The following is a 54,351-nucleotide window of genomic DNA, read 5'->3' on the forward strand; positions in this document are numbered from 1 at the left end:
GAGAGACGATCATTTTGGCTACAGGGTTGTTACCTTCTCTGACGGGTCTTTCCAGACCGCTTCGCCTATGATCGTCTTTTCTTACTCCATGTGAGACGTCCTACAACCCCAAGAGGCAAGCCTCTTGGTTTGGGCTAATTCCGTTTCGCTCGCCGCTACTCAGGAAATCGCATTTGCTTTCTCTTCCTCTGGGTACTTAGATGTTTCAGTTCCCCAGGTCTGCCTCCTCATACCCTATGTATTCAGGTATGGGTACCATCCCATTACGGATAGTGGGTTCCCCCATTCGGATATCCCCGGATCAAAGCTTACTTACAGCTCCCCGAGGCATTTCGCTGTTCGTCGCGTCCTTCTTCGGCTCCTAGTGCCAAGGCATTCACCGTGCGCCCTTTCTAGCTTAACCTAAAAAATTAATAAACTATAAAGGTTGTTGAATTCTTGACGACTCAAGTTACTCTTGGTTACACAAAGTGCAACCCAGTGAAATCTTGATGTCATTTCTAGTCATTATCCAGTTTTCAAAGAACCACTGACGAATGATAAGCGGCGGATTACTTCGTTGGCTGCGCTCTCTGCGTTGCTCATGTACACTTTAAACGTACATTCCGCTACTCGAGAACTTGCCGCCTCGTACTCCTTGCTTCTAATTCGTCACTTAAATTAAAAATATATCAATTGAAAGAATTAAATTCTTTCAAAACTGAACAAGGCAACTGACTTCAATTACAACTTGAACAGTCATCTAAGTTATACTTCTTGCAGCCTTGCATCGAGGAAGCTTACTTCGAAGCGTTGCTCGTAGACACAGATGCAAAAAGTAAATCAGAGAGTTTTGAGTTCTCTCAAAACTGAACAAAAAAGACCAAAGCGTACATACCCGAAGTATGCATCGACTAGAGTAAATACTCCATAGAAAGGAGGTGATCCAGCCGCACCTTCCGATACGGCTACCTTGTTACGACTTCACCCCAATCATCTGTCCCACCTTAGGCGGCTGGCTCCAAAAGGTTACCCCACCGACTTCGGGTGTTACAAACTCTCGTGGTGTGACGGGCGGTGTGTACAAGGCCCGGGAACGTATTCACCGCGGCATGCTGATCCGCGATTACTAGCGATTCCGGCTTCATGTAGGCGAGTTGCAGCCTACAATCCGAACTGAGAATGGTTTTATGGGATTGGCTCGACCTCGCGGTTTCGCTGCCCTTTGTACCATCCATTGTAGCACGTGTGTAGCCCAGGTCATAAGGGGCATGATGATTTGACGTCATCCCCACCTTCCTCCGGTTTGTCACCGGCAGTCACCTTAGAGTGCCCAACTAAATGCTGGCAACTAAGATCAAGGGTTGCGCTCGTTGCGGGACTTAACCCAACATCTCACGACACGAGCTGACGACAACCATGCACCACCTGTCACCTTGTCCCCCGAAGGGGAACGCTCTGTCTCCAGAGGTGTCAAGGGATGTCAAGACCTGGTAAGGTTCTTCGCGTTGCTTCGAATTAAACCACATGCTCCACCGCTTGTGCGGGCCCCCGTCAATTCCTTTGAGTTTCAGCCTTGCGGCCGTACTCCCCAGGCGGAGTGCTTAATGTGTTAACTTCGGCACTAAGGGCATCGAAACCCCTAACACCTAGCACTCATCGTTTACGGCGTGGACTACCAGGGTATCTAATCCTGTTTGCTCCCCACGCTTTCGCGCCTCAGCGTCAGTTACAGACCAGAGAGTCGCCTTCGCCACTGGTGTTCCTCCACATCTCTACGCATTTCACCGCTACACGTGGAATTCCACTCTCCTCTTCTGTACTCAAGTCTTCCAGTTTCCAATGACCCTCCACGGTTGAGCCGTGGGCTTTCACATCAGACTTAAAAGACCGCCTGCGCGCGCTTTACGCCCAATAATTCCGGACAACGCTTGCCACCTACGTATTACCGCGGCTGCTGGCACGTAGTTAGCCGTGGCTTTCTGGTTAGGTACCGTCAAGGTACCGCCCTATTCGAACGGTACTTGTTCTTCCCTAACAACAGAGCTTTACGACCCGAAGGCCTTCATCACTCACGCGGCGTTGCTCCGTCAGACTTTCGTCCATTGCGGAAGATTCCCTACTGCTGCCTCCCGTAGGAGTCTGGGCCGTGTCTCAGTCCCAGTGTGGCCGATCACCCTCTCAGGTCGGCTACGCATCGTCGCCTTGGTGAGCCATTACCTCACCAACTAGCTAATGCGCCGCGGGCCCATCCCGTAGTGTTAGAATTCCCAACTTTTACAATAACACCATGTGATGTTATTGATTATCCAGTATTAGCTCCGGTTTCCCGAAGTTATCCCAGTCTACAGGGCAGGTTGCCCACGTGTTACTCACCCGTCCGCCGCTAACTTTTCAAGAGCAAGCTCTTGAAAGGTCCGCTCGACTTGCATGTATTAGGCACGCCGCCAGCGTTCGTCCTGAGCCAGGATCAAACTCTCCAATAAAGTGTTTGATTAAGCTCATTGTCACAAACGTGACGTTTTTAAAACATTGACGAGATATCATGTATCTCTTTATTTCGCTTGGCTTTTTGTTCAGTTTTCAAAGAACTCGTTTGCTGTTTTGATAGCAACTTTATTATCATAACAGATCAACTTGTTAGTGTCAATCAGTTTTTTTCGTTTGCGCTATCTCGTCAGCGACAAGTAATAATATATCACGAACAAAACTATGTTGCAATACTTTTTCTTAAAATAATTAAAATAAAACATCATCAATATATAGTTTTGTTTGAAGACAAAGGTTAATAATCTCACCAGAGCTTTTCAACTTTACCATGGGCCGAGTTAAATTCTGTTGGTTTATAAAGATGATTTCACCTATTTCTCCATTATTAAGACGAACCTGAGTCCCAATAGAATATTTCATCAGCACATTCGTTAGAGAATCTACAACAATTGGTTGGAATTTTCCGAACTCATCTTGTCTTAAAGCTTCTAATACTTTAAAGGCTGATTGTTTTGTCCGATAATGTCTCTCGGATGTCATAGCATGATAGACATCGGCAACAGCCACAATTTGACTAAATACATGAATTTTATTAGACTCCACTCCCATTGGATACCCCGACCCATCTATACGTTCATGGTGTTGAAGTATGGTTAATAATACAGTATCAGTTATCGTTTTCTGTCCTTTTAACATGTTATAGCTTTTAATAGGATGCTTTTTCACTTCTTCAAATTCCTCATTTGATAATGGTCCCACTTTTTCTAGAATTTTAATAGAGACTTTTGACATACCTATATCAGCCATTACACCAGCCAACCCAACTTGTATCCATTCTGCTTTTGTGTAGTTTAAACTTTTAGCGATTAGTGCTGAAAGAATACCCACAAAAACTGCATGATGATACAAATAGTCCTTTTTTGTTGAGTAGTGATGTAATTTAAAAATTTCACTTTGGTATATCATTGCATTTTCAAACAAAGGTAAAAATAGGCTACGAATATCAGTTATATTAACTTTTAACCCCGATTGCCATCCTAAAAAGTACTTTTTATAATTTTGAACAGCAGAAAGATACATTGTACTAAATTCATCTTCCTTAATTACGTTCTGTCGAATATCACCCTCATGGACTTCTTCTACAGGAATAAATCGTTCTCCCGTTACTAATTTTGTTTCTACGTCAATCGTATCTATTAGAAAAATATTAATGATTTCTAACATTTCTTTTGTTAAGACCGTATTTTTTTTTATAAACGGTTGATGAGATAATAAAAAAATGTCATTAGCAACAATACAACCTTCTTGCAACTGATTCCTCTTTACTTTCATCGTTTTCTCCTTTATTTCCCATTCCATGTAAACCTATTATAAATGACAGTTTCACGTAAACAAAGCTTTATTTCTAGTAAATGTAAGACAGAAGCACACTCTTTTAGTTTTTAAAAAAAAGAGAGGGTTGCCCCTCTCTTTTTTATTCTTCCTCTTCAGTTGTACTTACATTTTCTTGCGATTGTATTTCATCATTCAACTCATTTTCTTCATCATCATCAACAACGTCAATATCTTCATCATCGATATCAACTCGAGCAACCGTTGCTACTTCTCCCTCATCACCGACACGAATGAGAGTTACCCCTTGTGTATTTCGTCCCATTTGTGAAATTTCACTAACATGTAGACGAATGATAATACCAGCTGTTGTAATAATCATTAAGTCATGATCATTTGAAACAATCGTTAAAGATACGACTGGGCCATTTTTATCCGTAATGTTACACGTTTTAATTCCTTTACCGCCTCGATGTTGAATACGATAATCGTCAATCGTTGTACGTTTACCGAAACCTTTTTCTGTAACAATAAGTACATCATGATCCGATTCAATAATATCCATACCAACTACTCGATCATCGTCAGATAATGTAATTCCTTTAACACCAGTTGCCGTACGTCCCATTAATCGAACATCTTCTTCATGGAAACGAATAGCTAATCCACTTCTTGTACCGATGATAATCTCTTGATTACCATCTGTTAAACGTACACCTAGCAGCTCATCTTCTTCACGCAAATTAATTGCAAATAATCCACCTCTACGAATATTGGCAAAATAAGAAAGTGGTGATCGTTTACAAATCCCTTCTTTTGTCATAAAGAATAGATTGTGCTTATCATCAAATTCTTCAATTGGAATAACAGTACTTATATATTCTTCCTTTTCAATTTGGAGAAGATTAATAATTGGAATTCCCTTTGCGGTTCTTCCTAGCTCTGGAATTTCATATCCTTTAAGGCGATAAACCTTTCCTTTATTCGTGAAAAAGAGAATGGTATGATGAGAATTCGTCGTAAATAAGTGTTGAACGAAGTCATCGTCGTTCGTTCCCATTCCTTGAATGCCTTTACCGCCTCGTTTTTGACTGCGATACGTAGAAATTGGTAGACGTTTGATGTAGCCATTGTGTGATAGGGTAATGACAATATTTTGACGCGGAATTAAATCTTCGTCTTCAAATGACTCTTCACCAATTGAAATAATCGTACGACGATCATCGTTAAACTTCTCTTTAACTTCTACTAATTCTTCACGAATAATTTCTAACACTTTTTCTTGATCCGCTAGAATCGCTTTTAATTCCGCAATTCGTTGAACTAGTTCAGCGTATTCTGCTTCAATTTTATCTCGTTCTAGTCCCGTTAATCGTTGCAGTCGCATATCTAGGATCGCTTGCGCTTGTTCATAGCTTAAATTAAATTGTTCCATTAAACCATTACGAGCAATTTCTGTTGTTTGTGAACCACGAATGAGTGAAATGATTTCATCAATATGATCTAAAGCAATTCGCAATCCTTCAAGGATATGGGCTCTCGCTTCAGCTTTTCTTAGTTCAAACGCTGTACGGCGACGAATAACTACTTTTTGATGTTCAAGATAATGGTATAGGCATTCTTTTAAGTTCAACACTTTAGGTTGTCCACCCACGAGTGCTAATAAGTTGATACCATAACTCGTCTGAAGTGCCGTTTGTTTGAATAAATTGTTTAATAGTACATTCGAATTAGCATCACGACGCACTTCAATAACAATTCGCATACCTGTACGGTCGGATTCATCTCGAAGATCCGTTATTCCGTCGATTTTTTTATCACGAACGAGTTCAGCTATTTTTTCAATTAGCTTTGCTTTGTTCACTTGATACGGAAGCTCAGTTACAATAATTCGCTGCTTACCATTTTGCATTTCTTCAATATGAGACTTTGCACGTAGGGTAATTGAACCTCTACCTGTTTGATAAGCTTTTCTGATTCCTGAAATACCAATAATTTCCGCTCCTGTAGGGAAATCAGGCCCAGGTATAAACTCCATTAATTCAGCAACACTAATGTCAGGATTTCGACTTAACTCTAGTACACCATCAATAACTTCGCCTAATTGATGTGGTGGAATATTGGTTGCCATACCAACAGCAATTCCAGATGTTCCATTGACTAAAAGGTTTGGAAAGCGTGAAGGTAACACAACTGGCTCTCTTTCTGAACCATCGTAGTTATCTTGGTAATCAATCGTATCTTTGTTTATATCTCGAACAAGTTCCATTGAAATTTTAGACATTCTTGCTTCTGTATAACGCATTGCAGCAGCTGCATCTCCATCTACTGAACCAAAGTTTCCATGTCCGTCAATTAACATATAACGATAACTAAAATCTTGCGCCATTCTAACCATTGTTTCGTAAACAGCCGAATCACCATGAGGGTGGTACTTACCAATAACCTCACCAACGATACGGGCAGACTTTTTATACGCCTTGTCAGACGTCATACCTAGCTCATTCATCGCATACAAAATCCGGCGATGAACTGGTTTTAACCCATCGCGAACATCTGGTAATGCACGGCTAACGATAACACTCATAGCGTAGTCTAAAAACGATGATTTCATCTCTTGACTAATATTTATTTCTTTAACTCTTGAGCGGTCCTGTTCTTCCATTTGAAACCTCCAATATATCCGTTTCGAGCAAGGTTTATTTTAGAGATTGTGCAAAAAGTCCAAGAAAGATTTTTTTCAGGTTTCTCGGATCTTTTTGTCCTCCTTTTTGAGCAAACACTTTAGTAATTTAGATATCTAAATTTTTAACATACTGAGCATTTTCCTGGATAAAATCTCTTCTCGGTTCTACCTTGTCTCCCATCAGTATTTCAAATATCTCGTCTGCTTTCATAGCATCTTCTAAGGTTACCTGTAAGACTGTTCTTGTAGATGGATCCATAGTTGTTTCCCAAAGCTGCCCTGGATTCATTTCTCCTAAACCTTTATATCGTTGAATACCAGGCTTTGACTTATCAGGAAGTTCACTTAATATATTTTCTAACTCTTTTTCATTATAGGCATACTGAATATCTCGGCCCTGCTGTACTTTATATAAAGGAGGCTGTGCAATATAAATATAGCCCTTTTCAATAATTGGGCGCATATAACGATAGAAAAACGTTAAAATTAAAGTACGAATATGGGCCCCATCAACATCGGCATCCGTCATAATAATAATCTTATGATAACGAGCTTTTTCAATATTAAAGTCATCACCAATTCCAGTTCCTAGAGCAGTGATAATCGCACGAATTTCATTATTAGCTAAAATTTTATCCAACCGAGCTTTTTCGACATTAATGATTTTCCCACGTAAAGGTAAAATTGCTTGAAAATGACGATCACGCCCTTGTTTTGCAGATCCTCCAGCAGAGTCACCCTCAACAATATAAATTTCACTAATTGAAGCATCCTTAGATGAACAATCAGCTAACTTTCCTGGTAACGAACTAACTTCTAAAGCACTTTTTCTCCTCGTCAATTCGCGAGCTTTTTTAGCAGCTTCACGAGCCCGAGAAGCCATTAAACCTTTTTCGACAATTTTCTTCGCGACATTTGGGTTTTCTGATAAAAACCGAGCGAAATGTTCTGAAAATAGAGAATCAGTAATGGTACGAGCCTCACTATTACCTAACTTTGTCTTTGTTTGACCTTCAAATTGCGGATCAGGTATTTTAACTGAAATAATAGCTGTTAATCCTTCACGTACATCGTCACCTGTTAGGTTTGGATCATTCTCTTTAAATAAATTTTGCTTTCTTGCATAATCATTAATAACACGAGTTAGTCCTGTTTTAAAGCCTGACTCATGGGTTCCTCCCTCATGTGTATTAATGTTATTTGCAAATGAGTATATATTACCTGTATATCCATCATTATACTGTACGGCAATTTCAACGGTTAACCCTTCTTTTTCACCTTCAATAAAAATCGGTTCTTCATGAAGAGTTTCCTTTGTTCTGTTAAGGTGTTCAACGAATGAAGCAATTCCACCTTCATAAAAGAATTTAGCCTCTTTTCCTTCAGGACGCTTATCTTTAATTTCAATCGTTAGTCCTCTATTCAAGAATGCTATTTCACGTACTCTCGTTGCTAATGTATCGTATTCATAAACAACCGTTTCTTTAAAAATTTCAGGATCAGGCTTGAAATGAACTTTTGTTCCACGCTTTTCAGTTTCACCAATAATTTCAAGTTCACCTTGTGGAACCCCACGCTCGAACTTTTGATAATGAATTTTTCCCTCGCGAAAAACAGTCACATCCAATTGTTTCGATAAAGCATTTACAACTGATGCACCTACACCGTGTAAACCACCAGAGACTTTATATCCTCCACCACCAAATTTTCCCCCAGCATGGAGAACCGTCATAATAACTTCAACTGCAGGTTTTCCCATTTTCTCATGAATTCCTACGGGAATCCCACGTCCATTATCTTCAACTGTGATACCATTATCTTCTTCGATCGTAATTGAAATGGTATCACAATAACCAGCCATTGCTTCATCAATGCTATTATCAACGATTTCCCACACTAAATGGTGTAAGCCACGAATACTAGTTGAGCCAATATACATTCCTGGTCGTTTTCTAACGGCTTCTAAACCTTCTAGTACCTGTATTTGACTTTCGTCGTACGAATGTTGTTGTTCAATCGTCAATCTCTTCACCTTCACTTCTTATCAGTGGTAACCACTGTCAATTTTTTCTTGCTATCTACAAAAGATAGATTAATCGGTATAACTGTCTAGCTCAGAAACGACTTGAGCTCTTCGTTTTAATGTTACAGAAGAAATAGGGGAATAATAGACCTGATCATTGGTAATTACAATTGACTTTGTCATTTCTTCTGAAATCTCAAAAACATAATTAGCCTTAAAATGAGCGTTAATAAATTCTTTCGTTATTCCTGATGACTCTTTCATATCACTATTTAGTATAGCAACAACATCTTTCGAGCGAATAACAATATCTCCACCTAAATGAATAAACAAAAGATCACCTCAGTTCTTCTTCTCTACTTTACCTTGGTTTACCACATAGGTCGCGGCTTGTTTTAAGGTTTGATGATCAATCCCATCAACACTTGTTGTCGTAACAAATGTTTGTACTTTTCCTTGGATCGTATTTAATAAATGGGACTGACGATAATCATCTAGTTCTGATAACACATCATCTAATAGAAGAATAGGATACTCGCCAACCTTTGAATGAATCAATTCAATTTCAGCTAACTTAACAGACAATGCTGTCGTACGTTGTTGTCCTTGTGAACCAAACGTTTGCACATCCATTTTATTAACTAAAAATCCTATATCATCACGGTGGGGGCCAACCAATGTTGTTCCTCTTTGGATCTCTCTTGCCTTTACTTTTTCTAATCCGGTATAGAGCTCTTCTTCTATTTTCGACAATTCCATCTTTTCTGATACGTTAATAGATGGTTTATATTGGATTGCTAATAATTCTTTTCCTCGACTAATCTCCTTATGGATAGCTTCTGCCCATGTTTGAAGCAAACCAATGAACTCAAATCGTTTAGCAATGACCTTTACAGCCTCCGAAACGAGTTGAGCTGTCAATACATCAAGCATGACTTTATCGCCTTTATTTTTTTGCAGTTCTTTAAGAAGGTGATTTCGTTGTTGGAGAATTTTTTGGTACTTTCCTAGATGGAAAATATAAAGTGGATTGATTTGACCAATTTCCATATCGATGAAACGTCTCCTCACTTGAGGAGCACCTTTAACTAAATTTAAGTCTTCTGGAGCGAACATCACGACGTTTGCCGCCCCGATATATTCACTCAATTTCCGCTGTTCAAGACTATTTATTTTTACTTTCTTCCCTTTTGATGAAATAATGACACCTAATGATAGCGGACCATTCCGCCTTTCGAGCTTACCTTCTATTTTGGCAAACTCCTCATCCCAATGAATCAATTCTTTATCCCGAGCCGTCCGATGTGACTTTGCCATTGCAAGCACGTAGAGGGCTTCAATTAAGTTTGTTTTACCTTGTGCATTTTCACCTAAGATGACATTGACCTGGTCTTCAAACTTTAAATTTACGTTTGAATAATTACGGTAATTCGTTACTACAAGTTCTTTAATGTGCAAAGGGAAATCCCCCTCAAGATCTGGCCACTATTTTAAAAGTACCTACTGACGTTATTGTAATTTGATCATTATTAAATAATTTTTTTCCACGACGGTTTTCTAATTCATCATTGACAATGACTTCGTGTTCAGATAAAAACCACTTCGCCATACCACCCGTATCAATGACCCCAATTTCTTTAAGTAGTTTACCTAATGTTATAAATTCAGAATCAATTACGATTTCCTTAGGCATTAAGATCGCTCACTTTCTTTTCGTAAAAATTGAATTTTTTTTTTATAGTACAAAGTAAAACAGCAATTTTTCTGCTAATTGCTGTTATTCATCCGTTTACCTTTACTTTTTTATCAATAATTAAAGTTCATTATCTCTATTGTACTAAACTATTGCTAGAACGCCAATAGTTGGGCATGAACTTAATACAATCTACTCATACATATTTTTATTTTTTTAGTAAAAAGCTGCAGGCCATTGGCTTGCAGCTTTTTACTCTAATACGTACGGACTGGAGAAAATAAATGTAACGCTAAGTCATGCTCTGTTGGTCGAATAACGAAAGGACTCATTGCGCCAGTAAAAACAATATGAATTTCATCGCAATCAACAACTTTCAGCGCATCAATAACATTTTTCCCATTAAATGAGATCCTTAACTCCTCACCAGTTAACTGACTACTTTGTATCTTTTCCGTTACTTTCCCTATTTCAGGTGTAATGGAAGTAATTTCTATCTGATCATTTTCAAGTGTCTTTAAATTAATGACATTATTCTTTCCTTCTCTTGAAAGTAATAATGCCCTTTCTAATGTTTGTAAAAATGGTTTGGTTTTAATTTTAAAATCAGTTTTTGAATGTGTTGGAATCATATTTTTCGTTACAGGATACTTTCCATCCAACAATCGCGAAAAGAAGAGTAGATTTTTCAAACGAAACAAAACTTGGCTTTCTGTAACGACGACGTCAATTAATTCATCTGTATCTTCTAACACTTTACTTAACTCAATTAAACTTTTCCCTGGGATTACAACATTTTCAAAACTTAATTCCTGATTATTCGTTTCAACTTTTGCTTTCCTTAACGCTAATCGATGACTATCTGTTGCAGTACAGATCAATTCACCACTTTCGACCGTCAAGTTTACACCTGTCAACACCGGACGCGTTTCCTGAGTGGACACCGCAAACCCTGTTTGTCGAATAATGTTTTTTAATAAGTCTTGAGGAAGACGAAAAACGTGATGTTCCTCTACTTGCGGTAACCGTGGATATTCTTCAGGATCTAATCCATTTAAATTAAAAACAGCAGACCCTGACCGAATGGTTGTGGCAAATTGATCTTGTACCGTAATTTCAATTTGGTCTTCAGGTAATTTCTTTACGATTTCTGTGAAGTATTTTGCTTGAAGTACAATACTTCCTTCAGCTAAAACTTCAACAAGTACTTTTTCATTTTCTTCGCTTGGTATAAAGCTTTCAATTGAGATATCTGAATCACTACCAGTTAACGTAACGCCTTCTTTTGTAGCCACAATTTTAATACCTGTTAATATCGGAATCGTTGTTCGTGAAGATACAGCTTTAGATACATGTTGGACACTATGTACGAAGCGATCTCTATTTATAACAAATTGCATGATTTGATCACCTTTATATATATATTTTTTATTTAAAAAAAGTAGTAGTAATAGTAATAGGGCCTGTTAATATGTGGATAAATGGAAAATAACCGAGAGATACAGCCTATACACATGTGGATAATGTGTGTATAGGCTGTGATAAGTTATTCACAAAAGTCACAACCTAATTTCTAAGTTGCTCTATGATTTCTTGAACTTTTTGCTGAAATTCGTGATCAACTGCTAATAATTTAGATATTTTTTCATGAGCATGAATAACCGTTGTGTGATCACGCCCACCAAATTCACTACCAATCTTAGGTAGTGATGAATCTGTAAGTTCACGAGACAAATACATTGCAATTTGACGAGGGAAAGCAACGGATTTCGTCCGTTTTTTTGCTTTAAAATCATCTAATTTCACACTATAGTGTTCTCCAACTGTTTTTTGAATATCAATAATTGTAAGCACTTTTGGCTTAGAATTAGGAATAATATCTTTAAGTGCATCAGCTGCTAAGTCGGCATTCATATCTTGATTAATAAGGGAAGAATACGCGACAACCCGGATAAGAGCTCCCTCTAATTCACGAATATTTGTGTCGATTTGGTTGGCTATATAAAGCATGACTTCATTTGGAATATCTAAATTTTCAGCTTTTGCTTTTTTTCTTAAAATTGCAATTCTCGTTTCTAAATCAGGAGGTGTAATATCCGTAATTAATCCCCACTCAAAACGTGAGCGCAACCTGTCTTCTAATGTCGGAATTTCTTTCGGTGGACGGTCGCTCGAAATGACAATTTGTTTACTTTCTTCATGTAACGCATTGAATGTATGGAAAAACTCTTCTTGTGTTTGTTCTTTTCCTGCTAAAAATTGAATATCATCTATTAATAGGACATCGACATTTCGATATTTATTGCGAAAATGAACAGCTTTATTGTCACGTATGGAGTTAATAAACTCATTGGTAAATTTTTCAGAAGATAAATAGACTACTTTGGCATTTGGATTATGATCAATAACATAATGACCGATCGCATGCATTAAGTGTGTTTTCCCTAATCCAACTCCTCCATAGATAAATAAAGGGTTGTAAGCTTTTGCTGGTGCTTCAGCAACAGCCAAGGATGCTGCGTGTGCAAAGCGATTTCCAGACCCAATTACGAACGTATCAAACGTATACTTCGGATTTAACATACTTTTAGGGATATCACCATTAGATGGAAGCGGCTCTTTAGGTAACTTCTTTACTTCTTGTTCAATTAAAAAATCGTCCTCTAACTGATTTTTTGGAATAATAAATTTAACGTTCAAGCTAGATCCTGTAATATCTTCTAACGTTTCAGAGATAATACTAGAATAACGATTCTCTAGCCAATCTCTTGCAAATTCATTTGGTGCTGTAATGATGATCGTATCACTTTCAATATTATTAGCTTTCGTTGCCTTTAACCAAGTTTCAAAACTAGGCTTACTCACTTTGGCTTCCATAGCAGCTAGAGCTCGGTCCCATAAATCGTTTATGTTCTCCAATGATCGCTCCCTCCTTTTCTCTAGGGATTTGAATTCCGTTTCCAGAAATAATTAAATAAAAACTTGGTTATTATCCAAGTTTTTATAGGATAGTTTCCTTCCTCTACTGTACAAGCTTTGTATAATGCACTTTTTTGTAATTGTATAAGTATGCAATACACATATTATGTGGAGAAATGTATAATATAGTAGAAAAACGTCGTATATATAATTATAAACATCATGTGGACAAGATAATAAACAGGTTTTAATAACTGTCCACAATTTTATCCACACCCTGTGAATAAAATTTTAGTTTAAAAAATTATCCACGGGTGAAAACAAATATATAATAGCAAAAAATACAAGCTGTTGCAACGCTTTTATCACTTTATCCACAGTATACTAGTGCTTGTGTTTAAAAATTGTCCACAACACAAGATGATGTGTATAGTCTGTACATAGGTTTGAGGAGAAGTCAAAAAATGTCGATAAATGTTATCCACAAGCCGAAAATAGAATACGAATTTCAAATGATGGCTAGTTAATATAATTATTTGTAATACATTTGAAAGATTTAACAGGTGTAGAATTATAAAGGTACACTTGACAATTGGATGGTTAGTTCCTTATAATTTACAAGAATGTCTATGTTGAGTATATCCTCAGGGAGGTGTTATAGATGGGAAAACCAACGTTTCAACCAAATAACCGAAAGCGTAAGAAAGTTCACGGCTTCCGTGCACGCATGAGCACACCAAGCGGTCGTAAAGTTTTAGCTCGTCGTCGTCGTAAAGGGAGAAAAGTATTATCTGCATAGGCCACTGGAATCTTCAGTGGTCTTTTTCACTAAAAAGGATAATAATTAGTAGGGTTATTTCTTTTTTTGTAGAATAAGTATTTTTAGAATAAGTAATAGTTACTATTGATTGTTGGGGTGTAACGGATGAAGAAAGCTTTTCGAATTAAGAAAAATGAAGAGTTCTCAAAAGTATTTAATGAGGGGAAGTCCGTTGCTAACCGTCAATTTGTCTTGTATGCGCTTCATAAAGAGGGACAAAACCATTTTCGAATCGGGTTATCTGTAAGTAAACGAATTGGGAATGCCGTGATGCGAAACCGAATAAAACGAGCTATGCGTGAATGGTTTCATCAGTATGAAGACAAGCTATTGCAGGATAAAGATTATGTCGTTATCGCTCGTAACCCGACAGCAGAGATGGATTTTTTTGAGATGGAAAAAAGTCTTATACATGTATCTAAAAAAGCTGGTGTGTTATTAAAGGATAATAAGAGATAAAGGCGGTACTCAACCTCTGTTAACTGTGTCTGTTCATATATGGAAGGGATGCTTTCCTTATATGAATGTCCTCTTAAAAATAGATTTGGTGAATGACAAGGAGGAAATATAGGTGTCAAGAAAGCTAGGTTTAACCTTGTTACTTGTCAGTATGCTTGTGCTTCTTACAGGTTGTTTTAACTTAGAGGAGCCGATCAATGCTGAAAGTACTGGTGTTTGGGATCGCTACCTTGTATATCCGTTATCTTGGTTAATCATTTATTTTGCAGATTTATTTAATGATAGTTTCGGTTTGGCTATTATCGTAGTAACTATCTTACTACGTACATTGATTCTTCCGTTAATGATCAAACAAACGAAGAGTGCAAAGGCGATGCAAGCGATTCAGCCAGAAATGCAAAAGTTGCGTGAGAAATACAGTGCAAAAGATCAAAAGACCCAACAAAAACTTCAACAAGAAACGATGAAAATGTTCCAGGAAAAAGGAGTTAATCCTTTAGCTGGTTGTTTACCTTTATTCATTCAAATGCCAATATTACTGGCGTTTTATCACGCCATTATGCGTACAGAAGAAATAGGGCATCAACAATTTTTATGGTTCTATCTTGATGTTCCAGATCCAATTCTATTACCGTTGATTGCAGGAATTACAACATTCATTCAGCAAAAGATGATGATGGTAACGGACAATCCGCAAATGAAAATCTTATTATATATGATGCCAATTATGATTTTCGTATTTGCGATGTTCTTCCCAGCAGCATTATCGTTGTATTGGGTAGTCGGTAATATATTTATGATTGTACAAACCTACTTTATTACAGGACCAAATGTAGGTAAAAAAGATGAACCAGTAAGTGCAGGAGGAAAGAAAAAGTGAAAAAAGTGACTGCATCTGGAAAAACTATAGAAGAAGCTATTCAAAAAGCATTAGAAGAACTAAAGGCAATGAGAGAAGAAGTAGAAATTCAAGTGATAGAAAATCCTCAAAAAGGATTATTTGGACTTTTTGGCGGAAAGCCAGCAGTGGTTGAAGTTGAATTAAAGCCCGATTCGATAGAAGAGGCTAGGGATTTTCTCCAAGTCTTGATTGAAAAAATGGGTGTCCAAGTGGATATTGTCTCGAAAACGGATAATCGGGAGACCATTTTTGACTTACAGGGTGAGCATATTGGAACACTGATTGGAAGAAGAGGACAAACATTGGATTCGCTTCAATATTTAGTGAATTTAGTGGCTAATCGCAACTCAGAAGGCTTTTTACGTATACGTCTAGATGCAGAAAACTATCGTGAACGCAGAAAACAGTCGCTAGAGCAATTAGCTGAGCGACTGGCAAAGAAAGCGATCCAAACGAAAAGACCGGTCAAGCTGGAGCCTATGCATGCTCATGAACGGAAAGTAATTCATACTGCACTTCAAAATATTAAAGGAATAGCAACGTATTCAGAAGGTCAAGAACCTCGGCGGTATATTGTTATAACAGTAAAATAAAGATCATTCAAGTGTCTGGCACTTCATTGCAATTTGAAGTGCCAGACACTTTTTTGTGTTTTTTGGAAGTTAATCCTGATTACTAGAGATTAGCGTCAGAAATTAGAAAGTTAAGAAATAAATTAAACTATCCACATGTGGATAGTTTTTCTTGTGGCAATATAGGTTAAAATAGAATGAGGGTTGTTGATATCTTTTTTTGATCGGAAATATGTGGTATTCTATTAATTTAGGGAAGTATGTGGTCTGACAACACATTAAAAGATTTTATAATATAAATAACATCAAGGTTCGAAACGGGGTGACATAATGGAGTTCGACACAATTGCTGCAATTTCAACACCGATGGGAGAGGGAGCAATTGCAATCGTTAGACTATCAGGTGACGATGCAATTCAAATTGCAGATAAAATTTACAATGGAAAACACCGATTAATGGAAGTAGAGAGTCATACGATCCATTATGGATATATTATTGACCCGAGTACGGAAAAGAAGGTAGAGGAAGTAATGATTTCCGTATTAAAAGGTCCAAGAACGTTTACTCGTGAAAATATTGTTGAAATTAATTGCCACGGTGGATTAGTTTCCGTTAATCGCGTTTTGCAGCTTGTTTTAAATGAGGGAGCACGATTAGCCGAACCAGGAGAATTTACTAAACGTGCGTTCTTAAATGGTAGAATTGATCTATCGCAAGCGGAAGGGGTTATTGATTTAATTCGTGCGAAGACAGATCGTGCTATGAACGTAGCGCTCGGACAATTAGATGGGCGTCTTTCAAAAAAAATAAAAACATTGCGTCAAGCTTTATTAGAAACGGTTGCTCATGTCGAAGTGAATATCGATTATCCTGAATATGATGCAGAAGAAATGACTAATCATTTATTACTTGAAAAAGCTCAATTTGTCCATGAGGAAATTTTAAAGTTATTGGATACGGCTGCACAAGGGAAAATACTTAGAGAAGGTTTAGCAACTGCAATTATAGGAAGACCGAACGTCGGAAAATCTTCTTTACTTAATAGCTTAGTTCATGAAAATAAAGCAATTGTAACGGATATTCCAGGTACAACTAGGGATGTAATTGAAGAGTACGTCAATGTTCGAGGTGTCCCATTGCGTTTAATTGATACAGCAGGTATTAGAGAAACAGAAGATATTGTCGAAAAGATTGGCGTTGAACGATCAAGGCAAGCTCTAAAAGCTGCACAACTAATTTTGTTAGTATTAAATTATAGTGAGAAATTAACAAAAGAAGATGAAGCATTGATAGAGTCAATTAAAGGTATGGACGCAATTATTATCGTAAACAAAACCGATTTAGAGAAAAAGATTGATCTTGATCGTGTAAAGCAGCTTGTAATAGATCGACCAATTGTAACAACGTCTTTATTACGAGATGAAGGTGTCGATGAGTTAGAAGAAGCCATTAAGGAACTATTTTTTGTTGCTGGGATTGAAGGTGAAGATGTTACGTATGTATCCAACTCACGTCATATTGCTTTACTCACTCAAGCTAAAAAGTCAGTTGAAGAAGCCATTTTAGCAATTGAAAATGGCATGCCTGTTGATATGGTTCAAATTGATATTACAAGAACATGGGAATTACTGGGTGAAATTATTGGTGACAGTGTTCACGAAAGTTTAATCGATCAACTGTTTTCCCAATTTTGTTTAGGTAAATGATGAAAAGGAGATGAAAACCACATGCAGTATCAAGGTGGTGAGTTTGACGTAATCGTTATCGGTGCTGGTCATGCTGGCTGTGAAGCGGCCCTTGCAGCCGCACGTATGGGGGCAAACACACTCGTTTTAACTTTAAATTTAGATGCAGTTGCGTACATGCCATGTAATCCATCAGTTGGTGGACCAGCGAAAGGAATCGTTGTTCGTGAAATTGATGCATTAGGTGGAGAGATGGGACGAAATATTGATAAAACCCATATTCAAATGCGTATGTTAAATACAGGCAAAGGCCCTGCTGTCCGCGCATTACGAGCTCAAGCCGATAAATTTATGTATCAACACGAAATGAAAAAAACGCTTGAAGAAGAAGAAAAATTATTACTTCGCCAAGGAATGGTTGACCATCTTATTGTTGAAGATGGTGTTTGTAAAGGAGTTATTACGAATACAGGTGCCCAATATCGGTCTAAGGCTGTTATTATTACAACGGGAACGTATTTAAGAGGAAAGATCATTCTTGGTGATCTAGCGTACGAAAGTGGCCCTAATAATATGCAGCCATCTGTGAAGCTCTCCTATCATTTGAAAGAGTTGGGATTTGAAATGGTCCGATTTAAAACAGGGACACCGCCACGAGTTAATAGTAGTACCATTGATTACTCGAAAACGGAAATACAGCCTGGTGACGATGTACCGCGATCATTTTCATATGAAACAACAAAGTATATTACAGATCAGTTACCTTGTTGGTTAACTTATACAAGTGAAGAGACTCACCATATTATTAATAATAATTTACATCGTTCACCAATGTACTCAGGAGTAATAGAAGGAACTGGACCGAGATATTGTCCTTCTATTGAAGATAAGGTTGTTCGTTTTAACGATAAACCTCGTCATCAAATTTTCCTAGAGCCTGAGGGACGCAATACGAATGAAGTATATGTACAAGGTTTTTCAACGAGCTTACCAGAAGAAGTCCAACTCAATATGTTAAAGTCAATTCCAGGTCTTGAAAATGTAAGAATGATGCGACCAGGGTATGCGATTGAGTACGATGCAATGGTGCCAACGCAATTATGGCCGACGCTTGAAACAAAAAAGGTGGCTGGATTATATACAGCAGGTCAAATCAATGGAACCTCTGGTTATGAAGAGGCTGCAGGGCAAGGAATTGTAGCAGGCATCAATGCTGCGAGATATTCACAAGGAAAAGATGGCCTTATTCTTGACAGGTCGCAAGCTTATATTGGTGTATTAATTGATGATTTAGTGACAAAAGGGACAAATGAGCCGTACCGTTTACTGACATCTCGTGCAGAACACCGCTTATTACTGCGTCACGACAATGCAGACTTAAGACTTACAGAGTTAGGGTATGAGATTGGACTTATTCCAGAAGAACGCTATGAGCGATTTAAACAGAAAAAAGAACGGATTGAAGAAGAAAAGAAACGATTAGAAGCGGTTATGATTAAGCCGAGCGATGAAGTTCAAACGTTGCTTGCTGCTGCACATTCTTCACCATTGCACGAGGCAGTCCGAGCATCTCATTTACTAAAAAGACCTGAAATTAATTACACTCATATCCAACAGCTAGTTCCAGCTGAAATAGAAATATCAGATGACGTTGCAGAACAGGTTGAGATTCAGGTTAAATATGAAGGATACATCGACAAACAAATGCAGCAAGTAGAACGAGCAATGAAAATGGAAGATAAAAAAATTCCAGAAGATCTTGACTATCATGCAATTTCAAGTTTAGCTACAGAGGCAAAACAAAAGTTAAGTCAAGTCCGTCCGTTATCTGTCGGTCAAGCTTCCCGTGTGTCGGGAGTAAACCCTGCCGATATCTCCATTTTACTTATCTATTTGGAGCAAGGTAAATTAGCGAAAGTAAATCCATCTTAACATTTCTTTTTGGAGGACCTATGAGTAAAGAACAATTTCAAAAGATGATCGAGGGGAAGGGGATTTCTCTTTCGCCGACACAACTTGAACAATTTAATATTTATTATCACACCTTAGTTGAGTGGAACGAGAAGATGAACCTGACGGCGATTACAGAGGAAAATGAAGTTTACCTAAAGCATTTCTATGATTCAATATCAGCAGCATTTTTTCATGACTTTTCTAAATCTGCAAAAATCATTGATGTAGGAGCTGGAGCTGGTTTCCCAAGTATTCCCTTAAAAATTTGTTTTCCTCATTTACATGTCAGTATTGTTGATTCGTTAAACAAAAGAATCGGATTTTTAAATCACTTGGCTGAAAGTTTAAACTTAAATAATGTTTCTTTCTATCACGATCGTGCTGAATTGTTTGGAAAAAACAAAGATCACCGTGAAAAGTATGATATTGTTATGGCAAGAGCGGTAGCCAGGATGCCAGTTCTTTCTGAGCTGTGCCTTCCTTTAGCCAAAGTAAATGGAACGTTTATAGCGATGAAGGGTTCAGGAGCGAATGAAGAAGTAAAAGAAGGGAAAAAGGCTATTTCACTTTTAGGTGGAAAGATAATAAAAGATGAACGTTTTATACTACCAATTGAAGAAAGTGAACGCCATATTATAATAGTAGAGAAGTTCAAATCAACACCGAACAAATACCCAAGAAAACCAGGTACTCCAAATAAGCAACCGATCTTATAGAAACAAAAGTATTTCTCGAGAAATAAACTAAGGTTGAGCTGTTGTAGATAGCGTAAATGAAATGAACTTTACTAAAAAGCACAGCAGCTCTAATCATTTTTGTATAACTACATGTATATGAAAAGGTAATTAGTACCAACGATATCCACATACTGGAAAATAAATATTATGTAATAGGGTAGAATTTACCTTAAGTATTCCTATACAATGTTAGTAGTTTAAGAATATTCAAGAATACTTGTTTCACGTGGAACAGCGAATTTAGCAAGAAAAACTTGACTTGAATATAAAAACAAAGATATAAAAGATTTATAAGATAAAAGCAGGAACTTTGTACGATTCTATCGAAATAAATACTATAAGTAGACGGTATTATTCAGAAGGTGGTGTCAGGCGATGAAACAGCCGTTTTCACGCCTATTCGGCTTCGGAGAGAGAAATGAAGAAGAAGTGGAAACAGGTGAAGCAAGAGAAGAAAGCGAAACACGTGATGAAAGCGAAGTAGTTATGCAAATATCTATTCATGAAATTGTGCCTAATCGATTTCAACCACGTACTGTTTTTGATAATGAGAGAATTGAAGAATTAGCGCAAACAATCAAAACACATGGGGTCATCCAACCCATTGTTGTTCGAAAACGAGACGATCAATATGAAATTATCGCTGGTGAGAGACGCTGGAGAGCAGTCACGAGTCTTGGTTGGGAAACGATTCCTGCCATAATTAAAGAATTCAATGATTCGCAAACAGCATCTGTTGCTTTAATAGAAAATTTACAACGTGAAGGGTTAACTGCAATTGAAGAAGCGGTTGCTTACGCGAAACTCCTTGAATTGCATGGGTTAACACAAGAAAGCCTTGCCCAACGATTAGGAAAAGGTCAGTCCACCATTGCCAATAAATTACGATTGCTTCATTTGCCGCAGTCTGTTCAAGATGCAATCTTAGAAAGAAAAATTACGGAAAGACATGCTCGAGCGTTAATTTCACTGAAAAATGCTGAATGGCAAGAACAGATCTTAGAAGAAATTATTGAAAAAGGCTTGAATGTTAAGCAAACCGAAGAAAGAGTAAAGGCAAAACTAGAAGCCGCTGATGCACCAAATAAAAAGAAAAAACCAAAACATAAGCTGTATTCGAAAGACATGAGAATAGCGATGAATACAATTAGACAGTCTGTTGACATGGTTATGAAAACGGGATTAACCGTTGATACAGCAGAAGAAGAAAACGATGAATTCTATCAATTTACAATTCGGATACCGAAGAAATAATCTATCTTTATGATAGATTATTTTTTTTAGAGGGAACGATAAAGGGAAACTATTAAGTAGATTTTTAGGAGAATAGATGGAAAAAAGAAAAAATTTTCAATTAAAGAAAACAATAAAAAACATTTCATGATAAAATAAAACTGAAAGTGTGTTTTAGAGAAGAAAGAAGGTGTCGACATGGGGAAAATCATTGCGGTTGCCAACCAGAAAGGTGGGGTTGGAAAAACGACAACTGCAGTTAATTTAAGCGCCTGCTTAGCATATATTGGGAAAAAGGTTTTACTAGTAGATATTGATCCTCAAGGGAACGCCACGAGTGGTGCTGGAATTGAAAAAGGCGATGTGGATCAATGTGTTTATGACATTTTAGTTGAAGATGTTCCAGCAAAAGAGGTCATAAAAATGACCAATGTAGAAAATCTTCATATTATTCCTTCAACGATTCAGCTTTCTGGTGCAGAAATAGAATTAGTACCTACCATTTCTCGTGAAGTTCGGCTAAAACGAGCATTAACTACAGTGGCTGAAGAGTATGACTATATGATTATCGATTGTCCTCCTTCATTAGGTTTATTAACGATCAATTCTTTAACAGCAGCTGACTCAGTACTTATCCCTGTACAATGTGAGTATTATGCTCTAGAAGGATTAAGTCAGTTATTAAATACCGTAAGGCTCGTACAAAAACATTTAAATACTGAATTGGCGATTGAAGGTGTTTTATTAACGATGTTGGATGCGAGAACGAATCTTGGGATACAAGTCATCGATGAAGTAAAGAAATATTTTCGTGAGAAAGTATTCGAAACGATTATTCCAAGAAATGTTAGACTAAGCGAAGCACCGAGTCATGGACAACCTATCATTATTTACGATCCAAAGTCGAGAGGTGCCGAAGTCTATTTAGAATTAGCAAAGGAAGTGGTAGCTGATGGCCAAAGGGTTAGGTAAAGGGCTCCAAGCTTTTTTTCCAGAAGCAGCTAATGAAAAAGAAGAAAAGGTACAAGAAGTAAATATAAAAGAGTTACGTCCAAATCCGTATCAGCCTCGTAAACATTTCTCAGAAAAATCATTAGAAGAGTTGAAGGAATCTATTCAAAATTATGGGATCCTGCAACCACTAATTGTTAGAAAAAGTATAAAAGGCTATGAAATTGTTGTCGGTGAAAGAAGGTATCGCGCCGCAATCGAAGCAGGTCTTAAAACAGTTCCCGTCGTCACTAGAGATTTAACAGAAGAGAAGATGATGGAATTAGCTCTTATCGAGAATTTACAACGAGAAGATTTAAATCCCATTGAGGAAGCGGTTGCTTATGAAAAACTAATGCAACATTTACAAGTCACTCAAGAGCAACTCGCAACTCGGTTAGGGAAAAGTCGTCCCCATGTAGCTAACCACCTTCGTTTATTACAACTTCCTACTGTCGTACAAGAACTCATTCAAGATGGAAAATTGTCAATGGGGCATGGAAGAGCATTACTAGGAGTAAAAGATAAGAGTAAACTATCACCTCTAATAGAGAAAGTATTGCAGGAGAAACTAAGTGTACGAGAATTAGAACGACTTGTTCAAAAAATTAATGATAATGTTTCACGTGAAACAAATAAAACAAATGATGCTAAGTCTCCATTTTTAAAGTCGAGAGAGGAATCGCTACGCAATTACTTCGGAACGTCTGTTACGATAAAAAAAGGAAAGCGTAAAGGGAAAATAGAAATTGATTTCTTCTCTGAAGACGACCTAGAACGGATATTAGTTTTATTAGATAGAGAAAATGAATGATAGATAGGTTAGAGTCATCAAATATTGATGGCTTTTCTTCGTTCTACTTAGATTTATCCCGCAACAACGGGCAATAATACCCTCAATTCAAGACTTCAAGTAATTAATTTAATAGTAAAGATCGATTATTTTCCTTTGTTTGTATTCAGTTTCGATTTTAATGTTAGCTAAACGGAGATTTTGCATAATGTTTAGTGATAAGATAAGCTTTCTTAATGAACTATATGTAAAGTAGGTGAATTTTATGAGTTATATTTACTTTGACCAAGCCGCTTCTTCTTTTCCAAAACCGAAAAAAGTAGGAGAAGCAGTGTTAGAAGCAATTAATGACTATGGAGCAAATCCAGGCAGGGGAGGGCATACTTTAGCTGTACGTGCCAATGATGTTATTTTTAAAGCACGGAAAACTATTGCTATGATGTTTGGGGAGCAAAATCCGGCAAACGTATGCTTTTATTTAAATGCAACACAAGCCTTAAATCAAGCCATTCAAGGAGTTGATTTTAAAGAAGGAGACCATGTGATTACGACGAGTTTTGAACATAATTCGGTCCGTCGTCCGTTAGAGAGACTTAAGGATACGAAGGGGATTAAGGTTTCTTATATTGAACCTGCTGTAAATGGAAAATTGTTACTCGAGTTAATTGAACAAGAAATTAATGAAAATACAAAAGCTATCGTTGTAAGTCATGGTTCCAATGTCACTGGAACGATCTTACCAATTGAAGAAATAGGTATGTTTACAAAGGTGCATGATATTCTCTTTGTTGTAGACGCATCACAAACAGCAGGTATCTTATCACTAGACATGAAAGAAATGAATATTGATATGTTAGCTTTTCCTGGCCATAAAGGATTGATGGGTCCACAAGGGACTGGTGTCTTAATTATTAGAGATCATGTCGACTTAATTCCTTTAATTTACGGTGGAACGGGGAGTCATTCTGAAGATGTTCATCAACCAGAAAAACGTCCAGAGCGGTATGAAAGCGGTACATTGAATACACCAGGAATTGCGGGACTACTAGCAGGAATTGAAGAGTTACACTCAATCGGAATTGAAAGTATTTATGAACATGAAGCTCAATTAACGACATACTGTCTAGAGCGATTATCAGTAATTGAGGGTATCCAAATTTATGGTCCACAATTACATGAGACACGACTAGCCGTAATATCTTTTACAATTGAAGGAATCGACGTTCATGAAGTAGCAATGATTTTAGATCAACATTATCAAATTGGTGTACGAGCTGGGCTTCATTGCTCACCATTAACTCACTCTTTACTAGGTACCGAAGATGGAGGTGCTATTCGGGTGAGTTTCGGTTACTATAATACAATTGAAGAAGTGGATCGATTCATAGATGCAATAAAAGAGATAAAATCCTTCTTTTAATCAATGTATGACGAAAGAAGTGGTTAGAATAAAAGGGTGGAGAAGTTATGGTGTTATTAGGAACAATTGTTAATGGATTAGCGATTATTTTTGGAGCATTGTTAGGGTCATTGGTAAAAAATATTCCTGAACGAGTAAAATCAACCGTAATGCAAGCGATCTCCTTAGCTGTTATTATACTAGGAATTGGTATGGGATTAAAAAGTGAACAGTTTCTCATTGTAATTGGTAGCTTAGTTATAGGTGCATTATTAGGTGAACGTTGGGATTTGGAAGAAAGATTAAATCGCCTAGGGAAGTGGCTAGAAAGAAAAGTTGGAGCAAAAGAGAATGGTGGAATTGCAAAAGGGTTTGTAACCGCAACATTAATCTATGTTGTAGGTGCTATGGCAATTATTGGAGCACTAGATAGTGGTTTGCGTGGAGATCATTCAGTTTTATATACGAAGTCAATGCTTGATGGGTTTTCCGCCATTATTTTTACGTCTGCGTTAGGAATTGGTGTTATTTTTTCAGCAATTCCAGTAATGATATACCAAGGGGCCATCGCGTTACTCTCAACACAGATTGATCGTTTAATACCTGTTGAATTAATGGATACGTTTATCATTGAAATGACTGCCACAGGGGGAATTATGATCGTTGCCATTGGGTTGAACATTTTAGGATTAATACAAATTCGTGTTGCTAATTTATTACCATCGATACTAGTGACTGCTATTTTAGTAACTTGTGTCTATTATTGGAATTCAATCATTACTTTTTTTACATATTTTGTGTAAACGAAAGAAACTCATCGACTAAAGATGAGTTTCTTTTCGTTCTCGTAAAAAGAGATTAGGCTTGAAAGATTGTAATAAACTTGTTTTTTGTTCTATCCGTTGAGAGAGAGTATAATCCGCTAAATATAAACTAGATGCTACGATATTAGCCATTTTCATTACGGTATGCAATCGAGTGTTTTGAAGTACAAAATACTCCATCATTCCGCCAACATTTACAATACCTGTAATATGAATATTGCCTACTTCAGGCAACTTTTTATTTACAGCAGCTCCAGGTTTAACGGGACCATTGGCAACTGTAATATGGCCAACACTGTTCAAACGTCCTAAACAAGCATCAATACCAATAATATAAGGATTTCTATGATTCTGTTCGATTTCTGTGAGTTTCTCTTCTAAATTAACAGCGTGCACAGGATATTCTAGTGTCCCATAGACGGTAAATTTAGAAAGATTTCGTTCTGATAGTTTTGACCCGATTAACGGACCTAATGAATCTCCTGTTGAACGATCGGTACCGATGCAAACAATAACAAGCTCACGGTGGCAATAGGGCGATAATAACTCAGCTAATTGCTCAGAAATTGAATGTTTTGCATTAGGCTCATCCATATGAAAACGAGAAGGAGGAGCTTTTTTAGCGAAAATATTTCGATTAAGAATCATATATCTCTCTCCTTTGCAATAGTAGTAACAGTATACGGATATTTTTTCCTTTCTATACATAAAGAGAGAAGAAAAAGAGCAAAGAAATAGATTTGCTAATGGAAACTATCCTTTCTGTTTTGCTAACAGTACAAGCATTGGAAGGAGAGACATCGATTTGGTGACAAATGGGCTAAAATGGTTATTTTTAATTATTGGTACAATGATCGGAGCAGGATATGCTTCAGGCCGAGAGTTGTGGGAGTTTTTTGGAAGTGAAAGTGGACTAGCAATTATTTTATTTGCCATTTTATTTATTGTATGTTGTACCGTCATAATGAAAATCAGCTATAAATCTCGTTCAACACATTACATTCCAGTCTTGGAAACATTGATGGGAAAACAGTTTACTAAAGTATATGATGTAATGATTGTCCTTTATTTGTTTTCTACAACAGTTATTATGCTTGCGGGTGGGGGAGCGACATTAGAAGTCATCCATTTACCGTATTGGTTTGGTATTGGAATCATTTGCTTTTTACTCATTTTACTATTTGTTTGGGATACAAAAGGCATGACGTCAATGAATGCATTTGTCATTCCTTTGTTAATTGCCTGCTTACTAACGGTTTTGTTTGCTTTTCAATATATGAAAGGTTTCCCAATGGAGTTTTTACTACATGAACAAAGTAACTGGCCAGCTGCGTTAACTTTTACGGCATTAAACATTTTACCTTTAGTGGCTGTGTTATCAGCAATTGGGAAAGAAATTAAACATGAAGGAGAAATTTGGATTGCAAGCGTTGGAAGTGGACTTATTTTGGGGAGTATTTCCTTTTTGTATAATGAGTCGTTATTGCAAGTTGCAGGAGAAATTATTTTATATGAGATCCCACTTTTCGCCATTCTAAAGCATTATCCATATTATATGGTCATACTGATGTCAGGTCTATTATGGATTGCTATTTATACAACGGCAGCAGCTGGAGTGTTTGGTCTCGTCTCTCGCTTTAGAGAGTATGTCAAGCTACCAGTCTGGATGTTAGCGACACTACTTTTAGTCATGATGGTTCCACTTACGACCTTTGGTTTTTCAACATTAATATCCATTCTGTATCCGCTGTATGGCATATTAAATTTATACGTGTTAGCCGCGATTCTCTTGTACCCGATTTTAAAAAAAGGAACGTAAAGTAAAGAACGTTTCTACTTTTCGTTTTAGTAGTGTATAATAATGTTAAAATGGACGAACGTCTCTGAAGTAGAGGAGAGCGATTCATGACTGATAAAAATTTTGAAATTAATGACGTGGTGGAAATGAAAAAAGCCCATCCATGTGGAGAAAATCGTTGGAAAATTATTCGGATGGGAATGGATATTCGAATTAAATGCCAAGGTTGCGATCATAGTGTGATGTTACCTCGAAAAGAATTTAGTAAAAAAATGAAAAAGGTTCTTGAAAAAGGAGCACAGTAGTGTTCTTGCAGGAAGTTGACTGTAGAAAAATGCAAACCACTCTGAAATCAAAAGAGGAGGAGCACAGTTACAGTCAGCTTCTTGTTTTTTTTTTGAACTATCTCTATAATTGTGAAAGGTATAAAGATAATGGCGATTTTATGCGATTTTTTCACTTTATTAAAGTTTTCTTGGTTAGTGGAGTAAAGTATAAGAAAAAGACATCGCCTTTCGTCAGCACTGGCGATAAGTCTTGTTTTTCTAAAATCTAAAGGAAGTGATGACCGATGGCTTTAACAGCTGGTATCGTTGGTTTACCGAATGTAGGTAAATCAACGTTATTTAATGCAATAACTCAAGCAGGGGCAGAATCAGCAAATTACCCTTTCTGTACGATTGATCCAAACGTAGGGATGGTTGAAGTACCCGACGTTCGCCTTACCCGATTAACAGAGCTTGTTCAACCGAAAAAAACGGTGCCGACAACATTTGAATTTACTGATATTGCAGGGATCGTTGAAGGTGCAAGTAAAGGTGAAGGCTTAGGTAATAAGTTTTTATCCCATATTCGTCAAGTTGATGCAATTTGTCATGTTGTCCGTTGTTTTGAAGATGAGAATATTACTCATGTAGCTGGACGTGTCAATCCAATTAACGATATTGAAGTTATCAACTTAGAGTTAATTTTGGCCGATCTTGAGTCAGTTGACAAGCGGATTGAGCGTGTAGGAAAAATGGCAAAACAAAAAGATAAAGAAGCAATGGTTGAACACGAAGCATTAGTGAAGTTAAAAGAAGCTTTTGAAGATGAAAAACCAGCGCGTAGTGTGGAACTTACAGAAGCTGAAGCAAAAATTGTTTACGGACTGCATCTATTAACGATGAAGCCTGTATTATATGTTGCTAATGTAAGTGAAGAAGATTTACTCGGTGGCGATAATGAATATGTAAAAACAGTGAAAGAATTTGCAGCTAACGAAAATTCAGAAGTCATTGTTGTTTGTGCTAAGATTGAGTCAGAAATTGCAGAATTAGATGGTGATGAAAAAGCAATGTTCCTTGAAGAGTTAGGTATTAAAGAGTCTGGTTTAGATCAGCTCATTCGTGCGTCTTATCATCTTCTTGGATTACGTACTTATTTTACGGCTGGTGTTCAAGAAGTACGTGCCTGGACAATTCGACAAGGAACGAAAGCACCACAAGCAGCGGGTGTAATCCATTCTGATTTTGAGCGTGGATTTATTCGTGCTGAAATTGTTGCCTATAATGATTTAGTCGAAGCAGGTTCTATGGCAGTTGCGAAAGAAAAAGGGAAAGTGCGTTTAGAAGGAAAAGAGTATATTGTTGAAGATGGGGATGTTATTCATTTCCGTTTCAACGTTTAATTAAATAGAATACTTGTATAGTACAAGCTACTCTGGTATAATGATTCAATGTGAGTAAATGACATTAGTTTTTTGCTCCTTGCTCCAAAAAGATGGAGCCGTTAGACCAAAAGGAGGTGACGAGGAATGCGTAAATACGAAATTATGTACATTATTGCGCCAAACCTTGATGAAGCTGCTACAAAGGAAATCGTGGAGCGATTCAATGGCGTGTTAACAAATAATGGTGCAGAAATTGAGAAGATTGAAGAAAAAGGTAAGCGTCGTTTAGCTTACGAAATCAATGACTTCCGTGAAGGTTATTATGTTTTAATTAACGTAATGGCTAATCCAGAAGCAATTGCTGAATTCAACCGTCTTGTGAAGATTAACGAAAACATCATTCGTTTACTAATCGTTAAAGACGAACAATAATAGACGAACATAAAAGAAAGAATTCAAAAAGATGAGTAGAGCTGAGAGCGTAAATTTAAGGCCAACTATTCAACGTTTTGAATATCTTCTTAAAGTGAGAAATATTGGGAGGGGTTCTGATGATTAACCGTGTCGTCCTAGTCGGACGTCTAACAAAAGACCCAGAGTTACGTTATACTCCGAATGGTGTAGCAGTAGCTAATTTTACTCTTGCTGTGAACCGTACGTTCACAAATCAGCAAGGGGATAGAGAAGCTGATTTTATCAACTGTATTATCTGGAGAAAGCCAGCTGAAAATGTAGCGAACTACTTGAAAAAAGGTAGTCTTGCTGGAGTAGAAGGCCGTATTCAGACACGTAGCTATGATAATAATGAAGGTCGCCGAGTTTTTGTGACAGAAGTTGTTGCAGATAGTGTACAATTTCTTGAACCAAGAGGTACAGGCGGTGGTGGAGGACCTCAAGGGAATGATTCTTACAACCGAGGCCCAGCGCCAACTGGCCAAGGAGGATACGGTCAGCAGAATCCAAATCCAAATCGTAACCAATCACGATTGGACGAGGATCCGTTTGCATCAGATGGTAGTAGCATCGACATTTCTGATGATGATTTACCATTCTAAATTGTTAACGAAACTCCCGATGATAAGACAAAATGTTGCTTGAATATATAAAAAATACAAAAGAAGGAGGAATTACAATGGCTCGTAGAGGACGTGGACCAAAACGCCGTAAAGTATGTTACTTTACAGTAAACAAAATCGAGAAAATCGATTATAAAGATACAGATCTTTTGAAAAAGTTCATTTCAGAGCGTGGTAAAATTTTACCTCGCCGTGTAACTGGAACTTCTGCAAAATACCAACGTCAATTAACTACTGCAATTAAGCGTGCTCGTACAATCGCTTTATTACCGTATGTTAATGAAGTTAACTAATATCATTAAAAGCACAGCAGAGTAGCTCAAGAGCTCTACTGTGCTTTTTCTTTTTTTATAAAGAATATTTTTGGTAATGAGACAATGTATTGAACTGTGCTCGCTTTCTTTATCTTTAATTGAAACTAGGGTACAATAAATGAGGTAAAAAAGTGAGGTGAAAACGTGAAGAAAACAAGAGCCTTAACAGAAGGATCCCTCTTAGCAGCCCTGTTTGGTATTGGTATTATCGCACTGCTCTTTATTCCTCTAATATCTATGGTATTAATTTGGTTCATGCCAATTCCATTTATTATTTACGTACTTCGTCATGGTTTGAAGCCTGGCCTATTATTTTGGGTCGTTACGATGTTTTTAACGTTTATTATTTCTGGATTACCAGGACTTCCAATTCCATTATTTTTTGGAGTCGGTGGTTTAGTTGTGGGGGAGTTATATCGAAGAGAGAAGTCAGGGTTAGCTGTGTTGCTAGGTGGAAGTTTAACGTATATTGTTAGTATCATACTACTATTCGTTATCAGTATCGTACTATTAGGAATTCATCCTATACATACATCGCAAGAGTTAATGCGGCAATCGGTTGAAACTGCAGAAAGTATGTTAATTGGCATTGGTCAAGAAACGACTGAACAACTAGATGAGTTTTATCAAGTCATTGATACGCTTGCTGAGCTAGGTCCTTTATTAATCATATTAATGGGAATCACAACAGCTATACTAACTCAATTAGTATCACGTCTAATCGTAAAACGGTTCTATCCGAAAGTACCAGCACTTCCACCATTTAGAGAGTGGAAGTTTCCAAAGTCCTTTTTATGGTATTATTTAATTGTCTCTATTTTAGTGTTAATTGGGGTACCTGAGACTTCATTTATGCATATCGTTTTAATTAACTTATTTCCTTTACTTGGATTTGCCATGACCGTACAAGGGTTATCATTTTTGTTTTATTATTGCCATGTGAAAAGTGTGCCTAAAGTAGTCCCCATATTAGCGACTGTCTTTTCATTACTTTTGCCTTTGGTATTATTTATTGTAAGGATAATAGGGATCATTGATTTAGGTTTTGATTTACGCAAACGAGTAACGAAGTAGAAAAAAGTTTGGAATTTAAAGTAGGAGTTGACAATATGCCTAAGTTCTTGATGAAACGGTGGCATGGTTATCACGTAATTTCCTTGTTTACTGTAGCATTGCTGTTTATCGGAATTTTAACTTACTATCAATGGCAAATAGGGGTTATTGGCTTTTTTATATTAGGTGTTTTATTAATTTATTCAGTTCAAGCGAGGATCTCATTTGAACAACAGTTGGAAGAGTATGTTTCTACTTTGTCTTATCGCATTAATAAAGCTGGAGAAGAAGCAGTAGTCAATTTGCCGGTAGGAATTTTACTTTATAATGAGGAAAACGTCGTGCAATGGGTCAATCCGTACGTAACTCAAGTATTCGGGGATACATTCATTGGAAAACCATTAGAAGACCTTTCAGGACATTTACTACCTATCATTGAAGAGGAACGGGAAGAAGGGTTAATTTCATTAGAAGAACGGTTTTATCAAGTTGATCTGAAGAAAGAAGAGCGACTACTTTATTTCTTCGATGTAACGGAAACGGTCCAGACGAAAGAAATGTATGAAGAAGATCAAACAGTTATTGGCCTTATTTATTTAGATAATTATGATGAAGTGACCCAAGGGATGGATGATCAAGTTCGTAGTAAATTGTCTAGCCAAGTGACAGCTTCCTTAAATAAATGGGCTAATGATCACGAAATCTTACTTCGACGAACTGGCTCAGATCGTTTTTTATCGATTTTTAACAAACAAACGTTACAATTAATAGAAACGACAAAGTTTAGTATCCTCGATGAAATTCGAGAGGTGACAGCAAAAGAAAAAATTCCGATTACACTGAGTATAGGAATTGGAAGTGGTGAGGGGACCATACGTGAGTTGGGTGCTCTTGCTCAGTCAAGCTTAGATTTGGCGCTCGGACGCGGTGGTGATCAAGTAGCGATTAAAGAGACGAACGGTAAAGTTCATTTTTATGGTGGTAAATCCAATGCCATGGAAAAGCGGACGCGCGTTCGTGCTCGAGTGATCTCCCATGCTTTAAGAGATTTTGTTTTAGAAAGTAATAAAGTAATTGTGATGGGACATAAAAATCCTGATATGGATGCAATCGGAGCTGCAATCGGAGTCCTAAAAATTGCTGAAGTGAATGGAAAAGAAGGTTATATTGTATTAGACCGAGAAGACATACATTCGGATGTAAAAAAATTAATGGAAGAAATCGAAAGGCACGATAACTTGTGGTCCCACTTCATCACCCCAGAAGAAGCAGTTGAGATGGCGACCGATCAAACACTACTCGTTGTAGTGGATACGCACCGACCATCTCTTGTTGTAGAACCGAACCTATTAGATCGCGTGGACCGCGTCGTTGTTTTGGACCACCATCGCCGCGGTGAGGAGTTTGTTAAGGATCCTGTTCTTGTTTATATGGAACCTTATGCCTCTTCAACCGCTGAACTAGTAACTGAACTTCTCGAGTATCAGCCGAAAAAGCTAAAAATGGATATTTTAGAAGCGACTGCGTTGTTAGCAGGAATTATCGTTGACACCAAAAGCTTCGCTGTCAGAACAGGTTCCCGTACGTTTGATGCCGCTTCTTTTTTAAGGCGAAACGGGGCAGACACGATTCTCGTTCAAAGGTTACTTAAAGAAGATCTTGATCAATATGTTAAACGCTCTAAATTAGTGGAATCTGCGATTATCTACCAAGATGAAATTGCCATTTCTAAAGCTGACGATGATGATGTATATAATCAAGTATTAATTGCTCAAGCAGCAGACACATTATTGACGATGGATGGAATAGCTGCTTCCTTTGTTATATCTACTCGACAAGATGGTCGTATTGGTATTAGTGCTCGTTCTTTAGGAGAGGTCAATGTCCAGTTAATCATGGAACAATTACGTGGTGGTGGTCATTTGACTAACGCAGCAACACAATTAGATGATATAACATTAGATGAAGCTGAAGAAATGTTAAGAAATGCAATAGACGAATACTTAAAAGGGGGAAGTTAACCATGAAAGTTATTTTTCTAGAAGATGTGAAAGGAAAAGGAAAAAAAGGGGAAGTTAAAAATGTCGCTGAAGGTTATGCGCGTAATTTCCTTTTTCCACAAAATTTAGCGGTTGAAGCTTCAAAAGGAAATGTGAGAAACCTTGAGGCACAAAAGAAAAGTGAAGAGAAAAAGACTGAAGAAGAACTATTAGAAGCAAAAAAATATAAAGAAGAGTTAGAAAGCATAACAGTTGAAATTAAAGCAAAGAGTGGTGAAGGTGGCCGACTATTTGGTGCCATTTCTACAAAACAAATTACTGAAGAGCTAGCAAAGATGAAGAAAAAAGTCGATAAACGTAAAATTATGTTAAACGACCCAATTCGCTCTTTAGGTTTTACAAATGTTCCAATTAAAATCCATCCTCAAGTGATAGCTACTGTGAAAGTTCATGTAATAGAACAATAAAAGTAGTAAAAAAAGATGATATACAAAAATGGTTGATTTTTATAATCAACCATTTTTGTGTTTTATGGTAGAATATATGTCTGAGATAAAAAGAAAAAAATTAATTAAAAGTGACAGCTAACATTAAACCTTAATCTCTATAGATAGAATTTTAATATAACGTGTATAACGTGTGAATTTACGGTGAGGAGGAATTTTAATGAGTGATTTATTTGCTGATCGTACCCCTCCCCAAAACATTGAAGCGGAGCAGGCTGTACTTGGGGCCATCTTTTTAGAGGAGCAAGCTTTAGTGACTGCCTCAGAGCAATTGTTACCAGATGACTTCTATCGGTTATCTCACCAACGAATCTATGAAGTTATGCTTTTTCTAGCAGAAAAAGGAGAGCCTGTTGATTTAATTACGGTTACATCTGAACTTCAAGATCGTAAGTGGTTAGATGATATTGGAGGAGTATCGTATTTAAGTGATTTAGCAAATGCAGTTCCAACTGCAGCTAATATTGAATATTATAGTAAGATTGTTGAAGAGAAGTCACTTCTACGAAGACTAATTCGTGTTGCAACTAATATCGCAGCCGATGGTTATACAAGTGAAGATGAAGTTGATGCAATATTAGACGGTGCTGAAAAAACAATTCTTGATATTGCTCAAAGAAAAAACTCAGGAGCGTTTATACAAATAAAAGATGTTCTAGTTGAAACGTATGACCGTATCGAAACGCTCCAAAACCAAACGGGAGAAATTACGGGTATTCCTACAGGCTTTGCTGAACTCGATAGAATGACAGCTGGCTTTCAACGAAGTGATTTAATTATTGTAGCGGCTCGTCCTTCAGTGGGTAAAACAGCCTTTGCCTTAAATATTGCACAAAACGTTGCAACAAAGACAGATGAAAACATTGCGATATTTAGTCTAGAGATGTCTGCAAGTCAGCTCGTGACGCGTATGCTTTGTGCAGAAGGAAATATCGATGCTCAAAGAATGAGAACAGGCCAACTTGAATCTGAGGATTGGCAAAAGTTAACGATGGCGATGGGTAGCCTTTCTAAGGCTGGAATTTATATTGATGATACTCCAGGTATCAAAGTAAATGATATACGTGCAAAGTGTCGTCGTTTAAAGCAAGAAAAAGGTTTAAGCATTATCTTGATCGACTATTTACAATTAATTCAAGGAAATGGACGTGGTGGGGAAAACCGTCAACAAGAAGTTTCGGAAATCTCACGGACATTGAAAGGAATTGCGAGGGAATTAGACGTAACAGTAATCGCTCTTTCCCAGTTATCCCGTGGAGTAGAATCAAGACAAGATAAACGTCCGATGATGAGTGATATTCGTGAATCCGGAAGTATTGAGCAGGATGCCGATATTGTTGCCTTTTTATATCGTGATGATTATTACGATAAAGAATCAGAGAATAAAAATATTATTGAAATCATTATTGCGAAGCAACGTAATGGTCCTGTAGGTACTGTAGAGTTAGCGTTTGTTAAAGAATACAATAAATTTGTAAATTTAGAACGGCGGTATGATGAACAAGGTATGCCAACAGGAGCCTAATTACTTTCCCACTCTGTATAATGACAGAGTGGCTTTTTTATCCCGCAACAATTGAAATTAATACCCTCACTGATGGAAGTTTCAATTTATTTCAAGAACAATATGGATTGAAACGTCCGAGAAATGAAAGGATTATTACAATGCTTAAAAATTAGTAGCGTTTTTAAGCATTGTAATAATTTACTTAGTCAATAATAAAAAAACAGGTGAAGGAAATGCAATTTACCCAAGAAAGTAAACATTCAACTAAGCCTAGGAGAGGTAACATCAAAAAAGGTGTTGATTAGCACTTTATTACGAACAAATGGTGAAAAATAAATTAATAATGTTCGTGTTTTATTGACTTTAGAGAAGTAAATTGATAAACTAGCTATGGTTTGAGTAAGATCACTAATTTTTACACAATATACATAAAGGTGTAATAGCAATTGTGGAGGTGCACAGATGTCATCAGTAGTAGTTGTTGGGACGCAATGGGGAGACGAAGGAAAGGGTAAAATTACGGATTATCTTTCTGAAAAAGCAGAAGTAGTTGCTCGTTATCAAGGTGGAAACAACGCAGGGCATACAATTGTTTTCAATGGAGAGAAATACAAACTACATTTAATTCCTTCTGGGATCTTTTATAAAGATAAAGTATGTGTGATTGGGAATGGTATGGTTATCGATCCTAAAGCATTAGTAGAAGAGCTAAAGTATTTACATGATCGAAATGTAGATACGAGTAACCTTCGTATTAGTAATAGAGCACATGTGATTTTACCATATCATCTTAAATTAGATATCGTAGAAGAAGAGCGCAAAGGTGCAAATAAGATTGGAACAACGAAAAAAGGTATTGGACCTGCTTATATGGATAAAGCAGCTCGTATTGGTATTCGAATTGCAGATTTACTTGATCGTGAAGAGTTTGAACAAAAAGTGGAGCGTAATCTAGAAGAGAAAAACCGTATGTTTGAAAAGTATTATGAGGTAGAAGGATTTACGAAAGAAGACTTCCTAGATGAGTACTATGAGTACGGACAACAAATCGCTCAGTACGTTGTTGATACATCAGTCGTTTTAAACGATGCACTAGATGATGGTCGTAGAGTCCTTTTTGAAGGAGCACAAGGGGTTATGCTTGATATTGACCAAGGAACATATCCTTTTGTTACTTCTTCTAATCCAATCGCGGGTGGAGTGACGATCGGCTCTGGTGTTGGACCTTCGAAAATTCATCATGTAGTTGGTGTTTCTAAAGCATATACGACACGTGTAGGTGATGGGCCATTTCCGACTGAACTTCATGATGAAATTGGTGAACGTATTCGTGAAGTAGGGAATGAATATGGAACAACAACAGGACGACCACGTCGTGTCGGTTGGTTTGATAGCGTTGTTGTACGCCATGCCCGCCGTGTAAGTGGTCTTACTGATTTATCATTAAACTCAATCGATGTTTTAACAGGGATTAAAACACTAAAAATTTGTACAGCCTATAAATATAAAGGCGAAATTATTGACACGTTCCCAGCAAGCTTAAAAGTACTTGCCGAGTGCGAGCCTGTGTATGAAGAGTTACCAGGTTGGGAAGAAGATATTACTGGTGTTCATTCATTAGATGAACTTCCTGCTAATGCACGTCACTATGTTGAACGTGTATCTCAATTAACAGGTATTCCTTTAGCTATATTCTCAGTAGGACCAGATCGTAATCAAACGAATTTAATTCGTGGTGTATTTGTTTAATATTTAATTTTTGGGCAAGAATGAGTGAAAGCTTGTTCTTGTCCTACTTAATCAAAATTTCTTCTTGAAATTGGAGTAAATCTACAGTATTCTATTAAAAGTTATTCTAGTACTGATTTAGAAGAAAAAAATATTTTTTTAAAACACTTGCAAAACGAATAAAGTTATGTTATTATAATTCTTGTCGTTGAAAAACAATAGCGTCTAAAACGACGTGGACAAACTACATGAATAAACTTCATGGCCATTAGCTCAGTTACGAGCAAAGCATCTTGTATAAAAACTACGAGTTGTTCCGACACAGCGTGCTGCAAAGCGAAGCTAGTAGAGGAAGGAACAGGTAAGGCAACAAAGCAAGACATCGTCCGAAACAACGTGGACAAACTACATGAATAAACTTCATGAGCCATTAGCTCAGTTGGTAGAGCATCTGACTTTTAATCAGAGGGTCGAAGGTTCGAGTCCTTCATGGCTCACCACTTTTACTTTCAATCAAAAGTGGCCCGTTGGTCAAGCGGTTAAGACACCGCCCTTTCACGGCGGTAACACGGGTTCGAATCCCGTACGGGTCACCAATTAAAAAAACTAAATAGATTATGGTCCCGTGGTGTAGCGGTTAACATGCCTGCCTGTCACGCAGGAGATCGCGGGTTCGATTCCCGTCGGGACCGCCATAATAACAAGTTTGGTGATGATGGCAAAGAGGTCACACCCGTTCCCATGCCGAACACGGAAGTTAAGCTCTTTAGCGCCGATGGTAGTTGGGGGCTTCCCCCTGTGAGAGTAGGACGTCGCCAAACTTTTTATGTTTTTAGGCTCGGTAGCTCAGTCGGTAGAGCAATGGACTGAAAATCCATGTGTCGGCGGTTCGATTCCGTCCCGAGCCACCATTTGTATTCAATGAAGGTTGTCATTTACCGTTTTGGTTTGCCGGTGTAGCTCAATTGGTAGAGCAACTGACTTGTAATCAGTAGGTTGGGGGTTCAAGTCCTCTCGCCGGCACCACTTACTATAAAGTATAATAAAATCAACAATCACACCATACACCTATAAAGGGTGTTTTTTTTATGCCATACAATATAGACCCGCAAATTTTTGACAATCATTTTTGATTTGTCGCTTGAGATGAAATACCTAATATTTCAATATATATTACATTATTATTTCAATTTAAATTGTCAGACACAACCTTTGTGTCTTGTGCTAAAATGATAAAGGTTGTAGAACTATGTCTAAAAAAGCAAATTTTATATATAGGTAGTTTTTTGGGAGGATCTTATGAATCTGTTTAAATCGTTAAGGGCTAGTAATTTAAAGAATACTAGACAAAATAACATAAAAGAAAAGTATAATTGGTTACATTATTCTATACATAAATTAAAAGTCGCTACAAGTCTTGTCGCATGTACTGCTGTATTAGTAGCAGGGCCGACTGCACTTGCTAATGAACCAAATAATAGTGGATTAAATACGATTTACCATGTTTACGTAGATGGTGAACGAATTGGTTCAATTGGTGATACGCGCGACTATGAAAATCTAGTAAATGAAAAAATAGATCAATTCAGTGAAAAATATGAATCTTTAAATTTAGTTATTGGGCAAGAAGTTGAGCTTATTCCTGAACGAGTATTCCGAATCAGAACGAAAACCGATGAAACTATTGAAAAATTAGATGAGCTTTTAACTGTCAAGGCAGAAGCAGTAGCGATTACATTCGGTGATAAGGAGACGCTATTCCTTGAGGAAGAAGAATCAGCGAAACAAGTTTTACGTAAATTTAAGTTACAGTATGTTTCAGAAGATGAATTAGCTTCTTTTGAATTACGAGAAGATGAAGAAGCGCCAGTAGAAGAGTTGGAAGTTGGGGAAACAGAAGTTAAAGATATAACATTATCGATTGAGGCAGAGTATGATAACGGACTTGCTTATCCAAATGAAATACTATCTGTTGAACAAGCGATCAAGATGTTAAACCTTGGAACATTAACGGAGGAAAAATATACTGTTGCCCCTGGAGATGTCTTAGGTTCAATTGCAAGTGATCATGATTTAAATACAGAAGAACTTCTCAAGCTTAATCCAGAAATTACTCAAGATTCACTTTTGCAAATTGGTCAAAAAGTGAATGTAACAGCTTATAAACCAATTGTTACTGTACAAGTGGAGAAATTTTCAAAAGAAGAAGAAGAAATTACTTTCCAAACAGAAACAAAAGAAGACTCCTCAATGTGGAAAGGCGATACTAAAATTGCCCAAGAAGGTAAACCAGGAAAGCGTATTGTTAGTTATGAAATTACACAGCAAAATGGTCAAACGATAAAGCAAACTGTTGTTAATGAGGAAGTTATAGAGGAAGCAGTCAATCGCGTTGTTGTAAAAGGAACCAAGCAGTCGACATCGCGTGGAACAGGTAGTTTAGGATGGCCTGCTGTAGGTGGGTATATCTCGAGTTATCAAGGCAATCGCTGGGGGCGTTTCCATAAAGGAATTGATATTGCCCGACCTAGTAATTACAACATATTAGCCGCAGATAACGGAACCGTTATTTCAGCTGGTTGGCAAGGTGGATATGGGAACACCATCCGAATTAATCACAATAATGGGATTGAAACCCTATATGCACATTTAGAATCAATCGATGTTAGAGTCGGCCAAACTGTAGCTAAAGGACAAAAAATTGGCATCATGGGTACGACAGGAAATTCAACTGGTATTCATCTACATTTTGAAGTGTACCGTAATGGCCAACTACAGAACCCTATGGATTATTTAAATCGTTAAATCATATATAAAGGCTGACTCAATGTCAGTCTTTTTTTTTATGTGTAAACATATGGTGAAAAGCTATATATCTACTTTTGTGATCTGTTAATATGTTAAAATATGAAGATAAGTAAACGTAAACTAAGGTTAGGGGCGATAAGGATGGATGAACGCATTCTTGTAGTAGATGATGAAAAGCCAATAGCAGATATTTTGAAGTTTAGTTTGGAAAAGGAAGGGTTTAGTGTAATTTGTGCACATGATGGAAATACAGCTATAGAACTAGCTCTTAAAGAAGTACCAGATATTATTTTGCTTGATATAATGTTGCCATTTAAAGACGGGATGGAAGTTTGCAGAGAAATTCGCAAGAGTCATGATATGCCTATTATTATGTTAACGGCAAAAGACTCAGAAATTGATAAAGTGTTGGGGCTCGAATTAGGAGCAGACGATTATGTAACGAAACCATTTAGTACGCGCGAGTTAATTGCTCGAGTAAAAGCGAACCTAAGACGTCATAGCATTAAACCAGATGAACAGCAACCATTGAAGGAAATTGCCGTCGGTGATTTAGTAATTAAACCCGATGCTTATCTTGTGAAGCGACGTGGCGAAGAAATTGAGTTGACTCATCGTGAGTTTGAACTCATTCATTATTTGGCGAATCATCTTGGACAAGTGATGACAAGAGAGCATTTACTTCAGGCAGTCTGGGGATACGATTATTTTGGAGACGTGCGAACCGTCGATGTTACAGTAAGGCGATTGCGTGAAAAAGTTGAAGATAACCCAAGTTATCCAACATGGATTATTACGCGGCGAGGAGTCGGATATTATTTACGTCATCCAGGGCAGGAGAATTAAGAATGGATAAAAAGGTCGGTTTTTTTAAATCGATTCAATTTAAATTAATTATTACGTATGTATTACTTATTTTTATTGCAATGCAAATTATTGGAGTGTATTTCATTCGGCAATTAGAAGACCAGCTCGTAAATAACTATACAGAAATGCTAGATGAACGAGCCAATTTATTAGCTTATAACGTTGAGCAAGAGCTGGTAAAGCCTAGAGATGATAACTCTTCGCTTGGTAGAGATATTAATGTATTGTTAAGAGAATTTTTTGCGATTGAAAACTCCGAAGCTCAAGTCGTCGATATGAATAAGGTTGTATTAGCGACTTCTAAAGCACAGAATCGTCACATTGTAGGCCAGCAAAGCACGGAAGTTAGAGTCAAACGAGCATTGCTTGGAACAAAGGATACTGGCTTTTTACGGGATCCAGAGACGGGACATCGTCTGCGCGTCATTGCTTTGCCTGTTAAATCGATAAATGAAACGATCGGAGCCATCTACATTGAAGCTTCTATGGAAGAAATTTATGATCAAATGCAACAAATTAATGAGATTCTTGGCAAAGGAACAGGGATTGCCGTTACAATAACTGCTATTCTTATTATTTTAATTGCGAGAACAATTACAGGCCCGATCATTGATATGAAAAAACAAGCGCACCGAATGGGGAAAGGTGACTTTACTGGCCATGTGCGAGTGTACGGTAGAGATGAAATTGGTCAATTAGCGACGTCTTTTAATGAACTCACTTTAAAATTAAAAGAAGCCAATGCTTCAACGGAAAGAGAAAAGAAAAAACTGAGTTCAGTCCTATCTCATATGAGTGACGGTGTCATTGCGACGGATCAGAATGGGAATATTATTTTAATGAATAAAAGAGCAGAACAACTATTAGAGACATCGAGCGAAGAAGCTTACTCGAAGCCACTTCCAGATGTTTTGAGACTTTCTGAAACATTTGCGGCCAACGAGTTAGATGATTATAGTGAGTCTATTTTGCTTGATTTTAGTGATGAAGAACAAGACTTTTTACTCCAAGCGAGTTTCTCCGTCATACAAAAAGATAACGGTCCGATTACAGGGATTATAACGGTCTTACACGATGTAACTGAGCGAGAAAAAATTGAACATGAGCGTAGAGAATTCGTTGCTAATGTTTCGCATGAGTTAAGAACACCATTGACAACATTAAAAAGCTACCTAGAAGCACTTGAAGATGGAGCGATTGAAGACATTGAATTAGCTTCAAAGTTTTTAAATGTCACGCAAAATGAGACCGAACGAATGATTCGCCTCGTGAATGATTTATTACAATTATCGAAAATGGATAGTAAAGATTATCAGTTTACTTTCGAAAACGTAGATTTTAATCACTTTCTAGAAAATATTGTCGATCGGTTTGAAATGATGGCAAAAGAAAAGAATATAAAATTTGTTCGTACGATCCCTAGAGATTTGATGTGTGTTGATATTGATAAAGATAAAATTACCCAAGTCATTGATAATATTATTTCCAACGCAATAAAATATTCACCTGATGGAGGAAATATCTCGATTGAGCTACTGCATCAAGGGAACAATTTGCGTCTAAGTATTTCTGATGAAGGTGTTGGAATACCAAGAGAAAGCCAAATGAAAGTATTTGATCGGTTTTACCGAGTTGATAAAGCAAGAGCAAGAAATATTGGTGGGACAGGCTTAGGTTTAGCCATTGCAAAAGAACTTGTTCATGCTCATCGAGGTGAAATATGGGTAGAAAGTGAATATGGGCAAGGGACAACAATCCTTTTCACGTTACCGTATTCTACTTACAAGGGAGGAGAGTTCAATTATGTATGAGAATATGAAATCTGCAACTCTTACATTCCTCGTTTTGCTGAGCCTTGTTCTGACTTGGCAAATATGGACTTTCCAACCTGATTACGCATTATTAAAAGATACGGACTATGTTAATAATCCGCATTTAAACGAAGAAAGAAAATTATCTGAAGTGATTGTCCCAGAACAAGTCATTTTTCATGTAGATGATGAACATTTTTTGTTAAATAATAACGAAATACTTTATAGTCAATTTAATGAGCAATGGCTGACAAGCCGCATCGAAGATATATCGATGATGTCTACGCTAACTATGAACCAAATTTTAGACGAATCGATAGAGCTCATCTTTCCTGCAGCCATTCCAGGTGATATTTTTCTAAGTATGTTTACGGATGTTAATGAAGATATTTCGATGCCTTTGAGTAAGGTTGATCGTGTATTCATTTACCCAAATCCTGAAACAGACAAGATTCACTACGGAGTGATTTCCAATAATGAGAATCGATTTGCCGATATAGAAACGTCCTTTTCAGTTAATGATTTTGAAGAAAAATTTTTAGCTGAAGTAGAGCGACTTATTAACGTATTTGGTTATCAAGTAGGACCAGAACAAGGACAATGGAGTAAAATTGTTTATTTACCAGAAGAAACAATAACTGTTGAAACCATTTCTTATACGATTACACCAGTATCTGTAGACGTGTTTAAGCAACTTTTATTTAATGATCCCTTTTCGGCAAAATTTTTCCGCCAAGAGAATGGAGAAGAGACGTACACTGATGGTAACCGATTAATTAATATTATTAATAATGGCGTTTTCATGGATTATATTAACCCAATCTATAGTGAAAATCCAGAACGTGGAAGCCGAAATGTTATTCTCAGTAGTATTGATTTTATTAATGGGCATGGTGGCTGGACCGACCAATATGTGTTATATGATTGGGTTTCGAATGAAGTTAGGGAAGAAGCTAACTTTCGCTTAATGTTAAATGGCTTTCCAGTCATTTCAATGGATGGCTTTGATGTAATGAGCTTGTATGTGTTTCGCACGGGTAATCAAACATCTAGATATATTCGACCATTATTCGATCTTGATCAACAACCAATTGATTATGCTAGAACTGGTGTTGATTTACCTTCTGGACATGATGTCATTGAGGAGCTAGAAAAACGAGAGTATTTCGACTTGTCTCGTTTAGAAAAAGTTGCGATTGGCTATGAAATGAAAAAGTGGAATGCATTCGTCACCGTTGAACCGAACTGGTATATTTACTACGATCAAACGTGGCAAAAAGTACCGTTTGATGTCACGAATGAACGTGAGGTAGAAGATTATGGATTGGAGTAGAGCAAAAACGATTTTTATCATTTCATTTATTTTTTTAAATAGTTTTCTTTATTTTCAACTGCGCGAGTTAAATTACGCTAATCAGATGAATCTTATCATTGAAGCTACTCTCCAAGAACGATTAAATGAGATGAATGTGGCGATTAATGACGTCATTGAAGAAGAATTGGCATCTGGTTTTCTAATTGTCGGAAAAAATATTGAAATGACTGAACAAGCAGTTCGTGAACTCAAAGCGCAAGAAATTACGTTTGTGAATGAAACAACAATTATTTCTCGTTTAGATGAGCCCTATCCATTAGAGCAAGATTCAATAAGTCAACAAGTCGATCAATTTCTTAATGAGTTTGTTATGAATAGTGATTTGTATCAATTTAGTCGGCTTGAAGAAGATCGTAATCAACTCCTTTTTATACAGCATTTTGATGGCAAAGTAATGTATTCTTTTGACGAAACACCACTCGTCCTTCAACTCGATGATCAAGGACAAATTGTTGCTTATCAGCAAATGATATATGAAGTAGAAGCCTCAGGAAGAGAACAAGAATTTCTTTCTGGGTTAAAAGCAATCGAACGGTTATTGAATGAACAATTGATTAGTGCAAACCAAACAATTACCGAAGTTGATTTTGGCTATTATAGTTTTTTTAAGCCATTAGGCAATGTTCAAGTATTCGCCCCAATGTGGAGAATATCTGTTAATGGAGAAGATTATTTAGTTAATGCCATCGACGGTTCGGTTCAAGATGTTTTTTAGGCAGATGAATAACTGGAGTGAATGATATGACATTACAATACAGTGTCCTTGCGAGTGGCAGCTCAGGCAATGCACTTTACGTAGCAACAGATCAACAACGAATCCTTGTTGATGCTGGTTTAAGTGGAAAAAAGATGGACGAGCTACTAAAATCGGTTGGATGCAATCCGAAAGAGTTAGATGCTATACTCGTCACTCACGAACATAGTGACCATATTAAAGGAGTCGGTATACTCGCTAGAAAGTATAATCTTCCTATCTATGCAAATGCAAAAACATGGGATGCGATGGAATCAAACTTAGGTACCATTTCAACAGAACAAAAGTTCCATTTTGAACGGGAAGAAGTGCGACCTTTTGGCGATCTTGAAGTAGAATCGTTTGGTGTTTCACATGATGCGGCTGAACCGATGTTTTATGTTTTTCATCATGCTGGGAAAAAGTTAGTACTCGCCACTGATATGGGGTATGTTAGTGAGCGAATTAAAGGAACAATTAAAAATGCCAATGTATTTATTTTTGAGTCGAATCATGACATGAATATGCTTCGAATGGGAAGATATCCATGGAGTGTAAAACGCCGAATTCTTAGTGATGTTGGCCACGTTTCAAATGAAGATGCAGCGTATGCTCTAGCTGATGTTGTAGGAGAACAAACTTCACGGGTGTATTTAGCACATTTAAGTAAAGATAACAATATGAAAGACTTAGCAAGAATGACAGTCAGTCAAATCTTAGATGAACAAGACTGTGGCCATGGTCACCAGTTTACTTTATATGATACTGACCCTGAAAAACCAACAGAACTTAACGCAGTATAGGTAAAAAAATAATTAAAATATAACTTAAACTACTAATCTTTTATATTGAAGGAGCGAAGACATAGACTGTCTCGCTCTTTTTCATCATGTTTGGTGACTATGTTTAGGCTAAATGGTTTGTTTTTTAGCAGATACCTTTAATTAAAGTATGTGAGTGAGCCTTTGGTGCGAATATGAAAATGAATTAAGACTAATGACTCAACTGCAAATTTCGTTTCAATCTCTTCTTTTTTGGGAAATCTAGTAGATAGTGTGTGAAATATTCAAAAGTATGCCTCCTATGTAGACTTTTTACTCATGGCTAATATAATAAAACTATAGGTAATGATAACTTTACAATTCATAAATAAAAGGATGGTGGCAGACATGGGATATTACGACGAACACTATTCTACTGAAACGAGAGAAAAGCGACGCAACGGAAAAGGATTAGGTCTGTCAGCTTTTGTAGGTGCTGTTATTGGAGGTTTAATTGTCCTTTTTTCAGTTCCTGCTCTCTCACAAATGGGCCTTCTTCCTTATGAAGTCGGTCAAGGAGAGACACCGATTGGAGAAGTTGTTGAAACAACACCTGATGGCCTAGAGCAAGTCGTCAATGTATCTGTAAATACTGACATTACAGACGCAGTTGAAAAAGTATCAGATGCAGTTGTTGGTGTGATTAACTTGCAGCAATCAAGTTTTTGGTCAGAAGAGATCAATGAAGGTACTGGATCAGGTGTTATTTATAAAAAAGCAAACGGAAAAGCATTTGTCGTAACCAATCATCATGTGATTAATGGCGCAAGACAAGTCGAAGTGAGTTTGGCTGATGGTACTCGTGTGGAAGCAAACGTCCTTGGTGCCGATGTAATTACCGACTTAGCAGTGCTTGAAATTGATGATGAAGGAGTTACAACAGTTGCTGAATTTGGTAACTCTGAAACATTACGAGCTGGCGAACCAGCGATTGCGATTGGTAATCCACTAGGTCTTCGTTTTTCAAGCTCAGTAACACAAGGAATCATAAGTGCAAAAGAAAGAAGTATTCCTGTTGATTTAACAGGAAATGGACAAGTGGATTGGCATGCAGAAGTTCTTCAGACTGATGCAGCGATCAACCCAGGAAACAGCGGTGGAGCATTAATTAATATTCAAGGCCAAGTTATTGGCATTAATTCGATGAAAATCAACCAAAGTGCTGTAGAAGGAATTGGTTTTGCTATTCCAACCGCGGTTGCAATTCCTGTGATTGAAGATCTCGAACGTTTCGGTGAAGTGCAACGTCCACAAATGGGTATTGGAATTAGATCGTTATCAGAAATTCCAGGCTATCATTGGCAAGAAACATTGAAGTTACCAGCAGAAGTGAAAGCAGGAGCCTTTATAACGAGTGTGGCTCCAATGTCTCCAGCAGAACGTGCAGGTCTAAAAGAATATGATGTGATCGTCGAAATTGATGGAACTGAAATTGAAAATACACATGATTTACGAAAGTATCTATACAGTAATACCAAAATTGGTGACGAAATTGAAGTAACGTACTATCGAGAAGGAAAAAAAGAAACTCTTCAAGTACAACTAGCAGAACAACAAAGTTTTTAATTAGATATTGTGGATAAGAGCAAAGGAGAGCCAATCTTCTTTGCTTTTTTAGTCTTAACGAGATATCCACATTCTTTTGAGCGGAAATTTTAATTATTCACAAGTAACATGGAGATCGATAGGATATGTTATAATAAAAGGCTAAAAAAACACATTGAACGGGTTTGTGAAGGGAGTTATGAAATATGAAGTATTTATCTTGTAAAGAACATGTAGAAATAGCAATGGATCACATAATTGATGAATGTGAAGCAGCTCCAAACATGGAAGTGTTATCGGAACAACAAAAGTTATCCACAACATGTTCATTTTGCGAACAACATCCTACGTACAGTATCACCGATTAATGGGACAAATATGTTGATATGTGGATAAGTTATGTGGATAACTGTGAAACAGAAGGAGAAGAGTACCTGTGAATATCTCAATTATTACAGTAGGAAAACTAAAAGAGAAATATTTAACGATGGGAATCAATGAATACATAAAGCGATTAAGTGCCTATGCGAAAATTGAAATTGTGGAAGTTCCAGATGAAAAGGCACCTGAACAACTAAGTGTAACGGAAATGGAACAAATCAAACAAAAAGAAGGGGAAAAAATTTTAGCAAAAATCCATCCCGATGCCCACGTCATCGCACTGGCAATCGAAGGCAAGCAAATGTCATCGGAGCAACTAGCTAGTGAATTGGACAAATTGGCTACATATGGAAAAAGTAAATTTACTTTTATTATCGGTGGGTCGTTAGGGCTGAGTGAGGAGGTCTTAAAGAGGTCGAATGCACAGTTATCGTTTTCAAAGATGACGTTTCCCCATCAGCTGATGCGATTGATTTTGGTAGAGCAGGTGTATCGGGCGTTTAGGATCAATCGTGGAGAACCGTACCACAAGTGATGGTAAAGCATAAAATATTATTTAGAGTCGATAAACAGACTTTAGACAAACTGTAAATCTAAAATCGTTATAATATCTTTTTGGTCCTCAACTAGAAGAAGTGTTAAGATTAGAAAAAATATATGAATTATAAATTAACACAATTTCAAAATTGCTCCTATACGCCATTGATTCCATTGGTTCTTCTTCTCTGCTCTGCCAGGAACTACACAATAATCGTTTACAACAGTTTCTTCCCCACCCCCAATATATTGCAAAGGTAATTTACTTTGATTTTCATAAACATAGCTAGCAATAAACCTTCTAGCGCTCTGAATGCCTTTTAGTTCTGAGGATAATAGCTCTTGACTTTCCAAGTAGACTTTTTCAACTCGATAGGGCTTAACCTCTTTACTGCCTGTAATTTTAAAGTACAACTCATTATCTTTGTTCACATGCCCAATAATTCCTTTTGGCATCCCAGAAGATTGACGTTTAGACTGAAATTTTGTTTTAAGTTCCATGAATTGTTGAATGAGATAATTTAATATAGTATCTTGTGTATCTAACTTATGGAGTGCATTAAAAACTATATCCCAATTCAATCGAATAACTTCTATATTTGGATAATGTAACAATCGTTTATGTGCATTTATTTGCCCTTCATTTAGGCTTCCTCTTATCTTGAATTCGAATAATAAATTAAAGTTTTTTCCACAGACCCAAGCATCGGGTATCGAACCACTGTTGTCTACAAGAGGATTATGGGGAAGGGCTTTTTTATATGGAGCAATCCCAATAATATACTCCACACCCTTTATATTTTGAGGACAATGTTTTGTTCTTGTTTTAGTTATTAATACAGTAAAATTCATCATCTGTGCTTGTGATGGGATAAGGTTATGTAAGAAATTAGGGAGTATTTTACAATTATCATACGTTAATATGTACATTAGAATATAAGTATAATGGTCTTCTTCTTGCCTTTGATATTCAAATAGGTTCAAGTTCCTCTTCCTTTCTAAATCAAGTATTTTGGCTATTGATTAATTCTTGTGCTAGTATTTCCATAGCTTTTTCTCTTAAGGAAAAAATAGTCCTGTTATTAGTTGAAATAAACACTTTTAATGCCTCGATTTCCATATTGTTTTCAAAGAATTTTCTTGCTTTTGCAGTTCGAGATTGTTTGGATTTTAAGGTGAATTCTTCATTTATCAAAAATGCTACTTCTGAATTTGTTGCTTTGTGTATATTCATTCTTTTAAAGCTATAAAAGTTCGAAACAAAAACTCCCTTTCCGATAGCATTCAAATGTAAAGTTAACTGTTCTTCGGTCATATTCTAACCTCCTAGTGACTGATATTAGTAGAATAGCATACAAATATGCAGCAGTGTTTTAGCAGTTTTATTGCTTAAAAACTATTGGTTGATATCCTAAACAGTCTTGTCGATTAATGGGCAACTTTGGACGATTGAACAGATACTTAAAAAATATATGCAAGAAATGGGGTATGATGCTAGAACGCGATATGACGAATTGGATAACGGAATTATTGAGGGAAACTTAGTGAGTAGGTTGGAAGAAAAATTAATTAAAGAAAAGGTGAAAGAAGAAGTTGAAATTATAAACGATGCGCTTGAACAATTTGTCTGGATGGTAGAGACGGGAGGATACAATTATTTTTCTTATACGAAATTCGAACCCTATCACGAGTTCACAAAAGAAGAATTAAAGTTACATTAAAGTGATGTTCAAACTTGTAAAGAATTGTTAGCAAAACCTCATTTGGAGAATAGTAAATCAGAATGGAAGTTTGTAAGGAAGATTTTAGAGCATAGGGGATTAAGGATTTCACTATGGGAGCAAAGTATTGGTCACCCAGAAGACTTGATTTTATTAAAAGATTTTAGTTTATGAAGGAAAAGGTTTATTAAAAACATTATAAAAAAGGTAGATTGGTATATCTTTTGGAGTGAAAATTATAAATACTGGTAAAACGCAGCAGCCCCAAAAACAGGTAAGACAACAATATTAAAAAAGGAGCAGGTTCTATTTCCTTGCTCCACCCTTTTCCATATCAGGTCTACCTCTAAGCTTCTTACTAAACCTTATCTTATGAAAGATATTTAGCTTTGCTTCCCCGTGATAATTTAATTTTTGTATATCCTTTTACTTAATAGAAGGGATTTATAAACCACTGTAAGGTAGTTATTTGATTTGTGAGCAAAATACTAGGTATTCCTGCATAATGTATTGTTTAAATTGAGGCCTCGGTCCTGGCGTTCTGTCATTTTCTTTAATTTATCCATAATCTCTCTTATTTCTCTTTTACTTAACGGCAATTCGGGATGTCTACTCCCAAGTCTTAACTTAGTGCTTTTTTTTGACTCTGGACATACTTTTGACCAAGGAATACGTAATCTTCCTACGTCATGCCAATAATCAGCTACAATATATCTTTTTTGTAAAGGAAAATCGTTCTTCTTTTTACATTCTTGTTTAAACAAGCATTGTAAAATTGTCCTATCTTGACAGTTAAAAATTCGTCTGCATTTCCAATTATTAACTTCATGGTCATCTTCAGGAGCTTGGACATAAGTAGTATTATTATATTGAATAGTTGTTAAGATGCTCGGATAATTCCCTGTGACAATTTTAATGCGTTCTATTTCCTCCTTAACCTTAACGGAAGTATTACTTTTCCTTTTTAGTGCTATATCTTCGTTTGGGTTTAAAATTACTTTTGATTCTCTTATTAATGAGTTTTTACGCTCGGGAAACTGTGCAAGAGCCCCCCAACTCGGGATGCCTGATCGTTATCATCACGGATTGATCCGTTCCAATAGCCGCCGACAGAAATATGGAGATAATCCAGGTCCTGGTCCACTAGTTGCAATGTATCTTCCAAGGTGATGCCAGGATTATCTCTTTCTTCAGGCGATAAACGATAGCCGATGATAAAAGATTTTGTTGCATGGTCTGAAACTGCTTTTTTAGCAGCGTCAACTACAGCAAGCGGGAAGGACATACGTTTTTCCAGAGTTCCACCCCCTTTTTGCTAATAATATTCTTCCCTACGGACACGATAAGACAAACGAAACTTTATAGATTGGTGGCCGGGAGAGTGAAGGTATTATCTATGATTCAGCCTTGGGCAAGTCTTTTTGTCCTTCGAGAGAATGAATTTGAAACAAGGTCATGGAAAACAAATTATCGCGGGCCGCTGGCCATTCATACAAGTAAAAAAATAGATAAGGCTGTCTGCAGGCATGTGGCCATCCGTTCGCTGCTCGGTAAGCATGGATATACAGAAGAGACCCTTCCAACCGGAATGATCATTGCTGTAGGCCGGCTTGAAAATTGTCTGAAGATAACTGAGAAAAATCAGACATCAGCAGTCCTGGAAAATGGACAAATCGTATCAGGAAATGATTATTTTTTGGGAGACTTTAATGTGGGAGGATATGCTTGGGAGGTTCAAGACATGAGGATCTTGAATGAACGTATCCCAGCAAAAGGCCAGCTTGGGTTATGGGAAACTGATTTATTATGAAAGGTGATGGAGGTAAGCAGTATTTCACTTGTACATAGGAATAACGGATTAATTTTTATACTGAGGTGACTTTAATCGAGAGGGAGATTTAGTGATCTTTGGATTTTACAAAGGCTTTCCGCCGAGTGAACCGAGAAAGTTCGTGGGAGGCATAAATTTTAATAACGTCCTTATTTTTATATTTTATTAAGGCACAGATTTGGTCGCCGCTTATGAGGTTTTATCAATGTGTATCAAGTCCTTTACTAATTTAAGCCTAACTAAAAAAAGTTAAGAGTTAAACAGTTAAAAGCTTACATAATTGAAGCGGATTAGAGATTAAAAAGGGTATAATTTTTTACACGATGCTGGGAGGGACATAAACTCCACTGCCACCTTAAAAACTTTATAAAAGAAAGACAAATTACTCATTATTAAGGGGGATGAAAATGGAGCATATTGTAATTACTGCTGTATTAAAACCAAAAGAAGGCCTGCAGGGGCAACTATTATCAGAACTCAAAAAGGTACAAGCGGCATCAAGGAAAGAGGCAGGTTGTATAAAGTATGACTTGCACCAATCTGAAGACCAAACTTCCGTTTTATATGAAGTGTGGAAGGATGAGGAAGCGCTGGAATACCATATTCAGTCGGCTCATTATCACGAATATAGGAACAATATTGCAGACCTTGTATCAAATAGAGAAGTGTATAAGCTAAAAATAATGGAATAAGTTCAAAGATGGAGTGGCGGAACCGTCGAAAAAACCTGTTATTTGCAGGTTTTTTAGTGGTCTTTTTTAAGATGGGAGCTTTTCGCCGTATCTCCTTCGAAACAAATCATTTGATTTGGAAGGACCAGATGGCTAATATATTAATATCGGGAATTACCGATTTGGCATGATGCTTTCAGATCATCTATCCAGCTTCCATTGGGATAGTGATAATTGATATAGAAAGAGGCAAATGACATTGAAGCAGGAATTGGAACGCTTAAATGATGAACAAGCCGTTGAAATTTTTAAGGCATTGTCGAACCAGACGAGGGTGAGCATTCTTCAAATGTTAAAAGATCCCGACAGTCATTTTTCACCGCAAGCCCATATTATTGCTGATGAAGGATTTGAAGGCGGGGTTTGCGTAGGGGATATCCGAAGCAAGGCGGGGATATCACAATCCACTACTTCACAGTATTTATCAATTCTGCTGCAAAGCGGACTTGTTGAAATAAAGCGAATCGGACAATGGACGTATTATCGCCGTAATGAGGAGACGATTAAAAAGTTCGAAAAATACATTGGTACAAAAATTTAAGGAGAATTAAAGTGAGTTTATTACAGCATCGAGCATATAACAGGTTGTACCAAAAGGGTAAAATGACGCTTGGTTTTGCGATTCCGACGGCAAAGATGTCCAAATATCCGATAATGGAAAATCAGCTGTCGCTTGCCCGCAAAATTGAAGACCATGGTTTCGCGGCATTGTGGCTTCGGGACGTTACGATTCAGAATTTGAATATTGATGATAATGGTCAAATGTATGATGTATGGATTTATTTGACCTATCTTGCGGCCCATACCAAGGATATTGCACTTGGGACGGCTAGTGTGGTCCTCCCTCTGCGCCATCCTGTCAGAGTTGCAAAGGAAGCATCATCTATTGACCAGTTGTTTCCCGAACGGCTGATCATGGGAGTGGCTTCAGGAGACCGGGATAAAGATTTCACAGCTTTGGGAATATCCAAGCTCGAAAGTGGAGGGCTGTTTAAAAAGAATTATGCATTCCTTGAACGGCTGTTAAAGGAGGACAGTCCGACAATCAACAGCGATTTAGGCGTCATCGATGGAACGGATATGAGAATGATCCCCAAGCCTTTTTCCTCGATTCCGACCATGGTGACAGGATTCAGCAATCAATCGATTGAATGGATCGCCCAGAATGGGGACGGCTGGATCCATTACCCGAGGGCTATCCCACAACAAACTCAATTGATTAACGAGTATCGCGAGTTGTCGGAAATTCACGCCCCAGGAGTGTTTAAACCTTTCACTCAGACTTTATTTATTGATTTATCGGAAAATCCCGATGCGTTACCTGTTCCGATTCCTTTAGGATTTCGTGTAGGACGCAAACAGTTATTAGAAATTTTATATCAATTTCAATCCATTGGTGTCAATCACCTGGCTTTTGTTTTGTATTTTTCAAAGCGCCCTCCCGAGGAAGTCATACAGGAGCTTGGAGAGTTTGTGTTGCCTTACTTTCCGACTCATGAAATTCCAGTAGGAGATTAGTTTTTAATAAAATTGGATAAGGGAAGAAGATGAACTTATGTCTAAACATGCAATTAAACTAAACGAAATTCCATTCTCAGTGCTGGATCTTGCACCGATAACAGCCAGAAGTACTCCTGCAGATTCTTTCCGCCACACATTGGAACTCGCACAGCATGCTGAAAAACTTGGTTACAACCGTTTTTGGCTTGCTGAACATCATAATATGCCGTTCATCGCCAGTTCCGCCACTTCGGTGGTGATGTCCCATGTGGCAGCCGGTACATCAAAAATCCGGATTGGTTCAGGAGGAATCATGCTGCCGAATCACGCTCCGCTCGTCATCGCTGAGCAGTTTGGCACTCTTGAATCCTTATATCCTGGGCGAATTGACCTTGGTCTGGGGCGGGCACCCGGTACAGATCAGGGGACTGCTCGTGCATTGAGACGCGACTTGGGAAGTACCGGAGATGACTTTCCTGAGCAATTAGCGGAACTCCGCGGTTACTTTGATCCATCCTTGGCACAAGGAAACCTAATAAAAGCGATTCCAGGTGAAGGTTTGAATATT

Annotated in this window: 49 protein-coding genes, 5 tRNA genes, 2 rRNA genes and 1 pseudogene; 44 read left to right on the top strand and 13 right to left on the bottom strand. The window is 37.2% G+C overall.

The window, feature by feature from the left end:
- Positions 1–913 precede the first annotated feature (913 nt).
- The 9 genes from BK574_RS18185 to dnaA all read right to left on the bottom strand — a co-directional run bounded on the left by BK574_RS18185 (position 914) and on the right by dnaA (position 13,122).
- Positions 914–2,465: ribosomal RNA gene (locus tag BK574_RS18185) — 16S ribosomal RNA — on the bottom strand.
- Between the two features lie 253 nt (positions 2,466–2,718).
- A complete protein-coding gene (locus tag BK574_RS18190; protein WP_078429539.1) occupies positions 2,719–3,801 on the bottom strand; it encodes an HD-GYP domain-containing protein in 1,083 nt (360 codons plus the stop codon).
- Positions 3,802–3,943: 142 nt separating this feature from the next.
- A complete protein-coding gene (gene gyrA, locus BK574_RS18195) occupies positions 3,944–6,466 on the bottom strand; it encodes a DNA gyrase subunit A (protein WP_075385127.1) in 2,523 nt (840 codons plus the stop codon).
- Between the two features lie 127 nt (positions 6,467–6,593).
- Positions 6,594–8,504, bottom strand: coding sequence for a DNA topoisomerase (ATP-hydrolyzing) subunit B (gene gyrB / locus BK574_RS18200; protein ID WP_420796997.1), 1,911 nt, complete (start codon positions 8,502–8,504; stop codon positions 6,594–6,596).
- Between the two features lie 75 nt (positions 8,505–8,579).
- Entirely contained in the window at positions 8,580–8,843 is a 264-nt protein-coding gene (gene remB / locus BK574_RS18205) for an extracellular matrix regulator RemB (RefSeq protein WP_078429542.1), read from the bottom strand.
- 9 nt (positions 8,844–8,852) lie between these two features.
- Positions 8,853–9,968, bottom strand: a complete 1,116-nt coding sequence (recF, locus tag BK574_RS18210) for a DNA replication/repair protein RecF (RefSeq protein WP_078429543.1) — start codon at positions 9,966–9,968, stop codon at positions 8,853–8,855.
- A 13-nt stretch (positions 9,969–9,981) separates the two neighbouring features.
- Positions 9,982–10,203 carry a S4 domain-containing protein YaaA gene (gene yaaA / locus BK574_RS18215; protein ID WP_078429545.1) on the bottom strand — a complete coding sequence of 74 codons (222 nt, stop codon included), beginning with the start codon at positions 10,201–10,203 and terminating at the stop codon, positions 9,982–9,984.
- A gap of 257 nt (positions 10,204–10,460) precedes the next feature.
- Entirely contained in the window at positions 10,461–11,603 is a 1,143-nt protein-coding gene (dnaN, locus tag BK574_RS18220; protein WP_078429546.1) for a DNA polymerase III subunit beta, read from the bottom strand.
- Positions 11,604–11,769: 166 nt separating this feature from the next.
- Entirely contained in the window at positions 11,770–13,122 is a 1,353-nt protein-coding gene (gene dnaA / locus BK574_RS18225; protein WP_078429553.1) for a chromosomal replication initiator protein DnaA, read from the bottom strand.
- Between the two features lie 661 nt (positions 13,123–13,783).
- On the opposite strand from dnaA, the gene rpmH reads away from it, so the two are divergent.
- The 12 genes from rpmH to BK574_RS18285 all read left to right on the top strand — a co-directional run bounded on the left by rpmH (position 13,784) and on the right by BK574_RS18285 (position 25,468).
- A complete protein-coding gene (rpmH, locus tag BK574_RS18230; protein ID WP_075385134.1) occupies positions 13,784–13,921 on the top strand; it encodes a 50S ribosomal protein L34 in 138 nt (45 codons plus the stop codon).
- A gap of 126 nt (positions 13,922–14,047) precedes the next feature.
- Positions 14,048–14,401, top strand: coding sequence for a ribonuclease P protein component (gene rnpA / locus BK574_RS18235; RefSeq protein ID WP_078429554.1), 354 nt, complete (start codon positions 14,048–14,050; stop codon positions 14,399–14,401).
- A gap of 112 nt (positions 14,402–14,513) precedes the next feature.
- On the top strand, positions 14,514–15,281 hold the full coding sequence (spoIIIJ, locus tag BK574_RS18240; RefSeq protein ID WP_075385136.1) for a YidC family membrane integrase SpoIIIJ: 768 nt from the start codon (positions 14,514–14,516) through the stop codon (positions 15,279–15,281).
- The gene (jag, locus tag BK574_RS18245; protein WP_078429555.1) at positions 15,278–15,895 is read left to right on the top strand and encodes an RNA-binding cell elongation regulator Jag/EloR; all 618 of its coding nucleotides are present in this window, start codon (positions 15,278–15,280) and stop codon (positions 15,893–15,895) included. The genes spoIIIJ and jag overlap by 4 nt, the downstream gene beginning before the upstream one ends.
- 309 nt (positions 15,896–16,204) lie before the next feature.
- The gene (gene mnmE, locus BK574_RS18250; protein ID WP_078429556.1) at positions 16,205–17,581 is read left to right on the top strand and encodes a tRNA uridine-5-carboxymethylaminomethyl(34) synthesis GTPase MnmE; all 1,377 of its coding nucleotides are present in this window, start codon (positions 16,205–16,207) and stop codon (positions 17,579–17,581) included.
- A gap of 21 nt (positions 17,582–17,602) precedes the next feature.
- Positions 17,603–19,492: a tRNA uridine-5-carboxymethylaminomethyl(34) synthesis enzyme MnmG gene (gene mnmG / locus BK574_RS18255; protein ID WP_075385139.1), complete on the top strand. Its 1,890-nt coding sequence runs from the start codon at positions 17,603–17,605 to the stop codon at positions 19,490–19,492.
- Between the two features lie 20 nt (positions 19,493–19,512).
- Positions 19,513–20,229, top strand: coding sequence for a 16S rRNA (guanine(527)-N(7))-methyltransferase RsmG (gene rsmG, locus BK574_RS18260; RefSeq protein WP_075385140.1), 717 nt, complete (start codon positions 19,513–19,515; stop codon positions 20,227–20,229).
- Positions 20,230–20,625: 396 nt separating this feature from the next.
- Complete coding sequence (gene noc, locus BK574_RS18265; RefSeq protein WP_078429557.1) at positions 20,626–21,504, top strand: nucleoid occlusion protein; 879 nt, start codon at positions 20,626–20,628, stop codon at positions 21,502–21,504.
- Positions 21,505–21,681: 177 nt separating this feature from the next.
- Entirely contained in the window at positions 21,682–22,455 is a 774-nt protein-coding gene (locus BK574_RS18270) for a ParA family protein (protein WP_075385142.1), read from the top strand.
- Entirely contained in the window at positions 22,436–23,287 is an 852-nt protein-coding gene (locus BK574_RS18275) for a ParB/RepB/Spo0J family partition protein (protein WP_078429558.1), read from the top strand. The genes BK574_RS18270 and BK574_RS18275 overlap by 20 nt, the downstream gene beginning before the upstream one ends.
- 244 nt (positions 23,288–23,531) lie before the next feature.
- A complete protein-coding gene (locus BK574_RS18280) occupies positions 23,532–24,686 on the top strand; it encodes an aminotransferase class V-fold PLP-dependent enzyme (protein ID WP_078429559.1) in 1,155 nt (384 codons plus the stop codon).
- A gap of 47 nt (positions 24,687–24,733) precedes the next feature.
- The gene (locus BK574_RS18285; RefSeq protein WP_078429560.1) at positions 24,734–25,468 is read left to right on the top strand and encodes a DUF554 domain-containing protein; all 735 of its coding nucleotides are present in this window, start codon (positions 24,734–24,736) and stop codon (positions 25,466–25,468) included.
- An 18-nt stretch (positions 25,469–25,486) separates the two neighbouring features.
- Here the strand turns inward: BK574_RS18285 and yyaC are convergent, their stop codons facing one another.
- Positions 25,487–26,137: a spore protease YyaC gene (yyaC, locus tag BK574_RS18290; RefSeq protein ID WP_075385146.1), complete on the bottom strand. Its 651-nt coding sequence runs from the start codon at positions 26,135–26,137 to the stop codon at positions 25,487–25,489.
- Positions 26,138–26,294: 157 nt separating this feature from the next.
- Between yyaC and BK574_RS18295 the strand changes: the two genes are divergently transcribed.
- The 26 genes from BK574_RS18295 to rlmH all read left to right on the top strand — a co-directional run bounded on the left by BK574_RS18295 (position 26,295) and on the right by rlmH (position 47,998).
- Positions 26,295–27,308: a YkvI family membrane protein gene (locus BK574_RS18295; protein WP_078429561.1), complete on the top strand. Its 1,014-nt coding sequence runs from the start codon at positions 26,295–26,297 to the stop codon at positions 27,306–27,308.
- Positions 27,309–27,394: 86 nt separating this feature from the next.
- Positions 27,395–27,592 (top strand): DUF951 domain-containing protein, encoded by a 198-nt coding sequence (locus BK574_RS18300; protein ID WP_078429563.1) that lies wholly within the window; start codon positions 27,395–27,397, stop codon positions 27,590–27,592.
- Between the two features lie 266 nt (positions 27,593–27,858).
- On the top strand, positions 27,859–28,956 hold the full coding sequence (gene ychF / locus BK574_RS18310; protein WP_078429566.1) for a redox-regulated ATPase YchF: 1,098 nt from the start codon (positions 27,859–27,861) through the stop codon (positions 28,954–28,956).
- A gap of 126 nt (positions 28,957–29,082) precedes the next feature.
- On the top strand, positions 29,083–29,370 hold the full coding sequence (gene rpsF / locus BK574_RS18315; RefSeq protein ID WP_075385150.1) for a 30S ribosomal protein S6: 288 nt from the start codon (positions 29,083–29,085) through the stop codon (positions 29,368–29,370).
- 119 nt (positions 29,371–29,489) lie between these two features.
- Entirely contained in the window at positions 29,490–29,993 is a 504-nt protein-coding gene (ssb, locus tag BK574_RS18320; protein WP_078429568.1) for a single-stranded DNA-binding protein, read from the top strand.
- A 77-nt stretch (positions 29,994–30,070) separates the two neighbouring features.
- Positions 30,071–30,307: a 30S ribosomal protein S18 gene (rpsR, locus tag BK574_RS18325; protein ID WP_075385152.1), complete on the top strand. Its 237-nt coding sequence runs from the start codon at positions 30,071–30,073 to the stop codon at positions 30,305–30,307.
- Between the two features lie 165 nt (positions 30,308–30,472).
- Positions 30,473–31,402 carry a YybS family protein gene (locus BK574_RS18330; protein ID WP_078429569.1) on the top strand — a complete coding sequence of 310 codons (930 nt, stop codon included), beginning with the start codon at positions 30,473–30,475 and terminating at the stop codon, positions 31,400–31,402.
- A 35-nt stretch (positions 31,403–31,437) separates the two neighbouring features.
- The gene (locus BK574_RS18335; protein ID WP_078429571.1) at positions 31,438–33,402 is read left to right on the top strand and encodes a DHH family phosphoesterase; all 1,965 of its coding nucleotides are present in this window, start codon (positions 31,438–31,440) and stop codon (positions 33,400–33,402) included.
- 2 nt (positions 33,403–33,404) lie between these two features.
- Positions 33,405–33,848, top strand: coding sequence for a 50S ribosomal protein L9 (gene rplI / locus BK574_RS18340; protein ID WP_078429572.1), 444 nt, complete (start codon positions 33,405–33,407; stop codon positions 33,846–33,848).
- A 199-nt stretch (positions 33,849–34,047) separates the two neighbouring features.
- A complete protein-coding gene (dnaB, locus tag BK574_RS18345) occupies positions 34,048–35,412 on the top strand; it encodes a replicative DNA helicase (protein WP_078429573.1) in 1,365 nt (454 codons plus the stop codon).
- A 444-nt stretch (positions 35,413–35,856) separates the two neighbouring features.
- Complete coding sequence (locus BK574_RS18350) at positions 35,857–37,143, top strand: adenylosuccinate synthase (protein WP_078429574.1); 1,287 nt, start codon at positions 35,857–35,859, stop codon at positions 37,141–37,143.
- A 403-nt stretch (positions 37,144–37,546) separates the two neighbouring features.
- Positions 37,547–37,622, top strand: a tRNA-Lys gene (locus tag BK574_RS18355).
- A 21-nt stretch (positions 37,623–37,643) separates the two neighbouring features.
- A tRNA-Glu gene (locus BK574_RS18360) sits at positions 37,644–37,718 on the top strand.
- A 23-nt stretch (positions 37,719–37,741) separates the two neighbouring features.
- A tRNA-Asp gene (locus BK574_RS18365) sits at positions 37,742–37,817 on the top strand.
- A gap of 10 nt (positions 37,818–37,827) precedes the next feature.
- Positions 37,828–37,943: ribosomal RNA gene (gene rrf, locus BK574_RS18370) — 5S ribosomal RNA — on the top strand.
- 14 nt (positions 37,944–37,957) lie between these two features.
- Positions 37,958–38,033: transfer RNA gene (locus BK574_RS18375), tRNA-Phe, on the top strand.
- A 39-nt stretch (positions 38,034–38,072) separates the two neighbouring features.
- Positions 38,073–38,148: transfer RNA gene (locus tag BK574_RS18380), tRNA-Thr, on the top strand.
- Positions 38,149–38,421: 273 nt separating this feature from the next.
- Positions 38,422–39,927, top strand: a complete 1,506-nt coding sequence (locus BK574_RS18385) for a peptidoglycan DD-metalloendopeptidase family protein (protein WP_078429575.1) — start codon at positions 38,422–38,424, stop codon at positions 39,925–39,927.
- Positions 39,928–40,071: 144 nt separating this feature from the next.
- Positions 40,072–40,776 (top strand): response regulator YycF, encoded by a 705-nt coding sequence (yycF, locus tag BK574_RS18390; protein WP_078429577.1) that lies wholly within the window; start codon positions 40,072–40,074, stop codon positions 40,774–40,776.
- 2 nt (positions 40,777–40,778) lie between these two features.
- On the top strand, positions 40,779–42,608 hold the full coding sequence (walK, locus tag BK574_RS18395; protein WP_075385159.1) for a cell wall metabolism sensor histidine kinase WalK: 1,830 nt from the start codon (positions 40,779–40,781) through the stop codon (positions 42,606–42,608).
- A complete protein-coding gene (locus BK574_RS18400) occupies positions 42,601–43,941 on the top strand; it encodes a YycH family regulatory protein (RefSeq protein ID WP_158211689.1) in 1,341 nt (446 codons plus the stop codon). The genes walK and BK574_RS18400 overlap by 8 nt, the downstream gene beginning before the upstream one ends.
- On the top strand, positions 43,928–44,698 hold the full coding sequence (locus tag BK574_RS18405) for a two-component system regulatory protein YycI (RefSeq protein ID WP_078429579.1): 771 nt from the start codon (positions 43,928–43,930) through the stop codon (positions 44,696–44,698). Before BK574_RS18400 ends, BK574_RS18405 begins: the two co-directional genes overlap by 14 nt.
- A gap of 26 nt (positions 44,699–44,724) precedes the next feature.
- Positions 44,725–45,519 carry an MBL fold metallo-hydrolase gene (locus BK574_RS18410; RefSeq protein ID WP_075385162.1) on the top strand — a complete coding sequence of 265 codons (795 nt, stop codon included), beginning with the start codon at positions 44,725–44,727 and terminating at the stop codon, positions 45,517–45,519.
- Positions 45,520–45,885: 366 nt separating this feature from the next.
- Positions 45,886–47,103: a S1C family serine protease gene (locus BK574_RS18415; protein ID WP_078429580.1), complete on the top strand. Its 1,218-nt coding sequence runs from the start codon at positions 45,886–45,888 to the stop codon at positions 47,101–47,103.
- 185 nt (positions 47,104–47,288) lie between these two features.
- Positions 47,289–47,450 carry a CxxH/CxxC protein gene (locus BK574_RS18420; protein WP_075385164.1) on the top strand — a complete coding sequence of 54 codons (162 nt, stop codon included), beginning with the start codon at positions 47,289–47,291 and terminating at the stop codon, positions 47,448–47,450.
- Between the two features lie 68 nt (positions 47,451–47,518).
- Positions 47,519–47,998 (top strand): 23S rRNA (pseudouridine(1915)-N(3))-methyltransferase RlmH, encoded by a 480-nt coding sequence (gene rlmH / locus BK574_RS18425; RefSeq protein WP_078429581.1) that lies wholly within the window; start codon positions 47,519–47,521, stop codon positions 47,996–47,998.
- Positions 47,999–48,132: 134 nt separating this feature from the next.
- Here rlmH and BK574_RS18430 read toward each other — a convergent pair whose 3' ends face one another.
- Both BK574_RS18430 and BK574_RS18435 read right to left on the bottom strand, forming a co-directional pair.
- Complete coding sequence (locus BK574_RS18430; protein WP_238458044.1) at positions 48,133–48,930, bottom strand: hypothetical protein; 798 nt, start codon at positions 48,928–48,930, stop codon at positions 48,133–48,135.
- A gap of 73 nt (positions 48,931–49,003) precedes the next feature.
- Complete coding sequence (locus BK574_RS18435; protein WP_078429583.1) at positions 49,004–49,315, bottom strand: hypothetical protein; 312 nt, start codon at positions 49,313–49,315, stop codon at positions 49,004–49,006.
- Between the two features lie 106 nt (positions 49,316–49,421).
- Here BK574_RS18435 and BK574_RS18440 point away from each other — a divergent pair, with 106 nt between their 5' ends.
- A complete protein-coding gene (locus BK574_RS18440; protein WP_078429584.1) occupies positions 49,422–49,721 on the top strand; it encodes a hypothetical protein in 300 nt (99 codons plus the stop codon).
- A 1,057-nt stretch (positions 49,722–50,778) separates the two neighbouring features.
- On the opposite strand, the pseudogene BK574_RS18450 reads toward BK574_RS18440, so the two are convergent.
- Positions 50,779–51,027: pseudogene (locus BK574_RS18450) on the bottom strand (oxidoreductase); the annotation flags it as partial.
- Between the two features lie 75 nt (positions 51,028–51,102).
- Here BK574_RS18450 and BK574_RS18455 point away from each other — a divergent pair.
- The 5 genes from BK574_RS18455 to BK574_RS18475 form a co-directional block, all read left to right on the top strand.
- Positions 51,103–51,531: an ASCH domain-containing protein gene (locus BK574_RS18455; RefSeq protein WP_078429586.1), complete on the top strand. Its 429-nt coding sequence runs from the start codon at positions 51,103–51,105 to the stop codon at positions 51,529–51,531.
- A gap of 428 nt (positions 51,532–51,959) precedes the next feature.
- Positions 51,960–52,244, top strand: a complete 285-nt coding sequence (locus BK574_RS18460; protein WP_078429587.1) for a putative quinol monooxygenase — start codon at positions 51,960–51,962, stop codon at positions 52,242–52,244.
- A 232-nt stretch (positions 52,245–52,476) separates the two neighbouring features.
- Positions 52,477–52,824 carry an ArsR/SmtB family transcription factor gene (locus tag BK574_RS18465; protein WP_078429588.1) on the top strand — a complete coding sequence of 116 codons (348 nt, stop codon included), beginning with the start codon at positions 52,477–52,479 and terminating at the stop codon, positions 52,822–52,824.
- 11 nt (positions 52,825–52,835) lie between these two features.
- Positions 52,836–53,801, top strand: coding sequence for a TIGR03571 family LLM class oxidoreductase (locus BK574_RS18470; protein ID WP_078429589.1), 966 nt, complete (start codon positions 52,836–52,838; stop codon positions 53,799–53,801).
- 37 nt (positions 53,802–53,838) lie between these two features.
- Positions 53,839–54,351, top strand: a 513-nt coding sequence (locus BK574_RS18475) for an MsnO8 family LLM class oxidoreductase (protein WP_142248086.1), incomplete at its 3' end; no start/stop codon positions are given.

This window comes from Alkalihalobacterium alkalinitrilicum, from assembly GCF_002019605.1.
Lineage (GTDB): Bacteria > Bacillota > Bacilli > Bacillales > Bacillaceae_F > Alkalihalobacterium > Alkalihalobacterium alkalinitrilicum.

Coding starts and splice junctions, on each gene's coding strand:
- BK574_RS18190 (WP_078429539.1), bottom strand. CDS start 3,801: ATGAAAGTAAAGAGGAATCAGTTGCAAGAAGGTTGTATTGTTGCTAAT.
- gyrA (WP_075385127.1), bottom strand. CDS start 6,466: ATGGAAGAACAGGACCGCTCAAGAGTTAAAGAAATAAATATTAGTCAA.
- yaaA (WP_078429545.1), bottom strand. CDS start 10,203: ATGCCTAAGGAAATCGTAATTGATTCTGAATTTATAACATTAGGTAAA.
- dnaN (WP_078429546.1), bottom strand. CDS start 11,603: ATGCAATTTGTTATAAATAGAGATCGCTTCGTACATAGTGTCCAACAT.
- rpmH (WP_075385134.1), top strand. CDS start 13,784: ATGGGAAAACCAACGTTTCAACCAAATAACCGAAAGCGTAAGAAAGTT.
- rnpA (WP_078429554.1), top strand. CDS start 14,048: ATGAAGAAAGCTTTTCGAATTAAGAAAAATGAAGAGTTCTCAAAAGTA.
- mnmE (WP_078429556.1), top strand. CDS start 16,205: ATGGAGTTCGACACAATTGCTGCAATTTCAACACCGATGGGAGAGGGA.
- mnmG (WP_075385139.1), top strand. CDS start 17,603: ATGCAGTATCAAGGTGGTGAGTTTGACGTAATCGTTATCGGTGCTGGT.
- rsmG (WP_075385140.1), top strand. CDS start 19,513: ATGAGTAAAGAACAATTTCAAAAGATGATCGAGGGGAAGGGGATTTCT.
- noc (WP_078429557.1), top strand. CDS start 20,626: ATGAAACAGCCGTTTTCACGCCTATTCGGCTTCGGAGAGAGAAATGAA.
- BK574_RS18270 (WP_075385142.1), top strand. CDS start 21,682: ATGGGGAAAATCATTGCGGTTGCCAACCAGAAAGGTGGGGTTGGAAAA.
- BK574_RS18275 (WP_078429558.1), top strand. CDS start 22,436: ATGGCCAAAGGGTTAGGTAAAGGGCTCCAAGCTTTTTTTCCAGAAGCA.
- BK574_RS18280 (WP_078429559.1), top strand. CDS start 23,532: ATGAGTTATATTTACTTTGACCAAGCCGCTTCTTCTTTTCCAAAACCG.
- BK574_RS18285 (WP_078429560.1), top strand. CDS start 24,734: ATGGTGTTATTAGGAACAATTGTTAATGGATTAGCGATTATTTTTGGA.
- yyaC (WP_075385146.1), bottom strand. CDS start 26,137: ATGATTCTTAATCGAAATATTTTCGCTAAAAAAGCTCCTCCTTCTCGT.
- BK574_RS18300 (WP_078429563.1), top strand. CDS start 27,395: ATGACTGATAAAAATTTTGAAATTAATGACGTGGTGGAAATGAAAAAA.
- ychF (WP_078429566.1), top strand. CDS start 27,859: ATGGCTTTAACAGCTGGTATCGTTGGTTTACCGAATGTAGGTAAATCA.
- rpsF (WP_075385150.1), top strand. CDS start 29,083: ATGCGTAAATACGAAATTATGTACATTATTGCGCCAAACCTTGATGAA.
- ssb (WP_078429568.1), top strand. CDS start 29,490: ATGATTAACCGTGTCGTCCTAGTCGGACGTCTAACAAAAGACCCAGAG.
- rpsR (WP_075385152.1), top strand. CDS start 30,071: ATGGCTCGTAGAGGACGTGGACCAAAACGCCGTAAAGTATGTTACTTT.
- BK574_RS18335 (WP_078429571.1), top strand. CDS start 31,438: ATGCCTAAGTTCTTGATGAAACGGTGGCATGGTTATCACGTAATTTCC.
- rplI (WP_078429572.1), top strand. CDS start 33,405: ATGAAAGTTATTTTTCTAGAAGATGTGAAAGGAAAAGGAAAAAAAGGG.
- dnaB (WP_078429573.1), top strand. CDS start 34,048: ATGAGTGATTTATTTGCTGATCGTACCCCTCCCCAAAACATTGAAGCG.
- BK574_RS18350 (WP_078429574.1), top strand. CDS start 35,857: ATGTCATCAGTAGTAGTTGTTGGGACGCAATGGGGAGACGAAGGAAAG.
- BK574_RS18385 (WP_078429575.1), top strand. CDS start 38,422: ATGAATCTGTTTAAATCGTTAAGGGCTAGTAATTTAAAGAATACTAGA.
- yycF (WP_078429577.1), top strand. CDS start 40,072: ATGGATGAACGCATTCTTGTAGTAGATGATGAAAAGCCAATAGCAGAT.
- walK (WP_075385159.1), top strand. CDS start 40,779: ATGGATAAAAAGGTCGGTTTTTTTAAATCGATTCAATTTAAATTAATT.
- BK574_RS18400 (WP_158211689.1), top strand. CDS start 42,601: ATGTATGAGAATATGAAATCTGCAACTCTTACATTCCTCGTTTTGCTG.
- BK574_RS18405 (WP_078429579.1), top strand. CDS start 43,928: ATGGATTGGAGTAGAGCAAAAACGATTTTTATCATTTCATTTATTTTT.
- BK574_RS18410 (WP_075385162.1), top strand. CDS start 44,725: ATGACATTACAATACAGTGTCCTTGCGAGTGGCAGCTCAGGCAATGCA.
- BK574_RS18415 (WP_078429580.1), top strand. CDS start 45,886: ATGGGATATTACGACGAACACTATTCTACTGAAACGAGAGAAAAGCGA.
- BK574_RS18420 (WP_075385164.1), top strand. CDS start 47,289: ATGAAGTATTTATCTTGTAAAGAACATGTAGAAATAGCAATGGATCAC.
- BK574_RS18430 (WP_238458044.1), bottom strand. CDS start 48,930: ATGTACATATTAACGTATGATAATTGTAAAATACTCCCTAATTTCTTA.
- BK574_RS18435 (WP_078429583.1), bottom strand. CDS start 49,315: ATGACCGAAGAACAGTTAACTTTACATTTGAATGCTATCGGAAAGGGA.
- BK574_RS18460 (WP_078429587.1), top strand. CDS start 51,960: ATGGAGCATATTGTAATTACTGCTGTATTAAAACCAAAAGAAGGCCTG.
- BK574_RS18465 (WP_078429588.1), top strand. CDS start 52,477: ATGACATTGAAGCAGGAATTGGAACGCTTAAATGATGAACAAGCCGTT.